Genomic DNA, 41,507 nt, shown 5'->3' with positions numbered 1-41,507 from the left:
AATCGTCACCGTAGCGCCATTATTGATCGCCGCCAGATCACCAGAACCAGGCTCACCAACGTCCCAACCCGACGAACTGTAGTTGCCGTCAACGCCGCCGTTGTCCCACAACACCGTCGGCGTGTACGTGTCCGCAAGGGCGTTACCCGTCATGGTGCAAACCGCCACAATGCACGTTGTGCTGCTGAGGCGAATGGCCGTTTTCAGCAGGTCTGAGGTTCGGTTCGAAGGCATGAGATTATCCTCGCTTTCTCCAGATGCAGAAATGAAAGAATCAAGACAGGTCAAGGTCGATCCCTCAACTCTCGGCATGGCTACGCGTCATGCCTGTTCCGTAATATGTTCAAGGCTCACATCCACCATGGTGTGAAGAGGATCAGGGATTTGGTCGGCGATGAGGGCGCTGATCATCTTCCCCATCTGCACGCCTTGTTCGTAGGCGGAGATGTAGGGCTTAACGCAGGCATAGGCACCCTTGCGGTGACTGGCTGGAAGCCAGTCTGCCGATATCACACGAGTTGTTTCTGGCCAGTCAAGGCGATCCATGACACAGGCAACAGCCTCGAGTGCCGTTCGTGAGCGGGTGATGATCGCGGATGGCGGATTGCTGCTTGTCATCAGGTGCTGAATCGTGTGGATTGAGAGTTGTGCGTCCGATGGGACGCTTCGGATCACAAGATCACCCGGCTTCACGCCGAGACTCATGGCCTCTGCCGTGATGGCATTGACCATGATGTCATCGCCAAAACCTCTCCGATCACGAAGGATGACCGCAATACGCTGATCGCCCGATTCGAAAGCGGCTCGCACAGCGAGTCTCCCGATCTTGTCTTGATCCAGATCAATTGAGGCAAGCCCCTGACTCTGCGGGTAAGGCGTCCCCATGATGAGGGCCGGAACGCCCTGCAACTGGAAAAAGGATTGGATCTGCGGAGACTTCGAGGCAACGAAATAACCGACCCTGAGTGAACGATCCTCGTTGGCTCTGATCAGACGCTCGGCGTAAACCATTTCCTGATCATCTGGAGCCAGCGACAACTCAACCGAGGCCTTGGTGAGTGCCGAGAGGGTCCCACCCACAACTTCGTTGATGCGCTCTCGCTCTGCGAGGTAGTAGGCTCTGCGGATCAGAAGGCAGATCTGATCGACACTCGATGAATCCGCTACTACCCCTTGCCCAATATACGTGCCAAGCTTCCTGTTGCGAACCAGAAGATTCTCTCTTGCCAGTTGCTGCATCGCTCGATTAGCAGTCCCCTTGGCCACGTTCATCAGGGTCGCCACTTCTTCCGTCGTCAGATAGCGATCACCTTCACGCAGATCCCGCTCACGGATGTCCCTGCGGATCATCTGGACCAGTCGCGCGACGGTTGCGGTATTGCCGGGATGCAGATCGGACAGAGTCATAGCCATCACCTTCAAGGTATCATATTGACTTATAGGATCAAATAGTTTATCTCTTATTTTACAGGCGATCTATTAAATAAGAACACGTAAAGTCATTAAAAATATACTTTTATAATAAAATACGGCTAATCCACCTCCGCGGCTTCTTCAAAACAGTCACGCCGTCATTTCTTAGGAAGAACCATGAGTATTCTTGATCAATCAATGCGTCTGGCAGCAGCAATGCACCGTACGCGCGCCCGCGACTGGAACACGTGGGACACCCGCAGCGTACTGCGCCACGTCCTCCTGCCCGAATCGCTTGCGATTGATATCGGGATCGCAGCGCCGGACCGATTAATCTGGGTTGGTGAGTCTTTTTTCGGGCAGCAGCAGCTCCCCCGCACCGCGGGGACCCAACTCACGAGCATCGGACGTGATCTGAACATTTCGAGCATCCTTGAGATCAGGCCAGGGCCGCGAAGCTATGACGGAGCCTACACCAGCCTCGAACTGGACCTGCGTGGTGCACGTTACCGCGTGGAGACGACTGCCTCGAACGGGCAGTGGGTCGCTCTGATCACACCACTCCAGGAGGTCACCTGGCCACGCGCCGTGACCGTGCACGCGAGGATGCTCTGGAATCGGCCCGGCCATGCCAGCCGAGTCGATGCCCGCACACTGGTCGCTGATCTGCCCGGCCAGGAGATCACGATTCACGTCACGGGTGAGCCTTTCCATGACCCCAACCTGCCAACACCCTCGCCGTATCTCGCCATCCAGGGCGATCAACCCGTCGCCATCAGCACTTCCACGCCACTGAGCCTGGATGAGGTGACCCGGCGTATCGCCGATGCTCGCACGCATCTTGATAAATGGAACGCGGAACATGATGACCAGGCCGAAACGCAGGAGGCAACGCGCGCCTGCATCGCCTGGAATCTGATCTACGAGCCAAGATTCGACCGCGTCATCTGCCCTGTTGCACGCGACTGGAACTGCAAGCGTGGCGGGTACGCCCTGTTCTGCTGGGACAGCTTCTTGACGGCGTGGATGATCACCGCCGATGACCCGGATCTTGGCTACGCGTGCGCGATCGAGACCTTTCGCGAGATGGTCGATGAATCCTTCATCCCCAACGTCGCTCAGGGATCGGGCCGTGTCTCATGCGATCGATCCCAGCCTCCTGTCGGATCCTTATGTCTACTCGGAATGTACCGGCTGCACCCGAATCAAGAAGTCATCGAGTCGCTATGGCCCGCTCTCATGGCATGGAACCGATGGTGGGACTCCGACCGCCAGAACACCAACGGCACGATATCTCTTGGATCAAACCCCTATACGCCACGAGTCGGCGATCCAGCAGAGTTTATCCAGCCCAACACCGGCGACGGTGCGGCAATCGAATCAGGCCTCGACAACGCCCCGATGTACGACGACCCGCCTTTTGATCCCGACACGCATCTCATGCTCATCGAGGATGTCGGCATGACCTCACTCTACGTCGCGGACTGCCAGGCCATGGCTGAACTTGCATTGATTCTGGGCCATCAGCAGGATGCGGACGAACTCCTCGGCCGAGCCGAACGCTACGGACAAGCACTGGAAAATCTCTGGAACGATCAAGAAGGCATTTATCTCAATCGGAGAACGGATAAACAGGAGTGGTCGAAGGCACGATCACCCACCAGCTTCTACCCGCTGATCGGAGGGTATGTCCCTAAGGATCGTGCCGAGCGTCTGGTTTCAGAGCACCTGCTCGAACCGACGCAGTTTGCGGGAGAGTGGATGATTCCGGTCTCTCCAAAACACGAGGAGGCGTTCAAAGAACAGTTGTATCAGCGTGGTCGTGTCTGGCCGCCGGTCAACTTCCTCGTCTACCTTGGCCTTCACCGCTATCCGTTGGATAAAGCGCGCCATACACTCGTGGAGAAGTCGCTCGCTCTGCTGCTCAAGGGCTGGCGTGAACAAGGCGTCGTGGCCGAGACCTACTCAGCCATCGATGGTACTGGTGGACGCGGACCACACACTCATCCACTCTATAGCTGGGGACCCGTGCTCGGCTTCATGAGTCGAATCGAGCGTGGGCAAATCCCTTCACCCTTCGGACCCGCTGGAGAGCACGCTGGGCGGAGTCACTCATGAGCGATTCAAAACCTGTTTACTTCAGTGACCTGGCCATCAAGGCCGACATCCAGCTGATACACGCCGACATGTGCGTCTACGCTGCGACATCGGCCGGTATCGTGGCAGCAATCACCGCGAGGCGGAGAGGCCTCACGGTTGCCCTCCTTCATCCTGGCGATCATCCCGGAGGCATGGCGGCCAACGGCCTGAGCTGTACCGATGTGGGTAACGAAGCGATCATTGGCGGGTTGACCGCAGAGATCTTTGATGCACTTGGCAGCCACTATGGCCTCGCGCGCACTTGGCGACCTGAGCCTCACATCGTGAGGCGAACTTTCGAGCAACTGATGGCGGATCACGAGATCACGCCAATCATCGGACAGTATCTGCATCGCGTCCATCGTGATGGGAAAAGAATCAAGGCCATCGAGATGATTGGCGGCCTGACGGTCACAGCATCGACCTTCCTCGATTGCTCCTACGAGGGTGATCTCATGGCGGCCGCTGATGTGCCCTTCACGCTCGGCCGTGAAGGAAATGCCTTATACGGTGAAACCAGCAACGGCGTGATCGTCCACGACAGCCATCAGTTCGACCACGATGTCTCTCCCTTCCGCATCGAGAACGATCCCGCAAGCGGCCTGTTGCCGGACATCGAGCCATCACACCTCGGTCCGATTGGCGCAGGTGATGGACGGATCCAGGCCTACAACTTCCGTGTCTGCATGACCGCTGACAAGGCAAACCGCATACCCTTCCCGAAACCTGAGAACTACAACCCTCGCCGTTACGAACTATGCAGACGATGGCTCCACGGCACCTCCATTGATTTCTTTAGGAAGTTCGATCCCATTATGGGATCAGAAAAAACCGACACCAATAACCATGGAGCCTTTTCGACAGACCTGATCGGCGGATCCACGCGATGGCCCGTCGCCGGTTATGCCGAGCGAGAGCGGATATTCCAGGAGCACGTCGACTACCAGCAAGGCCTCCACCACTTTCTGGCCCATGATCCATCTGTTCCCGCAACCATCCGCGAGGAATACGCTCGATGGGGACTGGCGGGCGATGAGTTTGCGGACACCGGGCACTGGCCACCACAGCTCTACATCCGCGAAGCCCGACGGATGCTCGGAGATGTCGTGATCACGGAGCGCCACTGCCGGAGTGATGTGATCGATGCGGATGTCATCGCGATGGGTGCCTACCAGATGGACTCTCATAACTGCCGACGGTTTGTCGATACCGCAGGCTTTGTACGCAATGAGGGCGATGTTCAGATCAGATTACGCCGACCCTATGGCATCTCATACCGTGCGATCACCCCCCCGACAGACAGCGTCACCAACCTGCTGGTTCCAGTAGCACTCTCGGCCTCGCACATAGCTTTCGGGTCAATCCGAATGGAGCCTGTCTTCATGATGCTTGCCGAATCCGCGGCGATTGCGGGTCACCTCGCTGCCAGCCAGAACATTCCCGTTCAGGCCTTGCCGTACCCGGACCTCGAGTGTGCCCTGAAGGAGGCCGGTCAGGTCTTGAGCTGTGACGTAGCGATGAGCCTGAATGACGACGGGAACCCAGAGACAATAGTGGAATCCTCTTGATAGGCATTGCCCTCCATAATACGGAAGGTGCATCATGATCCATCCGCCAGTGAGCGTGTCGAGGATGCTGACGATCGTCCTGACGATGCTTACACTATCGCCTGCTTGCCTACACGCCGAGTTGCCTCCGAACTTCGTCATCATCCTCTGTGATGATCTGGGATACGGCGACATCGGTCCCTATAAGTCGGCAGAGGTGAGGACCCCGCATCTGGATCGTCTCGCGCATGAAGGTATGAGTTTTACCGATTTCCACATGGCATCCTCAGTGTGCTCTCCCTCACGAGCTGCCCTGCTCACCGGGCGGTACCCCCAGAGAACCGGCGTCTATTTTGTGATTGACCCGAGGACCGAGTCCACGAGACGCGGGATCAGATCCGACGTGGTGACCTTGGCAGAAGCCCTGGGTGATATCGGCTACGCCACCGGCTGCTTCGGCAAGTGGCACCTCGGCCATCGCGAGGAGCACCTCCCCACCGCCCGGGGGTTCGACCGCTTCGCGGGAATCCCGCTCAGTAACGACATGCCTGTGCCTGATGAGCTTCGCTTCTCCGAGGGCGCCCAACTCGATGGCTATACGCGGGAGCAGGCCTACGAGGCAGAGCCGGGCGTGATCCCCTGGATGATTCAGGATCGCGTGACGGAGTTCCCGGTCGATCAGTCCCAGCTCACAAGGCGTGTGACCCAAGCCAGTATCGATTTCATTGAAGAGCACGCAGACCAGCCATTCTTCCTCTACGTCCCGCATCCCATGCCCCATGTACCCTTGGCGGTATCTGATGCATTTCGCGGCAGCAGTAAGGCGGGCTTATATACAGACGTGATCCAGGAACTTGACTGGGCTGTCGGAGCCATTCTGAAGAAGCTCGACGATCTCGATCTGGCCGAGCGTACGCTCGTGATCTTCACTTCCGACAATGGGCCCTGGCTTCGTCACGGGAACCGCGGGGGCTCATCAGGTCCGCTGCGTGGCGGCAAGACAGGGCCTTATGAAGGCGGCCACCGAGTGCCAGCCATCTTCCGTCAGACCGGCGTGATCCCAGCGAATACCACTCAGGATGAACTGGCTAGTGCGATGGACCTGATGCCGACCTTCATCAGGATGGCGGGCGGTGAGGCTCCACCGGACATTGATGGGCGTGACATCACCCCGCTGCTTCTCGATGAGCCGGGCGCTAGCACGCCGCATGATGCCCTGTACATCGAAGCAACAGTACGCCGTGGCGACTGGAAACTGATCCTTCATCCCGATGGCAGGATTGAGCTCTTTGATCTGAAGAATGATCCCGCTGAGACGAAGGATCTTTCCGTAGACAGGCCAGAGTTGGTTGAAGAACTCAAGGCATTGATGCCACGTGATTTACTACGACCGCCACGGCTGCCGATTCGTGGTCAGTTGAGTGAGAAGGCTTTACGCCTGTTTGGGATAGAACCATAGCGGGGGTCGAGCAGATTGTTGTGCTCCGCCCACCGGCCATTTCAGGCCGCAAAGATGATTTAGGTCTGACTCGAATGTCTGGGAAGAGCAATCTCGGGTCGCCTCGGACGTTTTGTCGCTTGACCCTGATCTGGGGTTCGAACTCACCTCCTTCCGAGTATCGCATCGGTTAGGCAGTTGATGATCCCATGAAGGCTTCTTGAGGCGTCTTGTAGCCCAGTGCTGCGTACGGCCGGAGACGATTGTGCCACATGCTGTAGACGTCCAAACGTGCCTGAATCAGCTCGATGCTCGGCACCATCAGAGACAACCCCAGGCCAAGGCTGTAGGGAGACTACGTGACGTATGCGAGATCGATACCAGCTCATCAACACTTGACCAGGATTTAGGGAGTAGCCCATAGCCATATGAATAGATGCGGAGAATCAGTGTAGTTCAGATGAAACTTAATCAGAGGAATGTAACAGCAGGACGGCTGAATTCTTGTGTCTACTGCTGCGGCGGCACAGTGTGTACTGAACCACTGCGGTATTCCCGGATCGTGGCCCACTGATTGATGGGTTCGATCGCTTCGGGGAAAGGGAGAAAGCGGGCGGAGCCATCGCCGAAAGCGTAGTAGGAACCGCCGTGGCGACGGTCTGGATCGCCATGCCGTGAATGGTTGACGACCTCGAAATCATTGCCAATTCCTTCGAAGAGGTCCATATAAAAATCGGCTCGATCACCCTGCTTTTCATAGGTGATTTTTTCGCCAAAGTGGATGACAGATCCTGGATTGAATATCTCAGGCTGTCTGACGGCAGGATTTCCTATCTGCCAAGCATTAAGGTTGTTTTCGCGTACGACAATGACGTCGTTGAAGCCGTTGATGAGATAACTACGAGGACGCCAATCCTCGTTGGATTCACTTGGCGTCCCTTGTTCAGCGGGTTCATCATTGGGGCAGATGAGCATCGATGGATCAGTGTAATACTCCGACAGTCGAGTGGGCCAGCGGTTGCTGCCAGCTCTTGGCGGGAAGAACTCCCGGTTGTCCTGAGCATAGAGTTCTAGCGAGAGAGACAGTGTGCGGATGTTGGTCCCGCAGTTCAGCTGACGAGCAATGTCCCTGGCCCCGCCAAGGGCGGGCAGGAGCATGCCGATGAGGATCGCGATGATCGAGATAACGACAAGAAGCTCGATAAGCGTGAAACCTGACCGCAGTGGAGTCGCCTGCCGCTTCACCAAACAGTTGAATATGGCATGCTCGGTCTTTTTAATCATAAGAACTAGCCTTGTGTTTCTTTATTTTGATTATTGTTTGGCCGATATGCGATATTTTGATTTTAGTTGATATATATATTCAGAGCTCTAGACTATATTATTTTGCTGTGAATAAGAAGCCATGTAGTACTTCAAAGAAGATCGATGCGAGAGATTCGACCGCCTAGGATCCACTCCACGACATAAATTTCACCCTCTCGGCCAAAGCAGGAGGCGTGCGGGCTGTTGAAGCTCCTTGAGGGGATTGTGGCACGGTCTACATTTGGCCAGTGCTCAGGCATAGTCCGGCTGATCTCTCCATCGGGCAATCGCTCGATGTGGATCGAGGCGTTCCTGCCAAGCTCAGCAACTAGCCGCCAGCTGCGGTCGAGAAGTTTTATCGAGCCGTAGAGTTCTGGGATAACAATCAGGCTCTCTGTGTAATCGAAGCCACAGGGGGAGTGGCAGAGGTCTTGGAAGGCTTCGGTGTAATGACCTTCTGGATTATAGATCACGATACGTCGATTACCACGGTCGGCTATCCAGAGATTTCCGCTCTCGTCGAGCGTAATGCCGTGTGGACAAGCAAGACGGGTGCCGCTGTCTATACCGGTGATCGCCTTGACCAGCTTTCCCTGATGATCGTACTGATAGATCAACGAAGAACCGTATCCATCGGCTACCCAGATTAAGCCTCTTGTTGTGTCCTCAGCGGCCCAGGTTGGTTTATAAGAATGGCTATTGGTTCCATTGTCGCTGAGGCCTGAACTAACTTTACGGATATCCGGAGTAGGCAAGGCCTGGATGACATCGCCGGTGAGGTTTGTTTTTGCTACATATCCAGATTTTTCGTCTGTGAGCCAGAGAAACTCCGTGTCTCCATCTGTTTGATACGTGAGGCCATGTGCTGATAGCCAACGGTCACCACCAAAGCGCGAGAGCAGGTTGCCAGCGGGATCATAGTGCAGGATACCATCGTGACATTGAGCAAAGACGATCACCGTTCCGTCCCGAGCGACGCAGACACCGTGGGTGCGCCCGTTAGCACTCTCCGGTACAGATGCCCAATCACTCTGGATGCTTGTGTGGCTGATGCGATCACTCCTTAGAGAAGATGAAGGTTATCGGTGTGATCTCTACAGAAGCATGAAGCTACGTGAGCCATCCGTGCTGTGTGAAGCTGCCTGCCACGCCACCACTCGATGATCAAGACGGGACCGTGTAAGGCTCGATCTGCTCATATTGGCTTACGCCGCGAATCAGCGGTCCCAGGCGCACCTGCCGGTCGTTGTAGACTTCAACAGCGTCTGCGTCTGCGTATCTGAGGAAGACGATGCGGCGGTCGCGGGTAGTGGAGCGATTGCCTTCGGACTTGTGGAGGGTGTGGCAGTGGAAGCAGACTGCTTCGCCAGCTTTCATTGGGACAGGAATAGCCTTGGACTCGTCCTCTGGACGTGTATCGAGTGAGACCTGCTCGTCTTTCTGCTTTTTGCTTAGCCGCTCGATCTGCCCCATCTTGTGGCTACCGGGCAAGATCCAGAGACAGCCGTTCTGCTCATCAGCATCGTCAAGAGCGGTGAGCGTGGTTAATGCGTTGTAGGGGTCAAGTTCGCCATAGCCGTTGTCCTGATGCCATGCGAAGGGTGAAGTGTTCCCGCGCATCTTGAAGGTGAGCTGGCTGGTAACCCCTTTGAGGTTGGATCCGATCAGCGACTCGGCCACGTCTACGAGCGGGCCGTTGAGGTAGTAGCTGCGAACGATGTCAGACTGCTTGTGTATATCAACCAGAAGAGAGTTTTTTAGCCAAGTCGCGCTGGGATCAAACGGGCCCTTCTCGGCCTCCCAGGCGTTCATCACCGAGGCTCGCATCTGCTCAAGGCCAGTATCGGTCAGGATTCTACCGAGCCTCAGAAAGCCGTCGTCCCGGTACTGCTTGAGTTGCTGGTCGGTGAGCTTCTGATCGACAAAGAAGTTCGTGTTGCTCATGGCTCAGGAGGGTTCCTTGCTGGGCATTTCGATTAAAGATGTCCAGTCACGCCGGTCTGGCCGGCGTGACTGGACACAAGGTCCAAGTTCAGCGATTCCTGCGCAGCAGCCCGGCAGCGGCGAGGCCCATCAGGGACGCAGTGGCTGGTGTCGGGATACTCGATGTTGAACCGAAGTTGGTCGCCAGAAGCGAGAGGTCAATCAGATCAACGAGGGTATCGGTGTTGAAGTTGCCGCCAGCCCAACCGGCGGTCTGGTTGAAGTTGCTCGCTAGCGCAGAGAGGTCAATAAGGTCAACAGCGAGATCGAGATTGGCGTCGCCAGCGACGGTGCCAAGGATAGTCGTGATCAACTCATCGAGATCTCCAGAATCAACAACGGTGGACCCATCGAGATCAAACTGAGGATCGCTTGAGCCGGTCCGGATCGCGGCGGTCAGGAGGTCGACGTCGGAAGCATCGACGATCGTGTCGGCGTTGAAGTCGCCTGGGGTTCCGCCCGCGATAAAGGCGGCTTCGTACTGAGCCTGGATTTCTGAAGGCGACAGGACGCGGTTCCAGATCGAGACTTCATCCATGTCCCCGCTGTAGCGCATGCCATTGTTGCGGCCTTTGCCGAGGCGATGGCGGAAGTCGAAGTCCATGACGTCGTCGAAGACGCCAGGGTTTAACACGGGATCGGATTCCTGAAGGATATCCGGGTAGGCAGCGGAATCAAAGGTCGTCGAGACTTCCTCGCCGCCGGCGGCGGATCCACCATTCACGAAAATCGCGAGTTCGCCAGCATCACTACCGATGTCATATGACCATGCGGCGGTGACGTGATGCCAGTTCCCGTCGGCGTAGTTGTTGGCGAAGCTGGTGCCTACGCTGACGGCGTCGATCTCACTGTCCTGGAGGGCCAGCGAGAAGCTGCCGCCCAGCATTCTGAAGTTAAGGATGTCTCCGCCGCCTTCATCACCCCGATAGAGGACGCCGGAGTTGAAGGGGTCGGCTTCATTGGGGTTGGTGGAGCGCACCCACATGCTGAGGGTGCCCGCATCCATGCCCATGGATTCTTCTTCGGCGGTGAGGTCAAAGATCCCGCTGCCCGGACCATTGATGTTGAAGTTGAAACCGGTGTTGCCGGCAGTGAAGCCGTCGAAACCCGATCCGGGTTCGAGACTCGGGACACCGACAATCGTCTCTGGCCCGAGACGGGCGGAGTTCACAAAGACCCCGACGCCTAGCAGGGCATCGAGGTTATCGATGGCTGCTGCGATGACGGGTTCGCTGCCGTCATTGGTCGGCTCGTCGAACGACCAGTGCAGCAGAGGCGTCTGGGTGGCGATGGTGTTGACGTAGATGCTCGCGTGGGCTTGGGTTGCGGCCAGCGAGCCAGCGGTCGCCAAAGCAGCGCCCGCAAGAATCAGGGTACGTGTGGGACGACTTATGGGGGTGAGTTTTCTCGACATGTTGCCTCCTGATGCGATGAGAAGAGTTGTTTGTGAACCGTGAGACACGAGATCCGGTGTGATCGTTGGCTACAGAGTTCGCCCGACCATGGGTGGAGTCTAACCGAAGCGAGTGAGCTTTTCCATATAAAAAATGAGTCTCAGAAATTATTATTCGATCTGCTGTGCTGCCCGGCTTCGGCTTTCTGGGTGTGGAATCCGGTCGTCAAGCCGAACTGGTCCTTTCAAATTCTGGGTTTTATGGCCATTCCCGACGTGCCTGTCCGTCCAGATTCTCACTTAAACCGGACCGCCGAGAAGCCGGGCCGCATCGACGCCGAGCAGATTAAATGGTTTAAGAGGGGAAATACATGTTGTGTGTCAGAAATATATGGGTATGCTTTGTGTGTCATGTCAAATGGTTCATCTCCGAACATCATTGAGCTGGTTGATCGCGTCTACGCGGACATCAAGGATCGCAAGCTGCGTCCGGGTGATGCCTACCTTAACTCCGCGGATACCGCGAAATACTTCAAAGTGAGCACGCATGCGGCGAATCGCGCGTTGCAGTTATTGGCCAAGCGTCGCGTCATCACTAGGAAACAGCGTGTCGGGACGATGGTTGCTCTGGAACAGAGTACGGACGTTGAGCGTGAGGGGCTGGATGTCATCCATTTGCTGGTTCGGGAGGACTATTTTAAGTCAGAGGGTGTTCTCGCTGACGGCGTGGTGATGGGGATGCAGAGCGAGCTTCCACGGGCGGGGATTCAGTTCAACTTTCTGCCGTTGGATGAGGAGCGAGATCGGCTCACAGGCCTGATCGATCGGGTGCTAAAGTCAGATCGACGTGAGGCGTTTGTTCTCGTGCGCTCGTCGCTCGCGACGCAGCGTCTGGTCGCCCAGAGTGGTTGCCCCGCTGTGGTCCATGGCACGCCCTATCCATCGGTTTCTCCACTCTGGTCGCTGGACCGGGATCATCAGTCCTGCGCGTCCCAGATGGTCAGTTATCTGACGGGGGTACGCGGGTGCAGGCAGATCGTCTTGATGATGCGTGAGAAGCTGCACGCGGGCGACCATGTTCTTCTCGATGCATTGCAGCATGAGCTTGGTCGTGCTGGTCTGAGTTACGGCGATGTTTCGCTGCGCTGCCTGCCTCAGGATGAGGAACTGGTTCGACACGAGTTGGCTAGCTGTCTTCGTGGGGATGACATGACTGGTGTGATCTGCGCCAATGAGTTCCTGGCGAATGTCGCGCGTGATGTGATTCAAGAATCTCAGCTTGAGGATCATGCTCTGGCGGGGTTGCTCACGTTTTACCGGCGACCGGGGCACCGTGATCCCGGACTGCCTTATACGCAACCAGCACTTAATCCTGAAGAGATCGGTTCCGAGGTGGTCAAACTTTTGCTTCGCCAGGTTCAAGGAGAGAGCTGTCCATCGCATCATGCGTATCCTGTCGAGTTACTCGGCGTCTAGTTCAAGTTGGTTTTATGTGTCTAAAATCGTGTTTCTCTGGCCATTCTGGCCTGTTTGACTCTGGTTCTGGAGTTCATCGTGAATCTGTTTTTCCCCGTTTCTCTCAACTAGGAGGTAGGAAGATGAAGTACCGTTTTTTGTGCACTGGTTTGGTGTTGGCTGTTGGCGTCACCGGTGGGGTTGCATCAGCCGGGCCGATCGCCCACTGGTCGATGGATGAGACCGCTGGCGCGCCGGCGGCGATCGATTCGGTCGGGGGTGCGGACGCCGTGGCAATGGTCGCGGATGGTGGCAATCTCCCCGTCGCGGGCGCGACTGGCGTGTTGGGCGGAGCTTGGTCATTTGATGGCAGCAACGATGCGCACCTCAATGCCCCGCCCCCGACTCAGGCAGCCTTCACGACCCTGGGGCTGGCCAACGGCGGCTTTAGCTACAGCGGCTGGATCAATTCATCCAACGCCTCTGGACCCGACACCATCTTCAGTATTTCGGATGCGGCGGCCGGTAGTGAAGAAGCGGCCCTGAGGCTTGTCGATGGCTCACTGAACTTCCTCGGGCGTCACAACAGCCTTGATAATGTTGAGATCACCGGTAGCTCCGTCGACAACGGTGAGTGGCGCCACGTGGCGGTCACCAGCGGCCCTGGCGGCACGGTGATCTACCTCGACGGGGCGCCCGATGGCAACAGCCCCTTCGGCGTTGACATCGAGTCCTTCACTACCAACGCCGGGAATGTCTCGGTGAACTTCGGTGCCAACAACGACAACGGTGGCGGGCTCCAGTGGGAGTACATCGGGCTCATCGATGAGTTCACGGTCTACAACTCGGTTCTGACTCCTGATCAGGTCCGATTTCTATCGACTAGCCCCGGTGCGATCGTGCCCGAACCGGCGGGTCTGGCTCTGGCAATGATGCTCGCGGGTCTCTGCGGCCTGCGACGGACTCGTGGCTAATCCTTGTTAAGTACGGCGTGGCTGGTTGACGCCGGTCGCGCCGCTTGATTCTTCTCCCCGTTGGGAGCAGCGGACATGTCTCACACGACCACTCTCATCAGGAGCTCGTCATGACTCGACGCAGCGGATTCACGCTTATCGAACTGCTTGTGGTGATCTCGATTATCGCCTTGCTGATCGGGATTCTGCTCCCGGCACTTGGGGCAGCCCGGAACACGGCGAAGTCGATGGTGTGTCTGTCGAACCACCGTCAGATCTCGATCGCTATTCTGGCGTATCAGAACGACTACGACGACCGCTTTCCAAATAAGCGGCTGTTCATCGACCCTTCCAATCTATTCGCGGGCAACTGGATCTCGACATACACATGGCTGGGCAGTAGTGGCAACAGCGGTCCCGCACAGCTGTTCGGGGCTAATCGGCGGTTTCTGAATCCCTACGCTGGAACCTCTACCAGCAATCCCGACGACGAGATGCCCGTAGCGGTTTGTCCTGTAGATGAAGGGCTTGACGATGGTTTCGCCTTTGAGAACGGTAGTTCCTACCGATCGAATACGAATCATGGCCGGAGCCTTACGCGGAATACCGGGTCGGACAATATCTTTCAGCGAGGTCGTTCGGCGATAGAAGTTCAGAACCCATCAAGGACGGTGGCCATGCTTGAGTCAAAGACACTTGAGGTGGTTGCCCCGAACTACAACGAGGCCAGCAATCCGATCGGCGAGGAGTACTTTCTGCACAGCCAGCCCGGCGAATACCGGTTCAACACCTCATTCTGTGATGGTCACGCCGCTTCGGTGAACTTTGTGCCGAACGATTGGGCTACAGACGACTACACCTTGAACATCGACAACACCACTGAATACACGACCGTCGAGATTGAGTGACTGAATCTTGAAACCGTTCTGTAACCACAGTCTCCCCCCTACCGCGATAGACCGGGACCACACTTGCGAAACACTCTCCTGACAACTCCTCTGCCGCTTCTGAGGCGTGTGATCGTCGCCGTGCTGGCGAGCGTGCTGACCCTCATGGTGGTGCCCGATCTGGCCAGAGGCCAGGATGCCGGCGATGATCCCTCGTACCTCGACTGGATTTCGATGCCTGAGGTGCCCGACGGCATCGGTGTCGCGGGCCCTTATGTTGGCCTGAGCAATAACGGCCTGATCGTGGCGGGCGGGGCGAACTTCCCCGTGGCGGCCGGCGAGGACCTCTGGGACGTGCCCAAGGTCTGGCACCGAGAGGTCTGGGTTCTCAAGAATGCCCTCTCGGATGGTGAGGCTTCGACGTGGGCTGGTCCTTACGAACTTGATCGGGCACGCGGCTACGGAGCCTCGGTTACGACGCCCTATGGCGTGCTCTGCATCGGCGGGAACGACGGGGACGAGGTCTTCAGCGACGTCTTTCTGCTGGTCTGGGACCCCGATTCCGAGTCGATCACTCAGTTGCCACTCCCATCGCTGCCCGAACCGCTTGTCTACGCGTCGGCGATGCTTGTGGGCGAAACCATCTATCTCGCGGGTGGTCAGACCGATTCGGGTCTCGGGTCCGCCAGCAAGGGCTTCTGGCGACTCGACCTGTCAAGCTACGCATCAGACCCCTCTACGCTGTACTGGGAGGCTTTGCCCTCCTGGCCGGGGTCTGCGCGAGCCTTCAATATGGTGTCGGCTCAGCACAACGGCTTTGATACCTGCGTGTATGTCTTAGGCGGACGTCGCGTTAGTGAATCAGGCGAGGTTGAGGTGCTCAGCGATATCTACGAGTTCAACCCCACGCGGTACGACTCGGAGGCGTATGACAAGGTCACAGGAACTTACTCGGGGACCGACCGACACGCTGAGCCCTGGCGGTCACGTGCGGACATGCCGGAGCCCCGAATGGCCGGGACTGCGGTCGCTTGGGGCCAGTCCCACGTCTTCCTTCTGAGTGGTGATGACGGGGCCTTGTTCGGCCGTGCGGACGACCTTAAAGATGATCATCCTGGTTTTCCCCGTCGTGCGCTGGCGTACCACACCATCACGGACACCTGGGTGGACGCCGGTCCGATCCCGGCCAATCAGGTGACGACCCACGCGGTCAAGGTCGATGGTTCCGTGCTGATCGCGTCTGGAGAGGTCCGACCACGGGTTCGGAGCACCGCTGTCTGGCGTGTGGAGCCCGTCGAAACTTCATCTTCGTTTGGTGTCATCAACTTCACCGTGCTGGCGGTCTACCTCGCGAGCGTGCTCGGGGTTGGCTTCTATTTTATGAATCGGAACAAGAACACGGATGACTACTTCCGTGGCGGGCAACGCATTCCGTGGTGGGCTGCGGCGTGCAGCATCTTTGCGACGATGCTGAGCTCGATCACGTTCATGGCCATCCCGGCGAAGGCTTACGCCCAGGACTGGGTCTACTTCGCTGGCAACATGATGATCCCGGTCGTGGCACCGATCGCGATCTATATCGCTCTGCCGTTCTTCCGGAGCATCGATGCGACCAGTGCATCGATTGCTCTGTGGGTGATCATCCTGGGGGGGATCGGCCAGAACATCTCCAGCTACACGGCCGACCAGGCTGTTGTCCAGCGGTACATGACGACACCAGATATCCGCCGTGCCGCCGCTTCGATCTGGATGGCCGCCCTGCTCGCGATCCCAGCCTCTCTGCTGTTCTACGGGCTGGGAACCGCCTTGTTTGCCTTCTATCGAGATCATCCAGAGAAGCTGGACCCGATGTACATGACGGATCAGATCCTGCCGCTGTTCATTGTCCAGGAGGTCCCTGTTGGGATAGCAGGCCTGATTGTCGCCGGTATCTTTGCCGCGGCACAATCGACCATCTCGACCAGCATGAACTCGACGGCAACGGCGGCAACAGTGGATTTCTATCGTCCTCTCGGGCTGGTGCGTACCGAAAAGGGTGCGCTGAACCTTGCAAGAATCACCACACTTGCACTGGGCACAGCCGGGACACTGCTCGCAATCATGTTTGTGCAGCCCGATGTCAAGAGCCTGTTTGACGAGTTTATTCGCGTGATCGGCCTGTTTATGGGGGTGTTGGGCGGCCTGTTTGCCTTGGGTGTGCTCACCACACGGTGTAGTGCGGCGGGGGCTTTGATCGGCGTCGTTGGCGGTGCGGCGGTTATGTTTGCGCTCCCGGTCTATACCGAGATCAACGGGTATCTCTACGCGACCATCGGGATCACGACCTGCTTTATTCTCGGTTATCTGGTGAGCCTGCTGACGCCTAAGCCAACCGATGACAAGCTGGCGGGCCTCACTGTTCATACCTCCAACTTTCATCATTCACGAGACACCGTGCCGTCTAGTCAGTCGGCATTGACCAAGGAGTCGTAGCCGTGCCAACCCCTCTTCGTATTAACGGTCTAGTTGCCGCCACCTGCACCCCGCTGGACCCAGGGGGCGGCCTGAATCTGTCTGTAGTTCCGGCCTACGTGGATCACCTGATTGATCGGGGTATCCGCGGGCTCTACGTCCTGGGTTCGACCGGCGAGGGGGTCAGCATGACTTCTGAGGAACGCCGTGATGTTGCCGAGGCCTTCATCGAGGCCGCGCAGAAGCGCCTGCCCGTGATCGTCCAGGTTGGTCACGACTGCCTGACTGAGGCTCGTGCCCTTGCAGAGCATGCCGAGCGGTCGGGTGCTGACGCGGTTTCAGCTTTTGCCCCGCCTTACTTCAAGTGCGACAGCACAACACGGCTGATTGACTGCATGGCGACGATCGCTTCGGGCGCACCCGAGTTGCCTTTTTACTACTACCACATGCCCGCCTTTACGGGTGTGCGCCCAGACCTGAGTCAGCTCCTGAACGCCGGGGCTGTAGCGATCCCGAATCTGGTTGGGATGAAGTACACCGACGAGAAGGTCAATGAGTTCCAGTCTTGTCTTGAGTCGGCAGAGGGCCGGTTTGAGGTCCTATGGGGTCGGGACGAGATGCTTCTGAGCGGGCTGGGGGTCGGCGCACTAGGAGCGGTTGGAAGCACCTACAACATCGCTCCGGAGATATACCTCCAGTTGATGGACGCGTGCGAACGCCAGGACCTCAAAGCCGCGAGAGCATGGCAGCTCAAGGCGGTCCGGATGATCGAGGTGCTTCTAAGGTTCCCGATCTTTGCCTCGATCAAGCAGGTTCTGGCATGGAATGGCATCCCCCTCGGGCCATGCAGGCTTCCCCTGCCCTCGTTGAAACGAGATCAGGGCTTGAGGCTCAGGCATGATCTCGAAGAGGCGGGTGTACTTGAGTTCGTTCTAGCGGCCGATCCGTCGCATGTCATGCCAGTCAAGTCCTAGGCGCAAGCCTCTTGTTCTGCCCGATCGACCTCCATCGTGGGACCCAGATCATGATCCGACCCATTCTCTCATCCTTGATGCTCGTAACGCTGGTCCTCGGCCTCTGCGATGAGTCCGCTGCACAGCAGGACCTGACCTCTCTGCAACCTGTGCCAGGTGTCGAGACCGTCGTTGTTTGGGAGAGTGAAACCGACGGCTATCACACCTACCGGATTCCGTCGGTTATCAAGACGCCCGCAGGAACGCTGCTGGCCTTCGCTGAAGGCCGCAAGAACACTCGGTCGGACACGGGCGACATCGACATGCTCGTCAAGCGATCAGAGGATGGCGGCCGGACGTGGAGTGATCATCAGGTGATCTGGGACGATGGCGACAACGTCTGCGGGAATCCGTGCCCAGTGATTGATCAGAAGACTGGTGACATCGTTCTCCTTATGACCCACAACCCCGGCGATGAGCACGAGAAAGACATCAGCGAGGGACGGGCGGAGCGTGGTCGAACCCCATGGATCATGCGCAGCACGGATGATGGCAGAACCTGGAGTGAACCGCGAGAGATCACGGATCAGGCCAAGCGACCCGGCTGGCGATGGTACGCCACTGGCCCTGGTGTTTCGATCCAGATCCGTCAGGGGCCTCATGCCGGCCGGCTGATCGTTCCGGCGAACCACACCGAGCCAACCACGCCAGGCGGAGAGACGTATCTTCACTACGCCCACGTGCTCTACTCTGATGACGGTGGCATGAGTTGGCGTATCAGCGAGTCGATCGGCCCCGGCAGCAACGAGTCGCAGGTGGCAGAGCTCTCGGACGGCCGGCTGATGATCAACTCACGCTCCGCTGATGAGCCGAAGATCCGACGTGTCAGCTTCAGTGAGGATGGCGGGGTGACCTGGACGGAGCCTCGCCTTGAACCGGTCCTGATCGAGCCGCGCTGCCAGGCGAGCCTGCTGCGTTTCGATCGCCCCGGTGCGCAGCAGGAGCACTGGCTGCTGTTCTCCAATCCCGGACACCCGTCGAGCCGACGCCACCTGCTGGTTCGTGCCAGTCCTGATGATGGTGTGAGCTGGCCGCTCGGGCACATCATCGAACCGGGTTTTGCCGCGTATTCATCGCTTGTCCAGATCGATTCCGACACGATCGGCTGCCTGTACGAAGGCAGCCGTCCGGGGCGGCCTTATCAATGGATTGCGTTCTCACGATTTGACTGGTCAGTCTTAGAACGCCCGGCTGAATAGCCTTCGTTCACTGGCTGGTTTCTTAAGTTCATCTGGAGTTCCGTCTTGAAGCGCGGCAACGAGCAAATCAAAACAGAATTGACTGCCGACAGACTACAGAAACGTCGACGGTGTGTGCTTGTCGGTCCCATCGTTTCGGATCGCTGTATGTCAGTTGATCTCGATCAGCTGCGTCCGGGCGCTACGCTGATGGTTCGTGGTTGGCGATGGTCTCTGGGCGGCAATGCCGGACGATGCGCGGCCACGTTATCTGCGTTAGGTGTACAGGTGACCTTGCTGGGCGATCTCGGAGCAGACCCCGACGGAGACCTGCTCCTGGGTGAGCTGGCTCGAGTCGGCGTAGGTGTGGGCGAGATTCACAGGCATCAGGATACGGAGACATCGACAACACTCTCGCTGGTCCAGCCCGATGGCGAACGAACCCTGCTGCACGATGCCGGGGCGAATGCGAAGACCGAGGTCTCGGCGCTCGATCGACTTGATGAACAGCTAAAGGACAACGACATCCTGTTCTTGAGTGGGGCCCGGCTTATGCCGTGCCTAGGGGTCTCAGGAGCAGCGGCCCTACTCAAGTCAGGCGCTCTGGCTGGTGCTCTGACGATTTATGACACCACCGTCAATCCGGCGGGAGCAAACAAGGAAAGCCTGATGCCATTGCTGGCGGGCGCGGACATCTTCTGCACCAGCATGGGGGAAGCCCGCGAAGACTGGTCGGTGTCCGATGCCGAGTCACTGACAGAGCGGCTGGTCGATCAGGCACGCGGCTGGGTCGTGGTCAAGGATGGCAGCAGGGGTGCAATCGCCGGCCACCGGGACGAGGGTCTCTTTCACTGTAAGCCTTCAACGGCCAGGGCCCAAGACACCACAGGTGCTGGGGATAGCTTTATGGCGGGTCTGATCTATGCAATCTCCACAGGGCGCGAGTTACCCCTCGCTCTGGCATATGGCGTGGCTGGCGGATCAGCGTCTGTATCGAGCTCCGGCGATCTCTATAAGAGCATCAGCCCCGAACAACTCGATGAACTGGTCTCTGAACTAGCGCCAAGAGTAGTTCGTACACCCAGTCTCGTCACGAGGAGTTCATAAGCATGGAGTTCTGGCTCGCCGACGCCGATCTCGACCGTGTCGCTGTCTCGATGAGCAGCGGCATCTTTGCCGGTGTCATCACGAATCCGGCGGTCGTCGCAGGCACAGGCCTCCCACCTAGCGATCTGTTCGCTGAGTTGTGCAAGACCTCCCCTTGTTGCTGGTATCAGCTCAAACACGGGTCCGCTGAGGCCATGCTCAAAGAAGCCGAGACCATGATTGCGATCAATCCCCAGCGGATGCGAATCAAGGTTCCGGCAACTCGTCCCGGGCTGCAGGTGATCAAGCAACTCCAGCAGCAAAGCCAGACGGTGATGGCAACCTGCGTGCCCACGGCGGCGTGGATGCTGCTGGCTTGCGCCGCCGGTGCCGACTACATCGCGCCCTATGGCGGCATGCTCCAGAAGCGTGCCATCCACAGCAAGCTCAGCGAAGTCTCCAACATGCAGCGGGTCCTCGACCGGCAGCAGCTCGATACGAAGATCTGTGCTGGCCTGTATGCCGCCACCGAGATCGAAGATTTTTCTGCGGTCGGCGTGCGTGCCGGATTTATCTGGGGCAAGGACGTCGATGATTTCCTGCAACAACCGCTGGTCGAAGAAGCGGTGGCCGCTTTTGCAAACGATTGGCAGACCATAGATCAGTACTAGTTCAAGCAGCGACTTGGCTACAGAAACGCCTGTGGAGAAAGAAGTAATCAGATGTTTAATCAGGCAATGAAAACGCTTAGATCAGCCGCCAAGGCCATCGGCACCACCACAGCAAGCCTCGCGGTACTGGCGACGACACCGCTATGTCTCGCGCAACCGTTTGAAAACGTCGAGGTCTATGTCTCCGGTACCAACGGCTACAACACATTCCGCATTCCGGCCATCGTCAAAGCAACGAACGGTGACCTGCTTGCCTTCGCCGAAGGCCGTAAGAATAGCCGCTCTGATACGGGCGATATCGATCTGGTTCTGCGCAGGAGCAGTGATGGTGGCCAAACCTGGAGCCCGATCCAGATCGTGGCTAACGACGGCGTGAATACGGTGGGCAACCCTGCACCCGTTGTCGACCAGAACACTGGCCGAGTCTTCCTCGTCACAACCCGGAATCTCGGACAGGACAGCCAGACCGAGATTATCGACGGCACCAGCGACGGCTCGCGTACCGTCTGGATCCAGCATTCAGACAATCACGGATTGAGTTGGACCACGCCCACAGAGATAACCGGCCAGGTGAAGGAAGCCGACTGGCGCTGGTATGCCACGACGCCTGGCCACGGCATCCAGATGGCGAGAACACAGCCCGGCAGGCTGGTGATTCCTTTCAACTACGCCGCACCCACCGACAATGGTGCCGGTGTGATCTACAGCGATGATAACGGCGTGAACTGGAACATTGGCGGGATCGTTGAGGGACCAAGCGTCGATAGCGTCCGCCCCAGCGAGAGCACTGCAGTCGAGCTGACCGGCGGCCAGCTGTATCTCAACAGCCGTAATCGCACCCCTGAGGTCCTGGGGCGAGCAGAAGCCTACAGCTTCAATGGCGGACTCAGCTGGATCAACATCGGCGAGGCTGAAGAACTGATCGATCCAGTCGTTCAGGGCTCTGTCGTGCGTTTCTCAGCGATCGATCAGGGAGCCGCACAGAACCGCATCCTCTTCTCGAATCCCAATCACCCATCGCGACGCTGGCGGATGTCGGTTAGGTCGAGCTTTGATGAAACAGCTTCATGGGATGACGGCAAGCTTATTTACCGCGGCGGTTCGGCTTACAGCGATCTGGTTGCAGTCGATGATGACGTCGCCGGTCTCCTGTATGAAAACGGGTCACGCAGCAACGCGAATGAACGGATCAGCTTCGCTCGCTTTGCCGACGACTGGCTCGACGATCCGTCTGCCCTCTACATGGACTTTGGTGATGGCACAGCAACCGACCAGAGAGGCTACGCATTGGACGGCACCATCCTCGGCAGCCCCACGGTCATCGCCGGGGCCGAGGGCCTCGGCGGTTCAGCGCTGAGCTTCGACGGACAGCAGGACATGATTGTCGTGGCAGACACTGACAATCATCCGCTTGATTTCGATAACGAAGACAGTTTCACCCTCGAGGTGGTGTTCCGGACCACCGATCACGGCGACGGCGGGACCATCGGCTCAGGACCCCTGATCAGTAAGGACGTTGGTCCCAGCCAGCCATCCTTCTGGCTACGCCTTCAGGATGGCAGGCCACGCTTTTTGATCGACGACGGCTCCTCGGTTGCCTCTGTCTTCCCCAGTGAAATCGTGACCGATGGTAACTGGCATCATCTGGCTGCAGTCCGTGATGCTGAGTCGAATGAGCTACGTCTATACCTCAACCGGGAACTCATCGGTACATCTGCAGATAACACCACGGACGCCTTCGCCAATGGCAACGACCTGATCATCGGTGCGTTTAATGCCAGCTCGCCGGGCGATCGCCGCTTTGTGGGCGATATTGATATGGTCCGCATTGCCATGGCCGCTCTGGACGCAGACGATTTTTTCGGCTTCAACGTCACCGGTGATTTCAACGCCAATGACGCCTTGGACCCTGAAGACCTTGAGGCCATCTATGCGGGTACTTCAGATAGCAACTTTGATCTCAATGGAGATCAGCAGGTCGATGCCAGCGACGTCGCCTTCTGGGTTGAATCCCTATATGGCAGCAGGCTTGGGGACGTGAATCTGGACCGCCAGGTCGATCTGATTGATCTGTCAATCCTCGCCGCCAACTTTGGGTCCTTGGCCACTGGCTGGTCCGAGGGGGACTTTGACCTGAGCTTTGGCGTGAATCTGATTGATCTCTCTTTACTGGCCAGCAACTTCGGCTTCTCCGCGTCAGCCGTCCCGGAGCCCACGGGCATCGGCCTGATGATTGTTGGTAGTGGCGTTCTGCACCGCAGACGGCTCCGGCATCATTCTTCCTGGAGGTGATACATTGAACAGGCTTGTCGCTCTCATCGTGAGTTTTCTTGTCCTCACCAGCCTGCTGGGCGAGGCCCAGTCCGATGATGCATTGGCTATCCAGTCACGCGAGGAAGTAATCGCACGATCGCTTCAGGTACCCCGTTTCTTCCGTGAGAAATACGATCACGAAGAGGGCCCTCTGGTCATCAAGCCCGTGGCGGTTCCTTTTGGCGATCAACTGATCGGCAACAACAATCACTTTGGCTGGCCGGTCGCCACCATGACGGGCGACACCATCATCGTGGTTTATCTCCGCCAGCCTCAGCACACACCACGCTGGGGCATCACCAAACCGCGCGACGAGCATGTCACCCGCGTCATGATGACCCGATCGAGCGATCGCGGAGAGACATGGTCTGATCCGATCGACCTCAGGACGTTCGTCGAGACCCCTACCAACAACTGCCGGCTTCTGTTTGGCAGCTCGATGCTCACCCGAGATGATGGCGAGGTCATCCTTGTCTCGCCCCATGGCGTGTTCAGCACCAGGGATCAGGGCGCGTCATGGACGCATTATCCTCACGCATATAGCGAAGACGATCTTCCCGAACCATCCGCGAACAATGGTCCCCGGCTCATCGAGCACCCTGAGCATGGCATCGTGTCGTTTGGTCATACCGCAGAGCGTGACCTGCTGATTCGGTACTCGAAGGATGGTGGTCGAAACTGGGATCAGATCATTCACACGATGTCAGAGCCATGGGCCAAGCCCGTCGAGCCAACCATCATCATGCACGAGGGCGCTATGGTGATGGTCGCCCGCTGCCATGGCGAAGAGAGCTTTGAGCCAGAACGCAAGACATGGAGGTACCTCCAGGGATACAGCCAGGAGGGCTGGGTCCCGATGAAGGGCGGCTTAACAACGATCCGTGCAACCGATATCCGTGACGAGATCGATGTCTCTGGCTACGGCCCGTGGTCTCAGGACACGGTCGCGCTCGCATTCAACCCGGTCACTCAGCGTTTTGAGGCTGTCTGCACCAATCGCAACGGCGGGGGACAGGGCCTCGAACAGCAACGTATGCGCATGACCCTCAACTTGTGGAGCATCGCGCCCAAGGAGCTGGCCGCAGGAAGCTCCGAATGGCGCTTCGACGGAACCTTGCTGACCCGAGGCGGAACCATGATGACCGGTGCCGATGGTATGCACCCCGCCGGTGCTGTCATGGATGAAGAAGCTGGTGTCCAGCACATCTTCGTTTACCTCGGCCATCACCTCGGACCAGCATCCATCTTCCGGATCACCAGAACACTCGATACCCCCCTTCTCACTGAGTTTCTCAACCAATATCCGGAGTAGTGCTTTCGATGCAGCCTCTTCGAACTGAAGATATCCGGGGAACGTGGGGAACGCTGATCCTTCCGATCAATGAAGACGACTCCATTGATATGGCACGACTGGAGATTGAGATCGACGCCCTGCTGAGCTCAGGTGTGAGAGGGATCTACAGCAACGGATCGACAGGCGAACTGCATAATCAATCTGACATCGAGTACGACCACGTCAATGAGCTTCTAGCTGGCCATTGCGAGCGGGCGAATATGGCGTTTCAGATCGGGGCCAGCCACATGGACCCTCGACTGAGCCTGAAGCGCGCAGAATGTGCCGCGAAGCTCAACCCGGGGGCGATCCAGGTGATTCTCCCGGACTGGATTCCCTGCTCCGATGCTGAGGCACATGATTTTCTCTCTTGCGTGATCAAGCAGGTGAGCACGATCCCCCTGATCCTGTACCTGCCGGGTCACGCTAAGCGTTCATTCACCCCCGATTCGCTCGGCCGTCTTCTCGAAAAACTTCCGGGTGTTGCCGGTATCAAAACGCTTGGTGGTAACGCTCAGTGGTATGCGTCGATCAGGCATTACCGGCCCGACTTGTCGATTTTTGTGCCCGGGCATGAACTGGCAACGGCTTCGACTCTTGGAGCCAATGGCTCCTACAGCAACGTTGCCTGCCTCTCCCCCTCGGGTGCCGTCTGGTGGGAGCAGATGATGGATGACGACCCGGTAGCCGCTCTTGAGCTCGAGCGGCGTATCCAGAAGTTCATGACAGATCACATCGTTCCCTTCCGGGATACGCGCGGACACAACAACACAGCATTGGACAAACTCCTGGCCGCCATTGGTAACTGGGCACCCGTCGGGACAAAGCTGCGATGGCCCTATCACGGAGTCGATGCCCAGCACGCCGAGCAACTCAGGGATACCGCCAGAGCTGATCTGCCCGAACTGTTCCTCGCAGAAACCAGCCAGGAACTGATCTCCCCAAACTCATCTTCAGAGCATCCATCATGAGATGTGCCCCGTCTAAGTGTCCTGTCTTCTTATTGTTCCGGCGTCTTGCCAGACACATCTCACTTCGAGTCATGGCCTATCCCCGGATTCATGTGAGTCTCTTGACCCTGTTCATCGGATCACAGATCGCCCTAGGCGGCCCGCTTGAGCAGACCGTGGTCTATGAACGCGGTCAGTTTGGCTACAACACCTTCAGGATCCCTGCCATCGTCCAGGCGACCGACGGTAGCCTTCTGGCCTTCGCCGAAGGACGAAAGAACAGCCACCTGGACAATGGAGACATCGATCTGGTGCTACGTCGCAGCCACGATGGCGGACAGACATGGGGACCACTCCAAATCGTCTATAGCTTCGGCAACCAGGAAGCAGGGAATCCGGCACCGGTTGTCGATCAAACCACGGGTAACATCATCCTCCCCCTCGTGCTCGATAGGCAGAACCCCGCGGTGACCATCAGCAGCGACCACGGAGCGACATGGTCACCGATCGTCGATATCACCGCTACGGCCAAGCTTCCGACGTGGAACGGTTACGCCTTCGGGCCCGTCCATGGCATCCAGTTGGAACGCGGAGACCACGCTGGCCGCTTGATCATTCCGGGGAACCACACTCTGCTGAATCAAAACCTTAATCCGGCAGGAAGAGAGGCTCACCTTATTTACAGCGACGATGGCGGGAGCGCGTGGCAAGTCGGCGGCATCCTCACCAACACCAACGGCGGGATCAACCCGAATGAATCAACGGTGGTCGAGCTCATTGATGGCACGGTTCATCTCAATACCCGCAACCAGGGTGGTGCCTTCAAGCGTCGTCTGATAGGGACAAGCCTTGATGCTGGCGAGTCCTTCATCAGCCCCGCCGAGGTCGAAGATCAGCTCATCGATCCGACTGTACAGGCCTCTTTGCTGCGTTACTCGGCGGTTGATCGTGGAGGTCCTGAGAACCGTATCCTTTTCTCCAATCCGGCGAGCGAAAGCACACGAAAGAAGATGACCATCAAGAGCAGTCTTGATGAGACCGCTTCCTGGGACGACGGCAAACTACTTCATCGAGGACCCTCAGGCTACAGCGACCTGGTACGTACCCCAACTGGCGGGGGCCTGCTCTATGAGAAAGGCGATGGGGTTTACTTTGAACAGATCAGCTACGCGGCGTTTGATGATGCCTGGCTTCGCGACCCCACCCTACTGCAGACCGACTTTGACCTGATGGATGCGAGAGATGTGCGCGGGAACGGACTCGTAGGTAGCATCGAGGGGAATCCTCAGTTCGTGACCGGCCGCACCGGCACCGGAGACCCGGGCTTGGCCATGCGTTTTGACGGGCAGGATGATCTGGTGCGCTACGCCGATCCAGGCGACCACCTCTTTGATTTTGATGCCACCGACAGTTTCACGATTGAGGTCGTCTTTCGAACAGATCAGCACAGCTCTGGTGGATCAGCTTTCTCCGGCCCCCTCATCAGCAAGGACGTCGGCCCCTCTCAACCCTCATATTGGCTCCGAGTTCAGGATGGCAGGCTTCGCTTCTTTGCAGAGGATGGCAACAGTTCCTTCGATCTCAGCAGCCCCGAGGGTCTCGATGACAATCGTTGGCACCACGCCGCTGTTACGGTCGATCAAGCCAATGACCTCGCCAGTCTCTATCTCGACGGCCAACTGGTCGATAGCGGAACAAACACGATCGGCTCCCTTGCGAATGCCAATGACCTGCTGATTGGATCGTTCAATACCGGGTCGCCGGGGTCAAGGCGATTCATCGGCGACATGGACACCCTGAGAATCTCTGGCCGATCACTCGCGCCCGATGAGTTCTTGACACTCGGCCTGGAAGGCGACTTCAACAGTGACGGGGTCCTGAATCTGGATGATCTCGAAGCTTTTTACGCTGGCACAAACGATCTTCGATTCGATCTGGATGGCGACGCCCTCGTTAACAAGACTGACCTCTATTTCTGGATCGAGTCTCTCTTCGGGACATCCGTGGGAGATGCCAACCTGGACGGCGAGGTTGACCTGATCGATCTATCACTGCTGGCCAGCCATTTCGGTGCTTCACCAGCCCAGTGGTCACAGGGTGATTTTGATCTGAGCTATGGCGTCAACCTGATTGATCTCTCGATCCTCGCCACAGACTTCGGCAGCGGCCCTCCAGCCGTGCCCGCGCCGGCGACTCACATCATCTTGTGCGTTGCACTCGTCGCGCTTGTTCGCCAGCCACACCCAACCCCCATATCGATCACGAGATTCTGAACCATGTCTGAGCCAATCACCATCGATCACGGTAAACGACAGCTACTCAAAGCACTCGCCTTGATCTGCTGCACCACCCCTGCCGCGTGGGCAAACCGACTGCCCGCCATGGAGTATCAGGTGCTTGAGGACCCCGAGTGGGGCTTCTCGGCTCCCGAGAAGGCAAGGCTTCGCCACCTGATTGAAATCGGACTTCTCGAGATTGAGCTTATCGCAAGAGTTGCGGAACACGCGGGTTCAAGACATCTCGGTTGGCCGGTAGCCACGCGGCTGCCCAACGGCCAGACGATTGTTCTCTACAGACGTGCATCAGGACACACGGATCAACCGAGCGATGGGCTTGAGGGGCACTATGTGCTCCATAGTGATGCAGACGGCCAGTTCGACAGCAGCCAGCCCCGACGCATTGGCCCGCTGCCCGGAATGCACACGATCGGTCATGTCTCCCGATCAGATGGCTCCACGCGCGTTATAGCCCTGACCTCAGGCGAACCACGCCGAGTCTACCTGTCGGATGATCTGGGTCTGACATGGAGCCTCCAGGAAAACGCGCTCATAGGGATGCTGGCAGGCGCCGTCCATGTCGGCCCCAATTTCATCAGGCATCCTGCGTTTGGCCTTGTCGCCTGCTTTGGGCAGGAGACTCGCGGGCAACGAGCTTTCATGGTCAGAACAACCGACGCCGGAGAGACCTGGGAGCAACGGACCTGGTTGAATCCGGAGAATGCACGGAGTGTAGAACCCGCTCTGGCGACCTGGGGACCCGGCCACATGGTCATGATCTCGCGTGAATGGAATCCAGACTTCGCCACAACGCCGGATGGCTATTACGCGCACACCCAGCATGTCTACAGACACACGCCGAGGGGAGAGTTCAAGTCGGTTTCCTTCACGACCAGTAGGACCAACATCATTGGGAACCCTGCTGCGGGTCGGAGTTGCCACGATACCGCTGACGTCATCTTCAATCCCGTGACACAGCGTATCGAAATGCTCCAAAGCCACCGCTGGGGAGGAGGTTCGGGACGGACAGGCCAGCGTCTGGCGGAATCACCTCAGCAAGAGATCAGCTCCCTCAATCTCTGGAGCATTCAGCCAGAGAAACTCCTGGCCGGGAGCGCAGACTGGCGGTTCGATGGGACGATCCTAGAACGCATCGGCTACAGCCGCAGGGGGAATCGCGACGGTTTACACCCGGGCGGGTCGATCATCAATGTAGAAAACGGCACACAAGACATCTATGTCTATGCAGGCTGGCGACGCACGCCATCCAGTCTCTATCGCATTCGCAGACCCCTCGACACGGAACGCTTGACGTCATCCCTGTAGTTGGAGCGTCCTGATCAAAGCGTCTGCTCAAGAGAGATATCCCAACCAGCGACACGCCCAGTACCTCTTCGTCATAACATGTTTTTGTAAAAACTGAGCTACCCAAGCCTCTCGACATATTTTTATTATTTCATGATTTTTTGCCAGTATTCGCCATTTGTTAGTAAGGCCCGTTTAATGAGAGTCGGATGAATGGCCCGCGGAATACATATCCGCACACGTTTGCCAATCAGCCTATGCGTGGGATCATTGGACTAAGGTCAGTGAATCAGTCAATACTGACGCAGCCTAACGGATCCTATTAACCACGCCACCAGCTCCAAAGACGCCCTAAACACAGTAGATAACCGGAAAGTTGCTCAGTCGCTACCCTGGCCCCCCACAAGTCCTTGATCGCTAAGACTAACCAGAGTGATATCGGTACTTGAACCCGCAACGCTCTGATCGACAACTTTGTAGTGGCTGTTCGTAAGATCCTTTCGGACAATGATTATTTACGATCGATACTGGCTCGCTTGCTGTCGTGAACTTCACGGGGTCGGATGAGGGCGGCGAGGGAGAGTGGCAGAAGGGTGGCGGGTTCGGGGGTGGGTGCGGCGGCGGGTGCGGACTGGCCGAAGTTGGTGGCGAGGATGGAGAGGTCGATAAGGTCGACGAGGTTGTCGTTGTTGATGTCGGCCTGGTGGTAGCCGGAGGCGGGTCCGCCGAAGTGGGTGGTGAGGATGGCGAAGTCGAGCAGGTCGACGGCGCCGTCGCCGGTGGCGTCGCCTTCGATGGCAGGGAGGATGGTGAGGTGGCCGGTGGTATAGAGGGCGGAGGTGTCGAGGGTGAAGACGAGGTTGGCGGTATCGATGATAATAGTGTCAAAGGTGTTGGTCGGGTCGAGGGGTGTAGACCAGTCGAAGAGAGGCAGAGTCTGGTTGAGGAGGCTGGCGGGATTCAGTTCGGGGTCGAGGGTGAGGCGGAGTTCGCCGGCGAGTTGGGGGGTGAGGTCGGTGTGGAGCGTGGAGGTCCAGGGGTCGTGGTTGAGGCGGAGTTCGAGGGTAGCGGCGGGGTCGATGGTGAAGGCGTCGAGGACGGTGACGGGGAGGCTGTCGTTGCGGACGGTGAGGGTGTCGGCAGGGAGAAGGCTCAGGCCGTTGATGACGCCATCGGGGAGGATGGTGTTGCGGAAAAGGTGCTTGGTGTTTCGTGCTGCCGCAAACTCAATCGTCGTGTGCCGCAGGTCAGCTGCCGAAAAGTCGGTGGATACCAGGCTCGTGCTTGAGAGGTTCGCCGATATGAGCGTTGATTTGACCAAGGATGCAGAGTCGAGATTGCTCCTCCACAGGAAGGCTGAGCTGAGATCTTGTCTTGATAGATCCCAACCAACCATCTGGAATAATCCTAGCCCGATTCCTTGTAGAGACCGATTCTTGTAGCTGTCTGTGTCATAGATCTGCTGCTCGCTGATGTTGGATCCGGTTAAATCGCTGTGGGAGAGCGTTGCGCTCAGGAAGTTGGCGGAGGTGAGGTTGGTCGAAACGAGGCTCGCGGAGGTGAGGCTCTGGCTGGCGAAGTTCCAGCCGGAGAGGTCGCTGAAGGGCAGGCTGACGGCCTGGAGGTCGTGCTGTTTGTAGCTGGCTGTGCTGTAGATCTGGTTGGCTGTGACGGTTCCGATGAGCGTGCCGCCTCCGCCTCGCTGGCCGCCGACTGTCGTTGTAAAGCTTGCGCCACGAATCGTGGCATCGGTCAGATCGGCTTGATCGAGTTCCCCGATGAGGCTGGCCGAGGTCAGGTCGGCCGATGAGAGGTCTGTGGATGTCATGTTTGCCTGGTAGAAGTCGGCGGAGACGAGGTTCTGACTCGACAGATTCCACGTAGAGAGGTCGTTGCTGCTGAGTTCGATCGCGCCGAGGTTTCGTTGTTGGTAACTCGCTGTGGCGTAGAACTGTTCAGCTGTCAGGCCTCTGGCGGTGGTGCCTGAGAATCTGGCGGTGTGGATGTTGGCGTCGGTGAGATCGGCTGATGTGAGGGTGCTGAATCCTAGTTGGGCTGACGTGAGATTGGCTGAGGTGAATTGAGCATGCTCTAGGACGGTTCCGGCGAGGTTGGCTTGTGTGAGGTTGGCCGAACTGAGGTCAGCGGAGGTGAGGTTGCTGTCTCTGAGGTTCGTGGCAATGAGTATGGAAGAAGAAAGGTTTGCAGATTGGAGATAAGACGTTGAGATATAAGCGGAAGAGAGGTCAAGGAGATTCAAATCCCAGCCAACTAAGTTGCTGTAGCTACTGAAACCGATTCTACGCAGGTTTCCTTGTTTGTAGCTAGCGGTGCTGTACAGGTGTTCTGAGGTAAATCCTTGTGCTCTAGCCGTAAAAAAAGCTCCATTGATGATTGAATCGGTGAGGTCGGTGTTGATGAGTGTTGCAGAGACCAGGGAGGCGTCGGTCAGATCAGAGGAGCTGAGATTCGTCGAGGTCAGGTTTGACAATGTAAACGTGGACGCGTTGAGATTGATCGACGAAAGGTCCCAGTTCGTGAGGTCGTTGCTCCTGAAGCTGGTGCGGGGCAGGGACCGTTGGATGTAGCTGGAGGTCGAATAGACTTGCAGTGCTGTGAGCCCCCGGCTGGAGGCAGATTGCAGATTGGCGCCGGCTATCACTGCGTTTGTCAGATTGACCCCGGCGAGGGATGCACGATGCAGATTTGCGGAGGTCAGGTTTGCGCTGGAGAGGTTCGCGGAGTCGAGACTGGCTTGGAGGAACGTCGCCTCCGTGAGGTCGGAGGCGATCAGGGTTGAGGATGCGAGATCTCTTGATTGGAGGTTGGCTCTGAACAGATCGAGGTCGTTGAGGTTGATCTGTGGTCCGGGGGTGAGGGTTTCGGTGCCGGGAATGAGTTGGCTGTTGTCCCAGCGGTAGATCTGGGCGTGGGTGAGGTTTGTGAGGGGTGCGGCCACGGCGGCAAGGGCGGCGGCGATGAGGGTGGCGGTGTTGAAGGGGGAGGTGGGTGAGGCTGGCATGGTGTGTCCTGTCCCGGATAGGACCGCGTTTGAGGAGACCGGAAGGCCTGAATCTTGCTCAAGTTTACCTGCGGGGGGGGGTATGGCTATAGACAAAACGTTTTTTTGAGGGTTCAACTGGGGAAGTTGAGATGGGGTGAGGGATTGTGTTGCTGGGGTCTGAGATTGGGTCGTTAGGTGTGTCCTGACCCCATGCTTGGCGCATGAGGGTCGTCGTTGATGGCCCTGCTTCGCGAGCTTCGCAGGGTTTGCATGCAGCTGAAGGTGCGTGGCACACGGCGTGGGGTGCTAGGGGCTGGGGTTGGTCGATGACTTTACGCGTGAGAGTCTGGCAATCGAGGTCGGCCAGCGGCTTGGTGGCGGCGACGTGGCATCGATCCTGAGCCGAGTGACGTATGAGCGAGAGGCGTTGCCGCAGAAGATTCGGGGCGACAACGGGCCGGAGTTCAGAAGCAAGCGGCTGGATCAGTGGGCCTATGAGCAGGGCGTTCGGTTGGACTTCAGTCGGCCAGGAAAGCCCACCGATAACTGCCTGATCGAGGCATTCAATGGTCGTCTGCGTGCCGAGTGCCTCAACGAGAACTGGTTCCTGTCCCTGCAGGACGCCAAAGAGAAGATCGCATCCTGACGGCAACACTACAATGGGGAGCGTCCCCACAGCGCCTTGGGCAACCTGGCCCCCGAGGAGTTCGCTGAATCAATCGGCCGGGTTAACCCGGCCGATTGATGGCCGAGGCTAGCATCGGGACTGGTATCAAGATGGGGAGAGGCGCAGTCAGCCGGTAGTAAGTGTTACCACTGGCACAAGTACCGGGGGCTGCTCATTCATTTGAGCGTTCAGAAACACACCCCACGAAAGATCAGCCAAGCCATCATGAGCCGCTACGCCCTGCCCAAACTCAACGCTGTCGCACCCGTCGCTCCCAAGACCGCCGTTCTCATCGCCAACGGCGACCTTCGCGCTTCGGCCAATGCCGCCTGCTGGGCCGCCCAGCAGCAACTCGAACAGGACGCCCACGACGCTTTTGATTCCCTTGACTGGAGCCTCCACCGCGCCCACGCTGAGGTCTCATCACCGGAAGGCCCCCATGGCTTCATCGACAGCCAGAAACGTGGGCGTGAAGTCTTCGCAACCATCCATCCCGACGCCCCGCTCGTCGTCGCAGAAGCCGTCTGGCAATACAGCCACCATGTGATCGCTGGACTGCTCCAGCACCGCGGACCCATCCTCATCCTCGCCAACTGGTCAGGCACCTGGCCCGGTCTCGTCGGCGCGCTCAACCTCCGCGGGTCGCTCACCAAAGCCAACCGCGCTCACACCCTTCTGTGGGGTGAAGACTTCACCAATCCCGACTTCCGCGACAAACTCAGGCAGTGGTGTGACACCGCAACCATCGAGCACGACACCTCTCACGTCACACCCCTGAACCCTCAGAAACTCCCCGAACCCGAACGTCAACTCGGTCACGCTCTCGCTCAGCAACTCCAGCACAAACCCGCCATCCTCGGAATTTTCGACGAGGGATGCATGGGCATGTTCAATGCCATTATCCCCGACCACTTACTCAACCCCACGGGCGTCTACAAGGAACGACTCTCTCAATCCGCCCTCTACTACGCCATGACTCAGGTCCCCGATGATCAGGCTCAGACCGTCCGCACCTGGTACGACAACGCTGGCATCACATTCAAAACAGGCACGAACGAAGAAACAGACCTCACCGATGCCCAGATCCTCGACCAGTGCCGCATGTACATCGCCGCCGTCCGACTTGCCGACAATTTCGGCTGCGACGCCATCGGCATCCAGTATCAGCAAGGCCTCAAAGACCTCGCCCCCGCCAGCGACTTGGTCGAAGGCACCCTTAACTGCACCCACCGTCCACCCGTCCACGCTGACGATGGCCGCATCATCTGCGAAGGTCAGGCCATGACTCATTTCAACGAAGTCGATGAGTGCGCCGGACTCGATGGCCTGATCACTCACCGTGTCTGGACCGCTATGGGCATGCTGCCCGACAACACCCTCCACGACCTGCGCTGGGGTGACCCCGACCGCAGCGGGACCACCGAAGAGTACGTATGGGTCTTCGAGATCTCCGGCAGCGTCCCACCCTCTCACTTCGCCAACGGCTGGGCCGACGCTACCAGCGAACGACAGCCCCCCATGTACTTCCGCCTGGGCGGAGGAACCATCAAAGGCGTCTCCAAAGCCGGCGAGTGCGTCTGGTCACGCATCTACATCCAGCACAATACCCTCCACATGGACCTGGGACGCAGCAAGGCCGTTGACCTGCCGATGACCGAGACCCAGCGTCGCTGGGACAGCACAACGCCTCAGTGGCCGATCATGCACGCCGTGACCTACGGTGTCACACGCGACCAAATGATGGCACGCCACCAGGCCAATCACATCCAACTGGTCTACGCCGACGACGCCGATACAGCCAATCGTGCCGCAGCCGCCAAAGCCGCCATGGCCCACCACATGGGAATCAGGGTGCACCTGTGCGGAACCGATCACAACGACACCCCATTGATGCAAGCTCTCGCTCAACTCTGATCCCGCATAGAAGTTTCACCCGCTAGAGCATCACCATGAACGACCACCACTTCATCGGCATCGACGTAGGCACCGGTAGCGCAAGAGCCGCCGTATTCGACGCCCACGGACAACGCCTCGGCATGGCGGTCAACGACATCAAGACCTGGCGACCCCAGCAGGACTTCGTCCAGCAGTCCACCGTCAACATCTGGTCCGCCGTCTGCATGGCTACAAAAAAGGCCGTTGTGGAGGCATCCATCAAGCCAGGTACCGTCCGCGGAATCGGCATCGACGCCACCTGCTCACTCGCCGTCGTGGATCACGCCCGAAACCCTGTCTCCATCGACCCCGATGCCGATCCCCAGCAGGATGTCATCGTCTGGATGGACCATCGCGCCACCCCACAAGCCGATTTCATCAACAGCACCGGCCATGAAGTCCTCCAATACGTCGGCGGGCGAGTCTCTCCCGAGATGCAGATGCCCAAGCTCCTCTGGCTCAAACAGAATATGCCCAAAGCCTGGGCATCAGCCGCCTACTTCTTCGACCTGCCCGACTACCTCACCTGGCGCTGCACCGGATCAACCACTCGCTCTCTCTGTACCACCGTCTGCAAGTGGACCTACCTCGGGCACAAAGCCCTCGAAAACGGCATCGGCTGGCAACGCGACTTCCTCCAGCAAATCGGTCTCCACGACCTCACCGACAACAACCACGCACGCATCGGCACCCACGTCGAACCCATGGGGCAGCCCCTCGCCGATGGGCTGACACAACAAGCCGCTCAAGACCTCGGACTGGAACCCAACACCGCCGTCTCCGTCTCTGTGATCGACGCACACGCCGGCGGTATCGGACTCCTTGGCGGGGATACCTCGCTCAACCAGCAACTCGCTCTCATCGGCGGAACCTCATCCTGCCACATGGCCATCTCCGACCAACCTCGCTTCGTCGAAGGCATCTGGGGGCCGTACTACAGCGCGATGATCCCGCAGATGTGGCTCAACGAAGGCGGGCAGTCTGCAACCGGAGCCCTGATCGACCGCATCGTCTTCGGTCACGCCGCCTCCGCTCAAGCCCAGCAACGCGCAGACCAGAAAAACCAATCGGTCTACGCCTTCCTCAACAACCGTCTCACCGAAATCGCCGCAGATCAACCCATCGACTTTCTCACCCGCGACCTCCACGTCGACCCCGACTTCCACGGCAACCGCTCACCCCACGCCGATCCAACCCTCCGTGGCATCATCACCGGATTACGCTTGGAACAGGACATCGACCAACTCGCCACCCTGTACCTCGCTACCCTCCAAGCCGTCGCCCTCGGCACCCGCCACATCATCGACCGACTTAATCAAGCTGGCTACGCAATCAACACCCTCCGCGTCTGCGGCGGCGGAACAAAAAACCCCGTCTTCCTCCAGCAACACGCCAATGCCACCGGGTGCCGACTCGAACTCCCGGCAGAACCCGAAGCCGTCCTCCTCGGTTCAGCCATCCTCGGATCCGTCGCCGCTGGCACTTACCCGTCAGTCCATGAAGCCATGAATAAGATGACCCAGCCAGGCACCACCATCAACCCGAATCTCGAAACCCAAGCCTTTTATCAAGCAAAATATCAGGTCTTCCACAAACTCCACGAACTCCAGCACGCTGTTCGACAGATCATGAACCCGACCCTTTGAACACCTCACAGACGACCGCTGGAACAACACCCTAGGATTTTCTAGGCCATGAAAGCACTCGTCCAAGAGCCAGATCGGCAACTCAACCTCCGCAATATTGACCTCCCCGACGACAACGCCTCGGTCAGCACGATGTCAGAATCCGCATCCACACCGTCGGCGTCTGCGGGTCCGATGTCCACTACTACCAGCACGGCCGAATCGGCCCCTTCATTGTCAATGCACCGATGATCCTCGCCACGAGGCATCCGCAACCGTCATCGAGGTGGGCGACCAGGTCACAAAACTTGCCGAGGGTCACCGCGTTTGCATGGAGCCGGGCATCCCCAACCCGAACCACAAAGCCTCACGCCTCGGCATCTACAACTCGACCCCGCAGTCAGATTCTGGGCCACGCCACCCATTCACGGTATCCTCCGACCCGAGGTTATCCACCCGGCAACCTTCACCTTCCGACTTCCCGACTACATCTCGATGGCCGAAGGCGCGATGGTTGAACCCCTGCCCGTCGGCATGCACGCAGCCACGAAAGCACGAACGAAGCCCTCCGACATCAACCATGATCTTCATGTCGATCTCATCGACCTCTCACTACTGGCCACCAACTTCGGCACCTCTTCAGCGCCGATCTCGGCACTGGCCAGTTCGGTGTGCCTCCTCGCACTTCTAACATGTCTCAAAATACACCACCCACCCTGAGACCGGTTCTTTATCTATCACCAGTGACTGATCGACTTAGATGATTCTTCGTCAACTTGATCCCGACCAAAACCACAACCCTACCCGCGCGCACAAACACCCGCATTCAGGGGTCCATCAACCACGTTTGATGGACGACCCCACCCCTCAAACCACCCCATCCACGCCGAAAATCACCCTGTTAAAACCATCGTGCGCACAACCCACCCCTTGCCAAAACCACCACAACCCCACCTCAAACACTGAAAACAGACCCCACACCATCAGCTAAGCTCAAAACAACCCCTCAGAACCCGACATCCGCACAAAACCGGCCATGCGCACGCCGACGCAACCTTCTCATCCCTCCGCCAAGCAATCACTCGAGCCTCCCCCGCCCTCCATGCGGCAAAATGGCGAACGCACCAAGCAACACAAACACCTTTCTCTTGCGGTTGGCCCGAAACACCGCATCCTATAGGTGACGGGCAGATACCCGGACACAACCCGAGAGGAGAACGCGATGAAGAGAATCAACGCATTCGTGATCGGTCTGTTCATGGCCGCAGCCGCCGCCAACACGCAAGCCGCCTTCATCATCGAGGTCGATACCGATGGCGCTGACGACGCCGCCGTGACTTACCATCCCAACTTCGCCTTCGCCGGCGACACCACCACCGCCAGCACCAGCAGCGCAGCCCTGGGCGTCCCCGGATTGACCGGCGGTAACTCGATTTTCGGAGGCAACGCCGTCAACGAGCCTGATACCTATGTATTTCGCTACACACCCGGGATCGACGCCGATAACTTCTCGCCCGCGCCCGCAACCCCCATCAACGCAACCGACGCCTTCCGGGGAATCGCAGGCGGGGTCACAGGTAACTACAGAATCTACGCCACATGGCCCTTCACGACAGGCGTCTCCGCCATCCCCACCACCTACACCCTCAACGGCTCAGACAGTTCCTCGATCATCGTGGCCGCTATCAATCAGAACAACCCATCCAACGCCCCGAACTCAGGTTTCGGCAACCAATGGCTGCTCCTCGGCGAGGTCGCATTAACACAAGGCGTCACCTACAAGCTGGTTCAAACCTCCAGCCAAAACACATTTGTCTCAATGAGGGCAGCCGGCATCATGTTCGAGGCACCGGAGCCTGCCTCAGCCGCCCTGCTTCTTGGTATCGGATGCCTGATCACCCGACGCAGACCGGCCTAACCCGCATGTAACACTGTTATAATGATGCCTAGGTCCGAATGAGCACAAGTCTCAGCAGTGGACTCGACCAACCCTCAGGCGCTGCCGTTCCGGAATGCCCATGACTATGATCGACTCCAACTATCACAGGTAAGACGCTACGAGGGCACCTCATCATGATCACGTCGACCTGGCGACCCGCTGAGCGAATGGCCGATGCGGCGGACCAGAGCATCTTCCCAGTCCTCCCCGATCACCTGCTCAAAGTCATCGCTGAGCGTGCCACCTGCACCTGCTTTGATGGTGGTGAGATGATCTTCGCTCAGGGCATGCGCAACGCCCCCTTCTACGTCCTCGAATCAGGACGCGTCGTTTTCTTCGACCGCAATCAGTCCGATCGCGAGACCTACTTCTCCTCCGTGACCAAAGGCATGTTCATCGGCGACCTGTCGATGTTCACAGGCGAACCCACCGTCGCGGAATGTCGCGCGATCGAACCCACCCGCGTCCTCCAACTCAGCATCGAACAACTCCGCGAGCTCGTCCGCGACAACAGCGAAGCTGGCGACCTGGTCCTCCGCACTTTCATGGCTCGACGCGACTGGCTCGAAGGCCAGGGCTACGGGCAAATCCAGATCCTCGGACCCGGCTCATGCCCCGGCACCTACACACTCCGTGAGTTCCTGGGCAGAAACCAGATCCCATTCAACTGGCAGGACCCCGAGACCAACGACGATGCCAAGCTCCTGGTCGATCAGTTCGGGGTAGGCCCACGCGAGTTTCCCGTCCTCGTCCGTGAAGGAACGGTCTACAGAAATCCCGACATCCGCGCCATCGCCCGCTGCATGGGATTGCTACCTGAACTAAGCGACGATATCTACGATCTGGCTGTCATCGGCGCAGGACCAGGTGGACTCGCCGCCGCCGTCTACGGTTCCAGCGAAGGCCTCAACACCGTCGTCATCGACGGCACGGCCCCAGGCGGGCAGGCTGGCACCTCGAGTAAGATCGAGAACTACCTCGGCTTCACCACGGGCATCAGCGGGCGCGACCTCGCCCGCGAAGCCGTCCTCCAGGCCCGCAAGTTCGGTGCCACGCTCTGCAGCCCCGTCCATGTCGAAGACATCGATTGCCGAGGCGCTTACAAGACCATCACGCTTGATGACAACACCAAGGTCCGTGCGCGAGCCGTGATCCTCGCCATGGGGGCCAGGTACCGCACTCTCGGCCTCGACGATTGCTCCAGATTCGAGGGCGTCGGTCTCTACTACGCGGCTGGACACCTCGAAGCCATCCACTGCCGACAACAGCCTGTTGTGGTGGTCGGTGGCGGGAACTCTGCAGGTCAGGCCGCCATCTTCCTTAGCCAACACGCATCAAAAGTCTCCATCGTGATCCGCAGAAGCAGCCTCTCCGCCACGATGTCCAACTACCTCATCCAACGCATCACGCGAGAGCCCAACATCGAGCTGATCACCGACGCACAACTCACCGCTCTGCGTGGCAACGATCACCTGGAACAGATCGAGCTGACCAGCAAGAACAAGACCAGGTCCATCGACTGCGCCGCCCTCTTCGCCATGATCGGAGCCGATCCCCAGACTCAGTGGCTCGACGGCTGCTGCGCCCTGGACGGCAAGGGCTTCATCGTCACCGGACGCGAAGCGGTCGACCACCCGGCACGCCAAGAGCACTGGTTACAAAACGGTCGGGCACCCGAACGTGATTCCGATTACCTCGAAACCACCCGACCCGGCATCTTCGCCGTCGGCGACGTCCGAAGCGGGTCCGTCAAGAGAGTCGCCACCGCCGTGGGTGAAGGCTCTATGGCCATCGCCCTCGTCCATCGCTACCTTGAGGAACAACGAGTCACCACCAACACCTGAGCTACTCAAGCAGCGGTCCTCTGCTCCTGATCTTGCTCAAGCCCATTGAGGCACATACGAATTAAGTCATCACGGTCGATCGGCTTGCTCCCATAGTCCGAGCATCCCGCAGCCAGACAACGATCACGATCCTCAGCCATCGCGTGAGCTGTCAAAGCAAGAATCGGACCACGCCACCCACGATGGCGCAGCGACCACGCCGCCTGATAACCGTCAATCTCAGGCATCTGCATATCAAGAAGTATCAGTTCATGGCCCCCGGGATCAGCGTCCCACGCCTGCAGGACCTCAACACCATTGTTCGTCACCGTGACCTCGGCCCCCGCCTTATGCAAATGGAATGTGATCAGCCGCTGATTATCGAGACCATCCTCAGCCAGCAGAATACGCACACCTTCCAAAGGACAACCCGACAACTCATCCTGCCGCGCAGTGACCTCTGTAGCTTTCCGCTCGCCAGCATTCACGACACCGGTCTCGATGCTGAGTGTAAAGGTGCTCCCAACCCCAGGCGTCGACTCAACCGAAATCCTCCCGCCCAACATCTCCGCCAGCCTGCTTGAGATCTTCAACCCAAGCCCGGTTCCACCAAAACGTCGAGACATCGAATCATCCGCCTGTGAAAAGGCCTCGAAGATTCGCCCGACGTAAGCTTGAGACATCCCGATACCCGTATCACGCACCGCCACACGCAACACGCCCTGCTCGTGCGCTTCCCAGTCCGCACCGATCGTGACGGTCCCCGTCTCGGTGAACTTGATCGCGTTACTCACCAGATTGGCAAGAATCTGACGCAGCCGAGTCGGGTCCGTCTGGATCGTTGACGGCAAATCACCCAACTCAAGCTCAAGCCCAAGCCCCTTCTTCGCCGCATACCCCACCAATAGATCACGCACATCAGTAATCGCCTCCGCCGGACTGATGTCTAGTTTCTCAAGGTTCATCTTGCCCGCCTCGATCTTGGATAGATCGAGAATGTCATTGATCACAGCCAGCAGATGGTCCCCATTCCTCCGAATCGTAGTCACAGCATCCCCGCGCTCCTCTGCGCTCAGCTCGGGCTCATCAAGCAAGGCTGTAAAGCCAAGGATTGCCGTCATCGGCGTGCGGATCTCATGGCTCATGTTCGCCAGGAAGGCGCTCTTCGCCTGGGTCGCCGTCTCCGCGCGGTCCTTTGCCGCACGCAGGTCTTCCTCGGTCTGCCGGCGATGGGTGACGTCATGCGCCAGCAGGACATAGCCGCCATCGTCGGTGCGGTTGAACTGGATCTCGATCGAGCGGTCGCCGATCCGCCGTTCCAGGGTGCCGTCGCGCTGCTGCGCGATGCTGGCGGGAAGGACGCTGTCCGCCCCGGGCGCCAGCATCTCGTCGGGAATCCCCATCAACTGGCCGAACTTGCCGTTT

30 protein-coding genes and 1 pseudogene are annotated in these 41,507 nt (G+C 58.3%); 23 read left to right on the top strand and 8 right to left on the bottom strand.

Annotation, left to right across the window (positions count from 1 at the left end; genetic code table 11):
* Both RIG82_03420 and RIG82_03415 read right to left on the bottom strand, forming a co-directional pair.
* Positions 1-234: hypothetical protein (locus RIG82_03420; protein MEQ9459989.1), on the bottom strand; the 234-nt coding region annotated here is incomplete at its 3' end.
* Between the two features lie 87 nt (positions 235-321).
* A complete protein-coding gene (locus RIG82_03415) occupies positions 322-1,413 on the bottom strand; it encodes a GntR family transcriptional regulator (protein MEQ9459988.1) in 1,092 nt (363 codons plus the stop codon).
* Between the two features lie 177 nt (positions 1,414-1,590).
* Between RIG82_03415 and RIG82_03410 the strand changes: the two genes are divergently transcribed.
* The 3 genes from RIG82_03410 to RIG82_03400 are packed head-to-tail and all read left to right on the top strand — an operon-like array spanning position 1,591 to position 6,558.
* Entirely contained in the window at positions 1,591-3,531 is a 1,941-nt protein-coding gene (locus tag RIG82_03410) for a trehalase family glycosidase (protein ID MEQ9459987.1), read from the top strand.
* Positions 3,528-5,120 carry an FAD-dependent oxidoreductase gene (locus RIG82_03405; GenBank protein MEQ9459986.1) on the top strand — a complete coding sequence of 531 codons (1,593 nt, stop codon included), beginning with the start codon at positions 3,528-3,530 and terminating at the stop codon, positions 5,118-5,120. Before RIG82_03410 ends, RIG82_03405 begins: the two co-directional genes overlap by 4 nt.
* Before the next feature lie 34 nt (positions 5,121-5,154).
* A complete protein-coding gene (locus tag RIG82_03400; GenBank protein ID MEQ9459985.1) occupies positions 5,155-6,558 on the top strand; it encodes a sulfatase in 1,404 nt (467 codons plus the stop codon).
* A gap of 489 nt (positions 6,559-7,047) precedes the next feature.
* Here RIG82_03400 and RIG82_03395 read toward each other — a convergent pair whose 3' ends face one another.
* The 4 genes from RIG82_03395 to RIG82_03380 form a co-directional block, all read right to left on the bottom strand.
* On the bottom strand, positions 7,048-7,821 hold the full coding sequence (locus RIG82_03395) for a type II secretion system protein (GenBank protein MEQ9459984.1): 774 nt from the start codon (positions 7,819-7,821) through the stop codon (positions 7,048-7,050).
* A 131-nt stretch (positions 7,822-7,952) separates the two neighbouring features.
* The gene (locus RIG82_03390; protein ID MEQ9459983.1) at positions 7,953-8,801 is read right to left on the bottom strand and encodes a hypothetical protein; all 849 of its coding nucleotides are present in this window, start codon (positions 8,799-8,801) and stop codon (positions 7,953-7,955) included.
* A 205-nt stretch (positions 8,802-9,006) separates the two neighbouring features.
* Positions 9,007-9,786 carry a phytanoyl-CoA dioxygenase family protein gene (locus tag RIG82_03385; GenBank protein ID MEQ9459982.1) on the bottom strand — a complete coding sequence of 260 codons (780 nt, stop codon included), beginning with the start codon at positions 9,784-9,786 and terminating at the stop codon, positions 9,007-9,009.
* 88 nt (positions 9,787-9,874) lie between these two features.
* A complete protein-coding gene (locus RIG82_03380; protein MEQ9459981.1) occupies positions 9,875-11,239 on the bottom strand; it encodes a LamG-like jellyroll fold domain-containing protein in 1,365 nt (454 codons plus the stop codon).
* Between the two features lie 390 nt (positions 11,240-11,629).
* On the opposite strand from RIG82_03380, the gene RIG82_03375 reads away from it, so the two are divergent.
* From RIG82_03375 to RIG82_03315, 13 genes are all read left to right on the top strand, one after another.
* Positions 11,630-12,694 (top strand): GntR family transcriptional regulator, encoded by a 1,065-nt coding sequence (locus tag RIG82_03375; protein ID MEQ9459980.1) that lies wholly within the window; start codon positions 11,630-11,632, stop codon positions 12,692-12,694.
* A gap of 122 nt (positions 12,695-12,816) precedes the next feature.
* Positions 12,817-13,647 carry a LamG domain-containing protein gene (locus tag RIG82_03370; protein MEQ9459979.1) on the top strand — a complete coding sequence of 277 codons (831 nt, stop codon included), beginning with the start codon at positions 12,817-12,819 and terminating at the stop codon, positions 13,645-13,647.
* 110 nt (positions 13,648-13,757) lie between these two features.
* Complete coding sequence (locus RIG82_03365; GenBank protein MEQ9459978.1) at positions 13,758-14,534, top strand: prepilin-type N-terminal cleavage/methylation domain-containing protein; 777 nt, start codon at positions 13,758-13,760, stop codon at positions 14,532-14,534.
* A 63-nt stretch (positions 14,535-14,597) separates the two neighbouring features.
* Positions 14,598-16,985, top strand: a complete 2,388-nt coding sequence (locus RIG82_03360; protein MEQ9459977.1) for a hypothetical protein — start codon at positions 14,598-14,600, stop codon at positions 16,983-16,985.
* A gap of 2 nt (positions 16,986-16,987) precedes the next feature.
* Complete coding sequence (locus RIG82_03355; GenBank protein MEQ9459976.1) at positions 16,988-17,938, top strand: dihydrodipicolinate synthase family protein; 951 nt, start codon at positions 16,988-16,990, stop codon at positions 17,936-17,938.
* Positions 17,939-17,988: 50 nt separating this feature from the next.
* Positions 17,989-19,176, top strand: a complete 1,188-nt coding sequence (locus tag RIG82_03350; GenBank protein MEQ9459975.1) for a sialidase family protein — start codon at positions 17,989-17,991, stop codon at positions 19,174-19,176.
* 147 nt (positions 19,177-19,323) lie between these two features.
* Positions 19,324-20,262, top strand: coding sequence for a PfkB family carbohydrate kinase (locus RIG82_03345; protein ID MEQ9459974.1), 939 nt, complete (start codon positions 19,324-19,326; stop codon positions 20,260-20,262).
* Positions 20,263-20,264: 2 nt separating this feature from the next.
* Positions 20,265-20,912, top strand: coding sequence for a transaldolase family protein (locus RIG82_03340; GenBank protein ID MEQ9459973.1), 648 nt, complete (start codon positions 20,265-20,267; stop codon positions 20,910-20,912).
* 51 nt (positions 20,913-20,963) lie between these two features.
* The gene (locus RIG82_03335; protein MEQ9459972.1) at positions 20,964-23,204 is read left to right on the top strand and encodes an exo-alpha-sialidase; all 2,241 of its coding nucleotides are present in this window, start codon (positions 20,964-20,966) and stop codon (positions 23,202-23,204) included.
* A gap of 28 nt (positions 23,205-23,232) precedes the next feature.
* A complete protein-coding gene (locus tag RIG82_03330) occupies positions 23,233-24,537 on the top strand; it encodes a sialidase family protein (GenBank protein ID MEQ9459971.1) in 1,305 nt (434 codons plus the stop codon).
* A gap of 8 nt (positions 24,538-24,545) precedes the next feature.
* A complete protein-coding gene (locus RIG82_03325) occupies positions 24,546-25,529 on the top strand; it encodes a dihydrodipicolinate synthase family protein (GenBank protein MEQ9459970.1) in 984 nt (327 codons plus the stop codon).
* Positions 25,530-25,621: 92 nt separating this feature from the next.
* Positions 25,622-27,781 carry an exo-alpha-sialidase gene (locus RIG82_03320; GenBank protein MEQ9459969.1) on the top strand — a complete coding sequence of 720 codons (2,160 nt, stop codon included), beginning with the start codon at positions 25,622-25,624 and terminating at the stop codon, positions 27,779-27,781.
* 3 nt (positions 27,782-27,784) lie between these two features.
* Entirely contained in the window at positions 27,785-29,110 is a 1,326-nt protein-coding gene (locus RIG82_03315) for a hypothetical protein (protein MEQ9459968.1), read from the top strand.
* Positions 29,111-29,600: 490 nt separating this feature from the next.
* Here RIG82_03315 and RIG82_03310 read toward each other — a convergent pair whose 3' ends face one another.
* Positions 29,601-32,111, bottom strand: a complete 2,511-nt coding sequence (locus RIG82_03310) for a pentapeptide repeat-containing protein (GenBank protein MEQ9459967.1) — start codon at positions 32,109-32,111, stop codon at positions 29,601-29,603.
* A gap of 295 nt (positions 32,112-32,406) precedes the next feature.
* Between RIG82_03310 and RIG82_03305 the strand changes: the two are divergent.
* The 7 genes and pseudogenes from RIG82_03305 to RIG82_03275 all read left to right on the top strand — a co-directional run bounded on the left by RIG82_03305 (position 32,407) and on the right by RIG82_03275 (position 40,103).
* Positions 32,407-32,838: pseudogene (locus RIG82_03305) on the top strand (integrase core domain-containing protein).
* A gap of 147 nt (positions 32,839-32,985) precedes the next feature.
* Positions 32,986-34,674 (top strand): fucose isomerase, encoded by a 1,689-nt coding sequence (locus RIG82_03300; GenBank protein MEQ9459966.1) that lies wholly within the window; start codon positions 32,986-32,988, stop codon positions 34,672-34,674.
* Between the two features lie 35 nt (positions 34,675-34,709).
* Positions 34,710-36,341 carry an FGGY-family carbohydrate kinase gene (locus tag RIG82_03295; GenBank protein ID MEQ9459965.1) on the top strand — a complete coding sequence of 544 codons (1,632 nt, stop codon included), beginning with the start codon at positions 34,710-34,712 and terminating at the stop codon, positions 36,339-36,341.
* Between the two features lie 48 nt (positions 36,342-36,389).
* Complete coding sequence (locus RIG82_03290; protein ID MEQ9459964.1) at positions 36,390-36,572, top strand: hypothetical protein; 183 nt, start codon at positions 36,390-36,392, stop codon at positions 36,570-36,572.
* Between the two features lie 75 nt (positions 36,573-36,647).
* Entirely contained in the window at positions 36,648-37,040 is a 393-nt protein-coding gene (locus RIG82_03285; GenBank protein MEQ9459963.1) for a hypothetical protein, read from the top strand.
* Between the two features lie 502 nt (positions 37,041-37,542).
* The gene (locus tag RIG82_03280; protein MEQ9459962.1) at positions 37,543-38,238 is read left to right on the top strand and encodes a hypothetical protein; all 696 of its coding nucleotides are present in this window, start codon (positions 37,543-37,545) and stop codon (positions 38,236-38,238) included.
* A 155-nt stretch (positions 38,239-38,393) separates the two neighbouring features.
* A complete protein-coding gene (locus RIG82_03275) occupies positions 38,394-40,103 on the top strand; it encodes an FAD-dependent oxidoreductase (GenBank protein ID MEQ9459961.1) in 1,710 nt (569 codons plus the stop codon).
* A 5-nt stretch (positions 40,104-40,108) separates the two neighbouring features.
* Here the strand turns inward: RIG82_03275 and RIG82_03270 are convergent.
* The coding region (locus RIG82_03270) for an ATP-binding protein (GenBank protein ID MEQ9459960.1) at positions 40,109-41,507 on the bottom strand (1,399 nt) is incomplete at its 5' end.

The sequence above is a fragment of the Phycisphaeraceae bacterium genome, assembly GCA_040222855.1.
Classification (GTDB): domain Bacteria; phylum Planctomycetota; class Phycisphaerae; order Phycisphaerales; family Phycisphaeraceae; genus Mucisphaera.
Note: the sequence above shows the minus strand (reverse complement) of the source record. Positions and strands in the feature narration are given on the sequence as shown.

Coding starts and splice junctions, on each gene's coding strand:
- RIG82_03415 (MEQ9459988.1), bottom strand. CDS start 1,413: ATGGCTATGACTCTGTCCGATCTGCATCCCGGCAATACCGCAACCGTC.
- RIG82_03410 (MEQ9459987.1), top strand. CDS start 1,591: ATGAGTATTCTTGATCAATCAATGCGTCTGGCAGCAGCAATGCACCGT.
- RIG82_03405 (MEQ9459986.1), top strand. CDS start 3,528: ATGAGCGATTCAAAACCTGTTTACTTCAGTGACCTGGCCATCAAGGCC.
- RIG82_03400 (MEQ9459985.1), top strand. CDS start 5,155: ATGATCCATCCGCCAGTGAGCGTGTCGAGGATGCTGACGATCGTCCTG.
- RIG82_03395 (MEQ9459984.1), bottom strand. CDS start 7,821: ATGATTAAAAAGACCGAGCATGCCATATTCAACTGTTTGGTGAAGCGG.
- RIG82_03385 (MEQ9459982.1), bottom strand. CDS start 9,786: ATGAGCAACACGAACTTCTTTGTCGATCAGAAGCTCACCGACCAGCAA.
- RIG82_03380 (MEQ9459981.1), bottom strand. CDS start 11,239: ATGTCGAGAAAACTCACCCCCATAAGTCGTCCCACACGTACCCTGATT.
- RIG82_03375 (MEQ9459980.1), top strand. CDS start 11,630: ATGTCAAATGGTTCATCTCCGAACATCATTGAGCTGGTTGATCGCGTC.
- RIG82_03370 (MEQ9459979.1), top strand. CDS start 12,817: ATGAAGTACCGTTTTTTGTGCACTGGTTTGGTGTTGGCTGTTGGCGTC.
- RIG82_03365 (MEQ9459978.1), top strand. CDS start 13,758: ATGACTCGACGCAGCGGATTCACGCTTATCGAACTGCTTGTGGTGATC.
- RIG82_03350 (MEQ9459975.1), top strand. CDS start 17,989: ATGATCCGACCCATTCTCTCATCCTTGATGCTCGTAACGCTGGTCCTC.
- RIG82_03345 (MEQ9459974.1), top strand. CDS start 19,324: ATGTCAGTTGATCTCGATCAGCTGCGTCCGGGCGCTACGCTGATGGTT.
- RIG82_03340 (MEQ9459973.1), top strand. CDS start 20,265: ATGGAGTTCTGGCTCGCCGACGCCGATCTCGACCGTGTCGCTGTCTCG.
- RIG82_03335 (MEQ9459972.1), top strand. CDS start 20,964: ATGTTTAATCAGGCAATGAAAACGCTTAGATCAGCCGCCAAGGCCATC.
- RIG82_03325 (MEQ9459970.1), top strand. CDS start 24,546: ATGCAGCCTCTTCGAACTGAAGATATCCGGGGAACGTGGGGAACGCTG.
- RIG82_03315 (MEQ9459968.1), top strand. CDS start 27,785: ATGTCTGAGCCAATCACCATCGATCACGGTAAACGACAGCTACTCAAA.
- RIG82_03310 (MEQ9459967.1), bottom strand. CDS start 32,111: ATGCCAGCCTCACCCACCTCCCCCTTCAACACCGCCACCCTCATCGCC.
- RIG82_03300 (MEQ9459966.1), top strand. CDS start 32,986: ATGAGCCGCTACGCCCTGCCCAAACTCAACGCTGTCGCACCCGTCGCT.
- RIG82_03295 (MEQ9459965.1), top strand. CDS start 34,710: ATGAACGACCACCACTTCATCGGCATCGACGTAGGCACCGGTAGCGCA.
- RIG82_03290 (MEQ9459964.1), top strand. CDS start 36,390: ATGAAAGCACTCGTCCAAGAGCCAGATCGGCAACTCAACCTCCGCAAT.
- RIG82_03280 (MEQ9459962.1), top strand. CDS start 37,543: ATGAAGAGAATCAACGCATTCGTGATCGGTCTGTTCATGGCCGCAGCC.
- RIG82_03275 (MEQ9459961.1), top strand. CDS start 38,394: ATGATCACGTCGACCTGGCGACCCGCTGAGCGAATGGCCGATGCGGCG.